This is a genomic window from Photobacterium rosenbergii (genome assembly GCF_003026455.1).
Classification (GTDB): domain Bacteria; phylum Pseudomonadota; class Gammaproteobacteria; order Enterobacterales; family Vibrionaceae; genus Photobacterium; species Photobacterium rosenbergii.
The window spans coordinates 1-54525 of sequence record NZ_PYMB01000026.1 but is presented as its reverse complement, the minus strand read 5'-3'; the positions used below and the strand labels follow the sequence as shown (position 1 = coordinate 54525).

At 50.6% G+C, this 54525-nt stretch carries 60 protein-coding genes, 2 tRNA genes and 1 other RNA gene; 30 read left to right on the top strand and 33 right to left on the bottom strand.

Features of this window, described 5'->3' with window-relative positions; all coding sequences use genetic code 11:
* Positions 1-321: 321 nt before the first annotated feature.
* The 11 genes from acpS to rpoE form a co-directional block, all read right to left on the bottom strand.
* Entirely contained in the window at positions 322-702 is a 381-nt protein-coding gene (gene acpS / locus C9J01_RS25595) for a holo-ACP synthase (RefSeq protein WP_107300923.1), read from the bottom strand.
* Positions 702-1433 carry a pyridoxine 5'-phosphate synthase gene (gene pdxJ / locus C9J01_RS25590; RefSeq protein WP_107300922.1) on the bottom strand — a complete coding sequence of 244 codons (732 nt, stop codon included), beginning with the start codon at positions 1431-1433 and terminating at the stop codon, positions 702-704. Before pdxJ ends, acpS begins: the two co-directional genes overlap by 1 nt.
* Entirely contained in the window at positions 1430-2140 is a 711-nt protein-coding gene (recO, locus tag C9J01_RS25585) for a DNA repair protein RecO (RefSeq protein ID WP_107300921.1), read from the bottom strand. The genes pdxJ and recO overlap by 4 nt, the downstream gene beginning before the upstream one ends.
* Positions 2141-2148: 8 nt before the next feature.
* Positions 2149-3054, bottom strand: coding sequence for a GTPase Era (gene era, locus C9J01_RS25580; RefSeq protein ID WP_107300920.1), 906 nt, complete (start codon positions 3052-3054; stop codon positions 2149-2151).
* Positions 3051-3725, bottom strand: a complete 675-nt coding sequence (gene rnc / locus C9J01_RS25575; protein ID WP_107300919.1) for a ribonuclease III — start codon at positions 3723-3725, stop codon at positions 3051-3053. The genes era and rnc overlap by 4 nt, the downstream gene beginning before the upstream one ends.
* A 10-nt stretch (positions 3726-3735) precedes the next feature.
* Positions 3736-4635, bottom strand: a complete 900-nt coding sequence (lepB, locus tag C9J01_RS25570) for a signal peptidase I (protein ID WP_107300918.1) — start codon at positions 4633-4635, stop codon at positions 3736-3738.
* Positions 4636-4809: 174 nt separating this feature from the next.
* Positions 4810-6606, bottom strand: a complete 1797-nt coding sequence (gene lepA, locus C9J01_RS25565) for a translation elongation factor 4 (RefSeq protein WP_107300917.1) — start codon at positions 6604-6606, stop codon at positions 4810-4812.
* A 79-nt stretch (positions 6607-6685) separates the two neighbouring features.
* Positions 6686-7183 (bottom strand): SoxR reducing system RseC family protein, encoded by a 498-nt coding sequence (locus C9J01_RS25560; RefSeq protein ID WP_107300916.1) that lies wholly within the window; start codon positions 7181-7183, stop codon positions 6686-6688.
* Complete coding sequence (rseB, locus tag C9J01_RS25555) at positions 7180-8154, bottom strand: sigma-E factor regulatory protein RseB (RefSeq protein ID WP_107300915.1); 975 nt, start codon at positions 8152-8154, stop codon at positions 7180-7182. Before rseB ends, C9J01_RS25560 begins: the two co-directional genes overlap by 4 nt.
* Before the next feature lie 14 nt (positions 8155-8168).
* Entirely contained in the window at positions 8169-8828 is a 660-nt protein-coding gene (locus tag C9J01_RS25550) for an RseA family anti-sigma factor (RefSeq protein WP_107300914.1), read from the bottom strand.
* Positions 8829-8851: 23 nt separating this feature from the next.
* Complete coding sequence (gene rpoE, locus C9J01_RS25545) at positions 8852-9430, bottom strand: RNA polymerase sigma factor RpoE (RefSeq protein ID WP_039465260.1); 579 nt, start codon at positions 9428-9430, stop codon at positions 8852-8854.
* Between the two features lie 401 nt (positions 9431-9831).
* On the opposite strand from rpoE, the gene nadB reads away from it, so the two are divergent.
* Positions 9832-11448, top strand: coding sequence for an L-aspartate oxidase (gene nadB / locus C9J01_RS25540; RefSeq protein WP_107300913.1), 1617 nt, complete (start codon positions 9832-9834; stop codon positions 11446-11448).
* Between the two features lie 61 nt (positions 11449-11509).
* Here nadB and C9J01_RS30180 read toward each other — a convergent pair whose 3' ends face one another.
* Positions 11510-11959 carry a protein YgfX gene (locus tag C9J01_RS30180; protein WP_419687844.1) on the bottom strand — a complete coding sequence of 150 codons (450 nt, stop codon included), beginning with the start codon at positions 11957-11959 and terminating at the stop codon, positions 11510-11512.
* Positions 11907-12167 carry an FAD assembly factor SdhE gene (locus C9J01_RS25535; RefSeq protein ID WP_107300912.1) on the bottom strand — a complete coding sequence of 87 codons (261 nt, stop codon included), beginning with the start codon at positions 12165-12167 and terminating at the stop codon, positions 11907-11909. The genes C9J01_RS30180 and C9J01_RS25535 overlap by 53 nt, the downstream gene beginning before the upstream one ends.
* A 304-nt stretch (positions 12168-12471) precedes the next feature.
* Here C9J01_RS25535 and ygfZ point away from each other — a divergent pair, with 304 nt between their 5' ends.
* Genes ygfZ through C9J01_RS25520 form a run of 3 tightly spaced genes read left to right on the top strand, consistent with a single transcriptional unit; the run spans position 12472 to position 14867 of the window.
* Positions 12472-13452: a tRNA-modifying protein YgfZ gene (gene ygfZ / locus C9J01_RS25530; RefSeq protein ID WP_107300911.1), complete on the top strand. Its 981-nt coding sequence runs from the start codon at positions 12472-12474 to the stop codon at positions 13450-13452.
* 3 nt (positions 13453-13455) lie between these two features.
* Entirely contained in the window at positions 13456-13917 is a 462-nt protein-coding gene (locus tag C9J01_RS25525; RefSeq protein WP_107300910.1) for an aminoacyl-tRNA deacylase, read from the top strand.
* An 11-nt stretch (positions 13918-13928) separates the two neighbouring features.
* The gene (locus tag C9J01_RS25520) at positions 13929-14867 is read left to right on the top strand and encodes a LysR substrate-binding domain-containing protein (RefSeq protein WP_107300909.1); all 939 of its coding nucleotides are present in this window, start codon (positions 13929-13931) and stop codon (positions 14865-14867) included.
* Between the two features lie 51 nt (positions 14868-14918).
* On the opposite strand, the gene nqrM is transcribed toward C9J01_RS25520, so the two are convergent.
* Genes nqrM through C9J01_RS25505 form a run of 3 tightly spaced genes read right to left on the bottom strand, consistent with a single transcriptional unit; the run spans position 14919 to position 15894 of the window.
* On the bottom strand, positions 14919-15116 hold the full coding sequence (nqrM, locus tag C9J01_RS25515; protein ID WP_107300908.1) for a (Na+)-NQR maturation NqrM: 198 nt from the start codon (positions 15114-15116) through the stop codon (positions 14919-14921).
* The gene (locus C9J01_RS25510) at positions 15113-15589 is read right to left on the bottom strand and encodes a NifB/NifX family molybdenum-iron cluster-binding protein (protein ID WP_107300907.1); all 477 of its coding nucleotides are present in this window, start codon (positions 15587-15589) and stop codon (positions 15113-15115) included. The genes nqrM and C9J01_RS25510 overlap by 4 nt, the downstream gene beginning before the upstream one ends.
* The gene (locus tag C9J01_RS25505; RefSeq protein ID WP_107300906.1) at positions 15580-15894 is read right to left on the bottom strand and encodes a DUF134 domain-containing protein; all 315 of its coding nucleotides are present in this window, start codon (positions 15892-15894) and stop codon (positions 15580-15582) included. Before C9J01_RS25505 ends, C9J01_RS25510 begins: the two co-directional genes overlap by 10 nt.
* 462 nt (positions 15895-16356) lie before the next feature.
* On the opposite strand from C9J01_RS25505, the gene C9J01_RS25500 reads away from it, so the two are divergent.
* The gene (locus C9J01_RS25500) at positions 16357-16557 is read left to right on the top strand and encodes a DUF1107 domain-containing protein (RefSeq protein WP_107300926.1); all 201 of its coding nucleotides are present in this window, start codon (positions 16357-16359) and stop codon (positions 16555-16557) included.
* 68 nt (positions 16558-16625) lie between these two features.
* Here C9J01_RS25500 and gcvH read toward each other — a convergent pair whose 3' ends face one another.
* The 4 genes from gcvH to C9J01_RS25480 form a co-directional block, all read right to left on the bottom strand.
* The gene (gcvH, locus tag C9J01_RS25495) at positions 16626-17009 is read right to left on the bottom strand and encodes a glycine cleavage system protein GcvH (RefSeq protein ID WP_315902082.1); all 384 of its coding nucleotides are present in this window, start codon (positions 17007-17009) and stop codon (positions 16626-16628) included.
* Between the two features lie 350 nt (positions 17010-17359).
* Positions 17360-18568, bottom strand: a complete 1209-nt coding sequence (locus tag C9J01_RS25490; RefSeq protein ID WP_201797868.1) for an FAD-dependent 2-octaprenylphenol hydroxylase — start codon at positions 18566-18568, stop codon at positions 17360-17362.
* 2 nt (positions 18569-18570) lie between these two features.
* On the bottom strand, positions 18571-19758 hold the full coding sequence (ubiH, locus tag C9J01_RS25485; protein ID WP_107300904.1) for a 2-octaprenyl-6-methoxyphenyl hydroxylase: 1188 nt from the start codon (positions 19756-19758) through the stop codon (positions 18571-18573).
* Between the two features lie 28 nt (positions 19759-19786).
* On the bottom strand, positions 19787-20413 hold the full coding sequence (locus C9J01_RS25480; protein WP_107300903.1) for a UPF0149 family protein: 627 nt from the start codon (positions 20411-20413) through the stop codon (positions 19787-19789).
* Between the two features lie 266 nt (positions 20414-20679).
* Between C9J01_RS25480 and zapA the strand changes: the two genes are divergently transcribed.
* The 5 genes from zapA (at position 20680) to serA (ending at position 24256) form a co-directional block, all read left to right on the top strand.
* Complete coding sequence (gene zapA / locus C9J01_RS25475; protein ID WP_107300902.1) at positions 20680-20982, top strand: cell division protein ZapA; 303 nt, start codon at positions 20680-20682, stop codon at positions 20980-20982.
* A 7-nt stretch (positions 20983-20989) separates the two neighbouring features.
* Positions 20990-21172, top strand: a non-coding RNA gene (gene ssrS / locus C9J01_RS25470) — 6S RNA.
* A gap of 83 nt (positions 21173-21255) precedes the next feature.
* Complete coding sequence (locus C9J01_RS25465; RefSeq protein WP_107300901.1) at positions 21256-21858, top strand: 5-formyltetrahydrofolate cyclo-ligase; 603 nt, start codon at positions 21256-21258, stop codon at positions 21856-21858.
* 233 nt (positions 21859-22091) lie between these two features.
* A complete protein-coding gene (gene rpiA / locus C9J01_RS25460) occupies positions 22092-22751 on the top strand; it encodes a ribose-5-phosphate isomerase RpiA (protein ID WP_107300900.1) in 660 nt (219 codons plus the stop codon).
* A 275-nt stretch (positions 22752-23026) separates the two neighbouring features.
* Positions 23027-24256, top strand: a complete 1230-nt coding sequence (gene serA / locus C9J01_RS25455) for a phosphoglycerate dehydrogenase (protein ID WP_107300899.1) — start codon at positions 23027-23029, stop codon at positions 24254-24256.
* Between the two features lie 307 nt (positions 24257-24563).
* On the opposite strand, the gene C9J01_RS25450 is transcribed toward serA, so the two are convergent.
* Positions 24564-25262 (bottom strand): oxidative stress defense protein, encoded by a 699-nt coding sequence (locus C9J01_RS25450; RefSeq protein WP_107300898.1) that lies wholly within the window; start codon positions 25260-25262, stop codon positions 24564-24566.
* 103 nt (positions 25263-25365) lie between these two features.
* The gene (locus tag C9J01_RS25445) at positions 25366-26262 is read right to left on the bottom strand and encodes a LysR family transcriptional regulator ArgP (RefSeq protein WP_107300897.1); all 897 of its coding nucleotides are present in this window, start codon (positions 26260-26262) and stop codon (positions 25366-25368) included.
* Between the two features lie 177 nt (positions 26263-26439).
* On the opposite strand from C9J01_RS25445, the gene C9J01_RS25440 reads away from it, so the two are divergent.
* Both C9J01_RS25440 and C9J01_RS25435 read left to right on the top strand, forming a co-directional pair.
* On the top strand, positions 26440-27072 hold the full coding sequence (locus C9J01_RS25440; protein WP_107300896.1) for a LysE/ArgO family amino acid transporter: 633 nt from the start codon (positions 26440-26442) through the stop codon (positions 27070-27072).
* Entirely contained in the window at positions 27062-27559 is a 498-nt protein-coding gene (locus C9J01_RS25435) for a YbaK/EbsC family protein (RefSeq protein ID WP_107300895.1), read from the top strand. Before C9J01_RS25440 ends, C9J01_RS25435 begins: the two co-directional genes overlap by 11 nt.
* Before the next feature lie 191 nt (positions 27560-27750).
* On the opposite strand, the gene mscS is transcribed toward C9J01_RS25435, so the two are convergent.
* The 6 genes from mscS to tkt form a co-directional block, all read right to left on the bottom strand.
* Positions 27751-28677 (bottom strand): small-conductance mechanosensitive channel MscS, encoded by a 927-nt coding sequence (gene mscS, locus C9J01_RS25430; RefSeq protein WP_170114934.1) that lies wholly within the window; start codon positions 28675-28677, stop codon positions 27751-27753.
* 275 nt (positions 28678-28952) lie between these two features.
* Positions 28953-30029 (bottom strand): class II fructose-bisphosphate aldolase, encoded by a 1077-nt coding sequence (gene fbaA, locus C9J01_RS25425; protein WP_107300894.1) that lies wholly within the window; start codon positions 30027-30029, stop codon positions 28953-28955.
* A 154-nt stretch (positions 30030-30183) separates the two neighbouring features.
* Positions 30184-31347, bottom strand: coding sequence for a phosphoglycerate kinase (locus tag C9J01_RS25420; protein ID WP_107300893.1), 1164 nt, complete (start codon positions 31345-31347; stop codon positions 30184-30186).
* Positions 31348-31434: 87 nt separating this feature from the next.
* Positions 31435-32475, bottom strand: a complete 1041-nt coding sequence (epd, locus tag C9J01_RS25415; RefSeq protein WP_107300892.1) for an erythrose-4-phosphate dehydrogenase — start codon at positions 32473-32475, stop codon at positions 31435-31437.
* 400 nt (positions 32476-32875) lie between these two features.
* A complete protein-coding gene (locus C9J01_RS25410; protein ID WP_107300891.1) occupies positions 32876-34051 on the bottom strand; it encodes a glycosyltransferase family 87 protein in 1176 nt (391 codons plus the stop codon).
* Between the two features lie 65 nt (positions 34052-34116).
* Positions 34117-36111 (bottom strand): transketolase, encoded by a 1995-nt coding sequence (gene tkt / locus C9J01_RS25405; RefSeq protein WP_107300890.1) that lies wholly within the window; start codon positions 36109-36111, stop codon positions 34117-34119.
* A gap of 408 nt (positions 36112-36519) precedes the next feature.
* Here tkt and metK point away from each other — a divergent pair, with 408 nt between their 5' ends.
* The 6 genes from metK to ruvX all read left to right on the top strand — a co-directional run bounded on the left by metK (position 36520) and on the right by ruvX (position 41501).
* Positions 36520-37674, top strand: a complete 1155-nt coding sequence (metK, locus tag C9J01_RS25400) for a methionine adenosyltransferase (protein WP_107300889.1) — start codon at positions 36520-36522, stop codon at positions 37672-37674.
* A 260-nt stretch (positions 37675-37934) separates the two neighbouring features.
* Positions 37935-38426: a SprT family zinc-dependent metalloprotease gene (locus C9J01_RS25395; RefSeq protein WP_107300888.1), complete on the top strand. Its 492-nt coding sequence runs from the start codon at positions 37935-37937 to the stop codon at positions 38424-38426.
* Positions 38427-38656: 230 nt separating this feature from the next.
* Positions 38657-39388: a 16S rRNA (uracil(1498)-N(3))-methyltransferase gene (gene rsmE / locus C9J01_RS25390; protein ID WP_107300887.1), complete on the top strand. Its 732-nt coding sequence runs from the start codon at positions 38657-38659 to the stop codon at positions 39386-39388.
* A 28-nt stretch (positions 39389-39416) separates the two neighbouring features.
* On the top strand, positions 39417-40364 hold the full coding sequence (gene gshB / locus C9J01_RS25385) for a glutathione synthase (RefSeq protein WP_107300886.1): 948 nt from the start codon (positions 39417-39419) through the stop codon (positions 40362-40364).
* Between the two features lie 148 nt (positions 40365-40512).
* Positions 40513-41076, top strand: coding sequence for a YqgE/AlgH family protein (locus tag C9J01_RS25380; RefSeq protein ID WP_107300885.1), 564 nt, complete (start codon positions 40513-40515; stop codon positions 41074-41076).
* The gene (ruvX, locus tag C9J01_RS25375; RefSeq protein ID WP_107300884.1) at positions 41073-41501 is read left to right on the top strand and encodes a Holliday junction resolvase RuvX; all 429 of its coding nucleotides are present in this window, start codon (positions 41073-41075) and stop codon (positions 41499-41501) included. Before C9J01_RS25380 ends, ruvX begins: the two co-directional genes overlap by 4 nt.
* Before the next feature lie 341 nt (positions 41502-41842).
* Here ruvX and C9J01_RS25370 read toward each other — a convergent pair whose 3' ends face one another.
* Positions 41843-42949 carry a PilT/PilU family type 4a pilus ATPase gene (locus C9J01_RS25370; RefSeq protein ID WP_107300883.1) on the bottom strand — a complete coding sequence of 369 codons (1107 nt, stop codon included), beginning with the start codon at positions 42947-42949 and terminating at the stop codon, positions 41843-41845.
* A 16-nt stretch (positions 42950-42965) separates the two neighbouring features.
* Positions 42966-44003: a type IV pilus twitching motility protein PilT gene (locus C9J01_RS25365; protein WP_107300882.1), complete on the bottom strand. Its 1038-nt coding sequence runs from the start codon at positions 44001-44003 to the stop codon at positions 42966-42968.
* Positions 44004-44026: 23 nt separating this feature from the next.
* Here C9J01_RS25365 and C9J01_RS25360 point away from each other — a divergent pair, with 23 nt between their 5' ends.
* The 7 genes from C9J01_RS25360 (at position 44027) to hemW (ending at position 48954) form a co-directional block, all read left to right on the top strand.
* Positions 44027-44737, top strand: coding sequence for a YggS family pyridoxal phosphate-dependent enzyme (locus C9J01_RS25360; protein ID WP_107300881.1), 711 nt, complete (start codon positions 44027-44029; stop codon positions 44735-44737).
* Between the two features lie 90 nt (positions 44738-44827).
* Positions 44828-45646, top strand: coding sequence for a pyrroline-5-carboxylate reductase (gene proC / locus C9J01_RS25355; protein WP_107300880.1), 819 nt, complete (start codon positions 44828-44830; stop codon positions 45644-45646).
* 9 nt (positions 45647-45655) lie between these two features.
* Positions 45656-46210: a YggT family protein gene (locus C9J01_RS25350; protein ID WP_107300879.1), complete on the top strand. Its 555-nt coding sequence runs from the start codon at positions 45656-45658 to the stop codon at positions 46208-46210.
* Positions 46207-46500: a DUF167 family protein YggU gene (yggU, locus tag C9J01_RS25345; protein WP_107300878.1), complete on the top strand. Its 294-nt coding sequence runs from the start codon at positions 46207-46209 to the stop codon at positions 46498-46500. Before C9J01_RS25350 ends, yggU begins: the two co-directional genes overlap by 4 nt.
* Positions 46501-46643: 143 nt before the next feature.
* Positions 46644-47081 carry a DUF4426 domain-containing protein gene (locus C9J01_RS25340; RefSeq protein WP_107300877.1) on the top strand — a complete coding sequence of 146 codons (438 nt, stop codon included), beginning with the start codon at positions 46644-46646 and terminating at the stop codon, positions 47079-47081.
* Positions 47082-47193: 112 nt separating this feature from the next.
* A complete protein-coding gene (locus C9J01_RS25335; protein WP_107300876.1) occupies positions 47194-47787 on the top strand; it encodes an XTP/dITP diphosphatase in 594 nt (197 codons plus the stop codon).
* A gap of 3 nt (positions 47788-47790) precedes the next feature.
* Complete coding sequence (gene hemW / locus C9J01_RS25330) at positions 47791-48954, top strand: radical SAM family heme chaperone HemW (RefSeq protein WP_107300875.1); 1164 nt, start codon at positions 47791-47793, stop codon at positions 48952-48954.
* A 152-nt stretch (positions 48955-49106) separates the two neighbouring features.
* On the opposite strand, the gene C9J01_RS25325 is transcribed toward hemW, so the two are convergent.
* From C9J01_RS25325 to trmB, 3 genes are all read right to left on the bottom strand, one after another.
* Positions 49107-49508, bottom strand: a complete 402-nt coding sequence (locus C9J01_RS25325; protein WP_107300874.1) for a hypothetical protein — start codon at positions 49506-49508, stop codon at positions 49107-49109.
* A gap of 54 nt (positions 49509-49562) precedes the next feature.
* Positions 49563-50483, bottom strand: a complete 921-nt coding sequence (gene glsB, locus C9J01_RS25320; protein ID WP_107300873.1) for a glutaminase B — start codon at positions 50481-50483, stop codon at positions 49563-49565.
* A gap of 105 nt (positions 50484-50588) precedes the next feature.
* The gene (gene trmB / locus C9J01_RS25315; RefSeq protein WP_107300872.1) at positions 50589-51326 is read right to left on the bottom strand and encodes a tRNA (guanosine(46)-N7)-methyltransferase TrmB; all 738 of its coding nucleotides are present in this window, start codon (positions 51324-51326) and stop codon (positions 50589-50591) included.
* A gap of 155 nt (positions 51327-51481) precedes the next feature.
* Between trmB and mutY the strand changes: the two genes are divergently transcribed.
* The 5 genes from mutY (at position 51482) to C9J01_RS25290 (ending at position 54485) form a co-directional block, all read left to right on the top strand.
* On the top strand, positions 51482-52540 hold the full coding sequence (mutY, locus tag C9J01_RS25310; protein WP_107300871.1) for an A/G-specific adenine glycosylase: 1059 nt from the start codon (positions 51482-51484) through the stop codon (positions 52538-52540).
* A gap of 81 nt (positions 52541-52621) precedes the next feature.
* A complete protein-coding gene (locus C9J01_RS25305; protein WP_107300870.1) occupies positions 52622-52894 on the top strand; it encodes an oxidative damage protection protein in 273 nt (90 codons plus the stop codon).
* Positions 52895-53021: 127 nt separating this feature from the next.
* Positions 53022-54167: a membrane-bound lytic murein transglycosylase MltC gene (gene mltC / locus C9J01_RS25300; protein WP_107300869.1), complete on the top strand. Its 1146-nt coding sequence runs from the start codon at positions 53022-53024 to the stop codon at positions 54165-54167.
* A gap of 121 nt (positions 54168-54288) precedes the next feature.
* Positions 54289-54364, top strand: a tRNA-Phe gene (locus C9J01_RS25295).
* Positions 54365-54409: 45 nt separating this feature from the next.
* Positions 54410-54485 (top strand) — tRNA-Asn (locus C9J01_RS25290).
* The last annotated feature ends 40 nt before the right edge of the window (positions 54486-54525 follow it).

Here is a 54525-nt window from a genome sequence, read left to right as displayed (position 1 = left end):
AATCGATAGATTCTTGAACTGCAGCAAGCTTAAACTCATCAGAAAAACTTCGTCGACTTACAACTTTCATATGAACACCTCTTATTCCTGATAAAGAGGTGTCTACTTTTAGGGAGTCACATCAGGTGCAAAAACTGTTTACTAGTAGCGCTTCGACATCAAGTTCTTCACCCTTATATTTAGCTCTTGCTACTTTTCCAAGGACCAAGGGCCATCCCTTCCTAGGTCCAAGTGCCATACAAAAAAGCGAGTCAACCGACTCGCTTTTTTTAGCTCTTTGCTCTGCCCCAGAGCCTAGGACCCGCTCTTCCCAGTGCCGCTTTAGGTTTCCAACACCACCGTCGCGACTGCGTACTTCTTCTCGTCGGCAATCGTCAAGTGGACGTGGTTTACGCCCATTGCTTCAGCTAGCTCTGCGGCCTTGCCCGACAAGGCTAGCAGGGGCTTGCCGCGCTCGTCGTTGGTCACGGTGAAATCGTGGAAGGTGACCCCGCAGGCAATACCTGTGCCCAGTGCTTTCGAGGCTGCTTCCTTGACCGCAAAGCGCTTGGCCAAATAGCGGCCCTGCTGTTTGAAGGATTGGTAAACCTCGTACTCACTCGGGGCCAGCAGGCGCTGGGCAAAGGCATCGCCGGTACGGGCGAAGGCTTTCTCCACCCGCTCGATATCGGCGATGTCTGTTCCTAGGCCAACAATGGCCATTAGCGGCGGGCACTCAGCATTTCAGCGCGCATATCTGCAACCGCTTTTTCCAAACCATCAAACACCGCACGGCCAATGATAGAGTGGCCGATATTGAGCTCGTACAGTTCAGGCAACGCCGCGATTGGCTTGACGTTGTGGTAAGTCAGACCATGGCCAGCGTTGACCTTGATACCCTGATCGTCAGCGTAACTTGCAGCCGCAGCAATCTTCTTCAGCTCTGCCTGTTGCTCTTCTTCTGTTTCGGCATCAGCGTAATGACCGGTATGTAGCTCGATGTAAGGCGCGCCGCAGGCAACTGCCGCATCAATCTGGGCACGGTCTGCATCGATAAACAGAGACACTTTGATTCCAGCTTCACTCAGCGTTGCCGTTGCCGCTTTGATTTTCTCTAGCTGGCCCGCCACATCCAAGCCGCCTTCGGTAGTCAGCTCTTCACGCTTCTCTGGTACCAGGCAAACGAATTCCGGTTTGGTATCCAGCGCGATCTGGACCATCTCATCGGTCACGGCCATTTCAAGGTTCATGCGGGTCTGGATAGTCTCGCGCAGGATGCGTACGTCGCGATCGGTAATATGGCGGCGGTCTTCGCGCAGGTGGATGGTAATACCGTCTGCTCCGGCACGCTCAGCCACCTCAGCCGCGTGCACCGGATCAGGATAACGGGTGCCACGGGCATTACGTAGAGTCGCAATATGGTCGATATTCACGCCGAGTAAGATGTTGTTCATTTTCCGGTACTCCTTCCTCTAGGGATAAACAATTCCCTGCTTTTTAATGGTTTGCCGCCAAGATAAGGCTTCAGGGCGATACGGGTAAAGCGCTTCGCTGCCCGGAGCTGATCCGGGTTCTCGAACCGCCTTGCGGCAATCGCCTTGAGTTGTCCACCGGTGAAGGTCAGCTGGCCGACCGTCAGCGAGGCAATAAACCCGCGCTGTTCCCGGTAGTTATAAGTCATGGTGTCATCCACCGGCAGGCCGCTGCCCGCACAATGGAGGAAGTCCACACCATAGCCGAGATGATCCAGCAAAGCCAGTTCAAAACGGCGTAGTGCAGGCTCTGGATTCTCCGCCTGTGCCAACTCACGCAGCACATTCAGGTAATCCAGAAACAGCACAGGATAAGGGGTATCGGTTTCCAGCACCCTTGCCAACAACTCGTTGACGTACATGGCAGAATAAAGGATATAGCTGCGCATAGGCAGGCCGATACTGATCGGCTCGGCATGGGTTAATACGGGCATGCTGCCCTTGCCGGACCATTTCATGAAGAGTGGGGTAAAAGGCTGGAGCGCCCCTTTGAGGTTGGAGCGCTTGCGGCGCGCCCCCTTCGAAAGAAGGGTAAGACGGCCTGAGTCCTCGCTAAAGACGTCGAGGATCAGGCTCGTCTCGCTATAAGGACGAGTATGAAGGACAAAACAACGCTGAAGCCCTTCCATTCGCTACCTTATAGATCGTCAATATAGCCTAGGCTACGCAGGGCACGTTCGTCATCCGCCCAACCGGATTTCACTTTCACCCATAGCTCAAGGTAAACCTTGCGCTCGAATAGGTCTTCCATGTCGATACGTGCTTCACGGCCGATGGTCTTGATCTTGTCACCACCCTTGCCGATCACCATTTTCTTCTGGCCCTTACGCTCAACCAGGATCAGGCCATTGATATCAAAGCCGTCGGTATCCGGGTTGTAGTCAAAGCGCTCGATTTCTACCGTGATAGAGTACGGAAGCTCGTCACCGGTAAAGCGCATCAGCTTCTCACGGATGATCTCTGATGCCATGAAACGCTGGGAGCGGTCTGTTACATACTCTTCAGGGAAGTAGTACTCACATTCCGGCAAGTGTTCACGAACGATCTTTTCAACCGCATCGATGTTAGTGCCATGCTTCGCCGATACCGGCACCACATCGACAAATTCCATCTTGCTCGACAGCTCCTGCAGGTGCGGGAACAGCTCATGTTTGTCTTTGACATTGTCGACCTTGTTGACCAACAGCACCGTACGCAGGCCCGACTTGGCCAGCTTGTTGAGTACCATCTCGTCGTCTTTGGTCCACATAGTGCCGTCAACCAAGAACAGCACCAACTCAACATCGGTCAACGAACTGCTAGCTGCACGGTTCATCAAACGGTTGATGGTACGCTTTTCTTCGATGTGAAGACCCGGGGTATCAACGTAAACCGCCTGATAACCGTCACGGGTATCAACACCCATAATGCGGTGGCGTGTAGTCTGGGGTTTACGCGAAGTGATAGAGAGCTTCTGGCCGACCAAACGGTTCAGGAGCGTCGATTTACCAACGTTCGGGCGACCGACGATGGCAATAAAGCCACAATGTTGCTTATCTGTCATGATTCCAACTGCTTAAGTGCAATTTCTGCCGCTGCCTGCTCTGCCTTGCGCCGACTGCCGCCTTTACCGATAACAGGTTTCTCCAAACCTGCCACTTCACACTGCACCGTAAACTCTTGGTTGTGTGCCTCACCATGTACCTTAGTCACAGTATAAACTGGCAATGGCTGGCGACGCCCCTGCAGGCATTCCTGCAGGCGGGTTTTTGGATCTTTCTGGTTGATACCCGGCTTGATCGTTTCAAGGCGAGACTGGTACCAACGCAGCACGATACCACGGACATTTTCGATATCACTATCAAGGTAGATAGCACCGATGATTGCCTCAACACAGTCGGCCAAGATCGAATCACGGCGGAAACCACCGCTCTTAAGCTCACCGGGGCCAAGCAGCAAGTGATCACCTAAGTCGAACTCACGACCCAGCTCTGCCAATGTTTTACCACGCACCAAGGTGGCACGCATGCGGCTCATATCACCCTCATCCACTGCCGGGAAGCGGTGGTAAAGGTCGTCAGCGATCACGAAGCTGAGGATCGAGTCACCCAGGAACTCAAGGCGTTCGTTGTGTGTCCCGTTGGCACTGCGGTGTGTCAGCGCCAAAGTCAGCAAGTCTAGATTGTTAAATTGGTAACCCAGCTTACGCTGAAGTCTGTTTGCAGGAGTGGTCATTTTTTCCCGATCAGTTTATGCCACCGATGCGACTGAATCGCACACCGGTAGGAATCCAAGATGGAAGTGCACTGTCAGCACCTCGTTCAAACTCAAAGCTGATCCAGATCCCGACCGCTTTGCCCACTAGGTTAGCTTCAGGTACGAAGCCCCAGTAACGGCTATCTGCACTGTTGTCGCGGTTGTCACCCATCACGAAGTACTGGCCTTCTGGTACCACCCACTCGCTAACACCCGGACGTGGCTGATAAGCCAATGTACGGTCACGCTTAAGCGGATGAACTAGGATTTGGTGCTCATGCTCGCCCAACTGCTCGTTGAACTGCACCAAACGGGTCATACCCTGGCTAAATTCGCTGTCGGTCATCTCTGTCAACGGTACTGGCTTACACTCGTTAGACCCTTTCGCTGCCACACAAATTTGCTTGTGGGCACTGTAGCGAACGGTATCGCCCGGCAAGCCAACAACACGCTTGATGTAATCGATGTTTGGCTGAGGCGGGTACTTGAATACCACGATATCACCACGCTCTGGCTCACCGGTTTCAATCATTTGATGACGGAAAACCGGGTCTTTCAGACCATAGGCAAACTTCTCAACCAGAATAAAATCACCAACCAGCAAGGTTGGCATCATCGAACCGGATGGGATCTGGAACGGCTCATAAATAAATGAGCGAAATACCATAATGAGCGCGATCACCGGAAACATCGAGCTGGCAGATTCTACCCAACTCGGTTGCGGTGCCACGGCCTGTAGGGTTTTAGCATCCACCTGATCGCCGGCATTGGCTGCCGCCGCTTCAATTTTCAATTGACGTTTTGGCGCCCAGATAAATTTATCCAAAGCCCAAATGATCCCGGTCACCAATGTTGCCAGCACCAGGATAAGCGAAAAAGTATTTGCCATTATCTTCCCTACTTATATCAATTACCGAGCGGGCGGCAGCAGCGTATGCCGTTACAGCCCACTCGATATAACAATGCAGCAAGACGGGCCTGCTGCATTGATTTTGTTATCAATGTCTTTGCTAATGGTAGCAAGGTGAACACAAAAGCGTCCAGAGATAACAATAAGTTATAATTACTTGTCTTTACCTACGTGCAAGATAGCAAGGAAAGCTTCCTGTGGCAGTTCGACGTTACCGATCTGCTTCATTCGCTTCTTACCTTCCTTCTGCTTCTGCAGGAGTTTCTTCTTACGGCTCACGTCACCACCGTAACACTTGGCGATAACGTTCTTACGCAACTGCTTCACCGTCGAACGCGCGATGATGTGGTTGCCGATAGCCGCCTGGATAGCGATATCGAACATCTGGCGAGGAATGAATTCCTTCATTTTCTCAACCAGGTCACGACCACGGTACTGAGCATTATCTTTGTGAGTGATAATCGCCAGCGCATCAACACGGTCGCCGTTAAGCAGGATATCGACACGTACCATGTCAGATTCTTCATAGCGCTGGAAGTTGTAATCCAGTGACGCGTAGCCACGAGACGTTGACTTCAGGCGGTCGAAGAAATCCAGAACAACTTCTGACATCGGGATATCGTATGTCAGAGCAACCTGGTTGCCGTGGTAAACCATATCCACCTGCATACCACGCTTCTCAACACATAGGGTGATCACGTTACCCAGGTATTCACTCGGTACCAGGATGTTACAGCGGGCGATAGGCTCACCGACAACTTCAATGTCATTCACAGCCGGTAGCTTAGACGGGCTATCAACGTAGATCTGGGTGCCATCGGTCTTCTTCACCTCGTACACTACTGTCGGTGCCGTGGTGATCAGATCCAGGTCGTATTCACGCTCCAAGCGCTCCTGGATAATTTCCATGTGTAGCATCCCTAGGAAGCCACAACGGAAACCGAAGCCCAATGCTGCAGAGCTTTCTGGCTCGTAGAACAGTGAAGCATCATTCAGGCTCAGCTTGCCCAGTGCATCACGGAAGTTCTCGTAATCGTCAGAAGATACCGGGAATAGGCCAGCGTAAACCTGAGGCTTCACTTTCTGGAAACCTGGCAACGGTGTCTCACTGCCATGCTTGGCATGAGTCAAGGTATCACCGACTGGCGCACCAAGGATGTCCTTGATACCACAAACAACCCAACCTACCTCACCGGTACGCAGGATATCTGTATCAACCTGTTTCGGTGTGAAGATACCGATACGGTCTACACCCCAAACCTGGCCAGTACTCATAACCTTGATCTTGTCATTCTTCTTCAGTTGACCGTTTTTGATACGAACCAAAGAAACAACACCAAGGTAGTTATCGAACCAAGAGTCGATGATCAGTGCCTGAAGCGGTGCTTCAGGGTCGCCTTCCGGCGCAGGGATCGCAGTAACGATGTTCTCTAGAACATCCTCAACACCCAAACCAGTCTTCGCTGAACAGCGAGTTGCTTCCAGGGCGTCGATACCAACGATTTCTTCAATCTCTTCTGCTACGCGCTCAGGATCGGCAGCTGGTAGGTCAATCTTGTTCAAGATTGGCACTACTTCCAGATCCATTTCGATGGCGGTGTAACAGTTAGCCAATGTCTGGGCTTCTACCCCTTGGCCGGCATCAACTACCAGCAGCGCACCTTCACAGGCCGCCAGGGAGCGAGATACTTCGTATGAGAAGTCTACGTGTCCCGGGGTGTCGATAAAGTTAAGCTGATAGGTTTCACCATCTTTGGCTTTATAGTCGAGCGTCACGCTCTGAGCCTTGATGGTAATACCGCGTTCGCGTTCAAGATCCATGGAATCAAGAACCTGAGCAGCCATTTCACGATCGGAAAGGCCGCCACAGACTTGAATCAGACGGTCGGATAGGGTCGACTTACCATGGTCGATATGTGCAATAATCGAAAAGTTACGAATGTGCTTCATGAATTGGCGTGACTAACTCGTGATTAATAAATGAATGGGATCTACAGATCAAGTTGACGGATTCTACCGAATTTCGCCGCTAGTCGCTATCTTTCGATGCGCCATTTATCGCCAACTCTGCAGAAACCGGACTTCCCAGTACCCGAATAAGGTGAGGTTTGTAGGCTAAATCCCCTTCAACCCGCACCGCCAGACGCCTTGCCAGCCATAAACCAAAGGCTGCACAGCCAAGCGCAGTCAGGATCACTCCCAACTCTCCGCCACCAGCCAGCACCACAAACCACCACTGGCCCAGTGCTGCACCTAGCACTAAGCATAGCAAAGGCAGCACATAAACCAGTGCGGCGGAATGAAGCATACTGCGTTCGGACAAACCGATTTCGACCACATCACCGACCTTGGCCGGTTTATCGGTCGCTATTTTGAGTTGGTGCTGGCGTCCCGGCAATGCCTTGCTGACAATGCCGGTACCGCAGCTATCGCGGGAAGCACAGCTGCCGCAACTCGTTTGCTGCTGACAGCTGACAGTGATCTCGCCGGGCTTGGCAGCAATCACTTCAGCGAGGGAGCGCATCATGGGGTTTGGCTCCCCGCCGCATCAAACACCACAGACTCCGCTACCCGGCGTGCTGTTGCTGGAGGGATGTCCCCAACCACCGTGACTTCTTTGTCGTTCATCAGATAGCTGTGCAGGGTACGGCGGCCTTGGCGCACCAATTGCTCCCTAACAGTAAAGTTATCTGCCGAAGAGATATAAATGGAGAAACTGAACAGGCCATCGCTGTACATTTTGCTCTCGACTGGGCGCTCGGTCATCATCAGCCGGTGACGATTGCGGGAAATCGACTCGAAACCTTGAGGTAGCCAATTCACCTGCCAATCAAGTTCGGCCTGTGGCTGAGGAGGTAGTTGCACTACGGCGGGTAGCTCAACCGTTTTCAAGCTTTTCAGTACATCGGCCACTTTCGGGTTGATGACATACGATACCGCGCGGTACTGCTCCAGCGGCTCGCCGTCACGGTCGAGTAAGTCGGCACGCATCACCAATTTGCTGCGAGTATCAATCCACAACAGGTAGGAATAGCGGGCACCATCTTTAGGCGCAATACGTACCACATCACAAGCTACGCCTGCCTCTCGGGCACGCCCCATCGAGATAAAGTCGTAGTAGCCAGCCAGCTCATTGATGTCGGTTTTCATGATCGGCGGCAAGGGCGCCACCATCTTGTTGCTGTCGATGGTGAACGGGTCCAAACCTGGTTCGAAGTAGCTAACTTCATCACCACGCTGGATCACTTCTCGTGGTGGGCCACTGAGGTAAACAAGGTGTGCATAGGTCTCGCCATCTTCCAGAGCATGGCGATAACGCAGGGGTTCGATACTGTTTTTCTTGATTAAGATATACGACAACTCATAACTGAGCTTACGGCTAGCCTCGTCCATTTGATGCAACAAAGCCTCGGCAGAAGAAACCGGTTCTTCCGCAGAGGCTTGGCACGGCATCGCGAGGCTGACCAGTGTCAATACACCGACCAGGAGTCTCTTCATTTATCCGCCATCGATTAATTCACTTCGAGCATAGTACGGTCAATAGAACCGTCTTCCGCATTGAGACGAAGCTGTAATTCATAATCCTGTAGCATGGCATTGATGCGGCGACGTTGTTCCATCACCTGCTCTTCACTCGGCCCGGCATGGCGGTTCGAGCGAACAGAATCACGTGTCAAACTTACAGGTTCAGCAGTGCCCGCAAACGGAATAGTTTCTAAAACGGGTAGTTGTGCTTCCCCTGTCGACGTAGTCAAAGACTCTTCACCGCCGTTGTATTGTTGGACACCAACAATCACTGCCAGAGAAACACTTGCGGCAACCGCGACCTGTCCGAATTGGGTTAACCAAGCCGGCATTTTACGTTTGGCTTGCTGAGGTGTCGGCTGAGATTCCTCAACCCGCGCCTCACGCGCCGTGGCAATCGAAACCACAGAGGCAGGCTCTGCCTGTATCTGACCTGTATGAGCAGGTTCATCTTCCAGCGCCAGTGCTACCTTAGCCGCAATATCCCATTCCTTGTTTTGCGGTGCTTCCCCGCGCATCACATCACCAATAAGGTTGAAGTTCTGCCAGGTCTGCTGACTGTCTTCATCGACAGCCAATGCATTAATAATGCCCTGATCCAGCTCTTCGCCATCAAGCAATGACGAGATTTTTTCTTTATCAGCCATCTTTTTCACCGTTTGGCCCAACACTATCGCTGTGTAAGAGGTCGAATACGTTTTTCAACCGCCTCTCGCGCACGAAATATTCGGGAGCGAACTGTACCGACGGGACACCCCATGACCTCTGCAATTTCCTCATAGCTTAAGCCTTCCAGCTCGCGTAAGGTGATCGCAGTTTTGAGATCATCCGGTAATCCTTCAATGGTACTGAAAACTACCCGCCTTAATTCATCAGACAACATTTGGTTCTCAGGGTTCGAAATTTCTTTCAGTGCATTGCCACTTTCATAATATTCCGCATCCTCTGCATCCACATCGGAGGCAGGCGGACGGCGCCCCTGAGCCACTAAATAGTTTTTTGCTGTATTGACAGCAATACGATACAGCCATGTATAAAACGCACTCTCCCCCCGGAAGGTAGGCAAAGCCCGGTACGCCTTAATAAATGCTTCCTGAGCGACATCCGGCACATCACCAGAGTTGCTGACATATCTGGCAACCAGGTTGCACACTTTGTTCTGGTATTTCACTACCAGTAAGTTAAATGCCTGCTTGTCACCACGCTGTACCCGCTCAATTAATACCTGATCAGTTTGCTGCTCGCTCATTCGAGCGTGTACTCCTATATCAATTTCACCCGCACTTTTATCAGTTGTTCCGGCTAAAAACCAAAAAACAAACTCTTCTTGCTAGTACACCTTGTGCCAAACCCGCCTAGCTATGACGGGCATGCTCAATCAAAACAATATGATAAAAATGTATGAGCGTGAGCACTATTTAAGACCCGGGGTTACTGACAAAGTTCCCGACGAAAACATAATTTCTCAATAATAGTGCGCGATTTTTCCATTGTATTAAAGCAGTATGACTGCTCGATGCACGCTTTGATAACGCTGATTTGTGCATTATATCGCTTATGAAGGGTGATTTGTGAACCATCCGTCAAAAATGAACAAAATGAGTGGAATTTGGTAAGATAGTGGGATTACCACAGGGATATGAAATCATTATGAACGAAAACCGTGAACATCAATGCGATGTACTTGTTGTTGGTAGTGGTGCAGCAGGACTGTCACTGGCCCTTCGACTGGCACCCATGGGTAAAGTGATCGTCCTGAGCAAGGGACCGCGTAGCGAAGGAGCAACCTTCTATGCCCAAGGCGGCATTGCCGCTGTCTTCGATGAGTCTGACAGTGTCGACTCCCACGTCGAGGACACCCAGATAGCCGGTGCACATTTATGTGACGAAGACGTAGTGCGCTTCATTGCCGAGAATGCCAAGCACTGTGTCCAATGGCTGATCGATGGCGGGGTCCCATTTGACCGCGAGGAAAGCGACAGCGATGATGCGCCGCGTTACCATTTGACCCGCGAAGGTGGGCACAGCCACCGCCGTATTCTTCACGCTGCCGATGCCACCGGAATGGCAGTACAGAATTCATTACAGGATAATGTTCACAACCACCCAAATATCGAGGTGCTGGAACGCCATAATGCCCTTGACCTGATCACCACCCACAAACTGGGCCATACCGACCAGCCGAACCGGATACTGGGAGCCTATGTCTGGAACCGTAACCTCGAAGCGGTAGAGACGGTCAGAGCCAAGTTTGTCGTACTGGCAACCGGTGGGGCCTCTAAGGTCTACCAATATACTTCCAACCCGGATGTTTCATCTGGTGATGGCATCGCCATGGCCTGGCGTGCAGGTTGCCGTGTCGCCAACCTCGAATTTAACCAGTTCCACCCTACTTGCCTGTTCCACCCAGACGCCCGTAACTTCCTGCTCACCGAAGCCCTACGCGGTGAAGGCGCCTACCTGCGCCGCCCGGACGGTTCACGGTTTATGAAAGATTTCGATGAACGGGGCGAACTGGCTCCGCGCGATGTGGTTGCCCGCGCCATCGACTTCGAAATGAAGCGCCTCGGTGCCGATTGCATGTACCTCGATATCAGCCATAAGCCGGCCGAGTTCGTCACCAAGCACTTCCCGACCATTTACGAGAAGCTGCTTACCTTCAGCATTGATATCACCAAAGAGCCAATCCCTATTGTTCCTGCCGCCCACTACACCTGTGGCGGTGTTGTTGTCGACAAACAGGGCCAGACCGACCTTGATGGCCTATATGCTATCGGCGAAGTGAGCTACACCGGCCTACACGGTGCCAACCGTATGGCCTCCAACTCATTGCTGGAGTGTGTGGTCTATGCATGGTCAGCCGCAGAAAGCATTGCCGAAAAAATGGCAAGCGTCGAGTTGCCACCTTCCTTGCCTTGCTGGGATGAAAGCCAGGTCAGCTGCTCTGATGAAGAAGTCGTGATCCAGCACAACTGGCACGAGCTGCGCCTGTTCATGTGGGACTACATGGGTATTGTCCGTACTACCAAGCGTCTTGAGCGAGCCATGCGCCGTATCCAACTTCTCAAAGACGAAACCGACGAGTACTACAGCAACTTCAAAGTATCGAACAACCTGCTCGAGCTGCGTAACCTGCTTCAGGTTGCCGAGCTGATGGTCCGTTGCGCCCTAGAGCGAAAAGAAAGCCTCGGCCTGCACTATACCCTCGATCACCCGGAAACGTCGGGCGAGGCCAAACCAACGGTATTGGTCCCAGAGCAGCTATAACAACCTAAGAGCAATTGCAGGAATAACGGGTAAAAAAGCGGGCGCACAAGCGCTCGTTTTTTTATTCGGATATAGCCCGATAGTGATGGGAATATAGCGCCAGCGAACGATAGCCGGCGTGATTACAACTATCGGGGCAAATCGGTAACCACCTTCGGCCACCCTCCCCCTCAAGATGCCACAGTAAAATCTGGGAGGTACGAATTCGAACGGTACGTAAAGTCCAAACTTGGCCCTGCCAACGAATGTCCCCCGGCCCAGAAATCTGCAACCGTCCTACCAAATTGCAGACATCTACTAGACGTTTACCCCACTCATCTATCAACCACCAGGCGATGGCGAAAAAGGCCGGCAGAGGCAGTGTCTGGCGCAACACACAGAGCGCCAATAGAAGCAGCGCGCTGGCATATAACAATGCAAGCGCGCCGATTAATCGGTAGGAGGGTGTTAGGGTAAGATCAGCGAAGCTTGCTGTTGTTGTGGGCGACAATCTTATCGACCATAGCGGCATGAGCCGGGTTTTCACTGCGGCCGTGCTGCATCATCCAAGTAAACAGATCTGGATCATCACACTTCAGGAGGGAGACAAAATCCAGTTGCTCTTGCTCAGAGAGCGAATCGAAACACTCTTCGAAAAACGGCATGATAATGACATCCAACTCCAGCATACCGCGGCGGCATGCCCATTTAACCCGTGCTTTTTCGTCTGCACTCAACATTTTACAACCTCATTACTGATCCAGGGGCAGCCAGATAAAGGCATCAATAAACAACAATGGCCCCGGGCGTTAACAATGCCCACCATACTAGCAGCCTGTCTGGCCAGCGACCATGAGGTAGCACAAACATTGCCTCAAGTTGAGAGCTGGGATCGATTTTGCAAGGCTTGCCCTATTCAGCCAGTGCTGCCCGCAATATCTGACCCGCTTCCTTGGGTATTATGCTGACAAATTCCAGCAGTCGCTTTAACATAGAGAAAATTAATCGCACATCATCTTTCAACGTCTCTCAACTGGAAGTCTTATGAGCAACTGGTCTGAAAACCTCAACTTTGATCGTATCTCCCTATCTTCGGGCGATGCCCTGCCTTCACTCGCTCTTATTGAGCTATCTAACTGGGCACTAGTTACCCTGATCGGTGATGACAAAAAATCATACCTGCACGGTCAGGTAACCTGTGATGTCGTCGGCCTTGCTGCTGACCAAAGCACATTGGCCGGCCACTGCGATGCCAAAGGCAAGCTTCGTACAGTTTTCCGCCTATTCCACCATAATGATGGCTATGGTTTCCTTCAGCGTCGCAGCATCATGGACACCCAGTTACCTGAACTGAAAAAGTACGCCATTTTCTCCAAGGTCGATATCGAGGCCAGCAACGATATCCTGCTGGGTATTGCAGGTAGCGAAGCCGATACGCAGGTCGCACAACTGTTTGGTGGTGAAGGCGATGTCCGTGCTATCGATGGCGGTACTGCAGTGAAGGTCGACAGCCAACGCTGGTTACTCGCACTCAATGCCGAGGCTGCAGGCGTTATTGCCAACAAACTTGCTGATTCTGCCGTCCTGAGCGATGACAGTTTGTGGGATCTGTACGATATCCTTGCGGCGATCCCGCGCGTGGATACGGCAACCGAGCTTGAGTTCATCCCGCAGGCAGTGAACCTGCAGGCGCTGGACGGCATCAGTTTTACCAAAGGTTGCTACACCGGCCAGGAGACAGTAGCCCGTGCTAAGTACCGTGGTATCAACAAGCGTGCAATGTACATCGTCAGCGGCCCTGCAGAAAACAGCCCGCAGGCAGGTGACAGCCTGGAGCGCAGCGTCGGCGAGAACTGGCGAAAAGGCGGTACCATTGTCGCCGGCTACCAGTTTAACGATGGCCAAGCTACCGCGTTGGTGGTTCTGCCAAGCGATCTGGATGAAGGCACGACTTTCCGCCTAGCCGGCACCGAAGGTGTTTGGCAACAGCAAGCCTTGCCATACTCACTGGATGACAGCCAATAAGCTATGAATACCCCGGTTACCCATTACCTGGATAAAGAAGGCGTGGAATACCGCCTTCTTCCCCATAGCCAGCCCGCTAAAACCATTGAGGAAGCGGCCCGCGAACGCGGGGTTGACCCACAGCAGATGGTCAAGTCTATCCTGCTGCGGGATATGGGAGGGTTCCATGTGCTGGCCTGTGTACCAGGCCCGGCCCAAGTTGATCCAAAAAAAGTACGCGCCATGTTCGGCTGCCGCCGGATGACCTGCGCTGATGCCAGCGACGTCGAGAAAGTCACCGGCTTGGTGATAGGCACCGTTGCCCCTATTGGCCTCAAGCGCCCATTACCCGTTATTTTTGATCACCAAATCACCGCCCATACCCTGGTCAATATCAGCAGTGGCGATCGTATGGCGGGCGTCGAGCTAGCTACCGATGATCTGCTGGTACTGTGTGATCCGCTGTTTGCTGATATCTGTCGTTAAACTGGAGAGGCATGAACAATATCAATTGGCGAGGCATTGACCTCAATCTGCTGGTCGCTTTCTCGGCGCTGATGGAAACCCGAAGTGTCACCAAGGCCGCCGCCAAATTGTCTATCGGCCAGTCGGCCATGAGCCACAATTTATCACGGCTGCGTGCCCTACTTGATGACCCTTTGTTCGAGCGCCGCGGCCACCAGATGATCGCCACCGAAAAAGCCATCGAACTCACCCCGGTTGTTGAGCATATCTTGCAACTGGTCACCAGCGAGATCCTACAGCCGGACAAATTCTCTGCTGACGAGTATCAGGGCACCTTCCGGATAGGCCTGACCGACTATGCCGAACTTTTGTTTGCCCCTGCACTGTTCGATGCGATCCGCCAGGCTGCCCCGCACAGCCAACTCAGCTTCTGCAATGTCGATCGCAACAACTACCAGCAGGCTACCGAGAGTCAGAAAATCGATCTGATCATCGGCTCAATGACCAACCTGCCCCATGAATTCGACAGCCAATACCTGTACACCGAAGATCATGTTTGCCTGTTCGACGCCAAGGCAACGGGCCTAACTTCACCCATTGATCTGGCGCGCTATATCCAGACGCCACAAGCCTTGGTGTCCCCTGACGGCAAACTGCAGACCAATGTCGATAGCCAGTTACAGCAACAAGGGTTCCAGCGCCAGATTGCGGTGGGCTCCAGCAGTTTCCTAACCATCCGCCACCTATTGAGCGGACGGGATCTGTTATGCGTTGTTTCTACCCTGATGGCCAAACTCGATGTCTTCCACGATAACCTGAGCCAGTGCCGCCCCCCTGTTGATATCCCTGACTTTGATATCAATATGCTGTGGCTGCGCCGTAACACCAACCACCCTCGCCTAGAGTGGCTACGCCAGTGTGTGGGGGATGCGGTTACCCAGCGGGTCGAAGAGCTACGCAAAGCCAGTTAACGTCCACAAAAAAAGCGCAGATCACTCTGCGCTTTTCCATCCCATCGTCGGTCACTTTTTCGACTCAGGCTCACTGATTTGGTAGAGCTTGTGTTCGTCACACGGCTCCTTACAGCCACATTCCTTATCAACCCCGACATTAGCCAGGCCGCCACAGCTCCCCTGGATCGCTTTCTTACGAAAAACCCAGCCAATCGCCATCGCACCAATGACCAGTAGAAAAATCAGCACTGTCAACAAATAGGTCATAGCTTGAAACCTCCAATCTTGGTCAGTCCCTGCAAGTTGGTATTACCGCTGACTGTCATTCCTATTTTAGCGGGTTTCACGGTTTTCTTGCTGCCGCAGCCACAACCACAAGCTCCTTTCTCTCGTTTGCAAGGCCGTCCCTGATCCGCTGATAGCAGTGGCTCACGAAAGGCTTTCCCGACAAGGACATCTTGAAGCGGTGTCCTATTGGGTACCCGGAATACCTCAAACCCTGCCCCTAGCAAACGAGCTAGCGAGCGCTGGCCAACATTACCAAGCAGTATTGTTTTTACATTGTACGCAGCCAATTGGGCCTGAAGCTGCTTTTTATGCTTGCAACCTACCGCTTTGCGTCCTTGGTTAACTAACTCGGCGATCTGCTGCCCTTGATCGTCAAAAACAACAAAGCTGGCGGCTTTTCCGAAATGTCCCGCAACTTCATGGTTGGGGGTGACAGCAATGGCTACTGACATGATGGCTCCTTTTCCTTATCTGACTGGACCTGAGTGTCCAGTTCTAGCGCCATCCCCTTAACCAGAGCGGTTGCTACTTTGTGCCTTGCCAATGACACGATATTGCCCAACGTCTGGCGGGAAACCCCAAGCTCACGGGCAGCGTCTTGCTGGCTGAGGCCATTAAGGTCAACTAACCGCAATGCTTCGAGCTCATCGGCGGCCAATGGCAGAGCTTCTAGCGCCGACATCGGTACTCCATTGGGCTTAAAACAGCTGTAAGCTGGCCGGCATCGGATCCGGCGCTGGATTTTCGGTCTAGGCATAGCTCACTAATATGTTGATGGCTAAAAAACGTTATTATTGGCATATGCCAATAATAATCTTTGATCCAAAGCAGCTTTCTTGCTGATCAGTCCAGTTATCACAATCAGCATTTTCCTCTATGTAGCACGACGCCTTTCATTTTATTGCTTTCATTTTTGGCGCTTTTTTCACCGCCAAAATCGATGCTTTTTTGCCCAACTCATCAAATAACCGTTCTAAGTCCCTAAAAGTATTTAATTTAATGAATAACATGCACAAAAGCGTGAATAATATTCGCTCTCAATAACTTAATTCAGATCATAAAACAAAAGAATAAAACACCAATTTGGCAGTAACATATAAAAGAAACGTTGAATATATAGTTATTTAACATCCCTATTATGCTGAAGACATCACAAAAGCATCATGCGCATTGTTTTATAATTCAAACCGTCAAAAACAAAAGGAAAGGTTGGCTAACTATGCGGATGTTCAAACGCTACGTGCCCAAGATGATCGCAAAGCACGTAAGTCGTTTATTCAGTGGAAGGATCTACATTGACGGTCGGGGCGGCTATGAGTTCAATAACGGCCAGTTGCTAGTACCAGTGAAGGCACAGCAACGGCATTACCAAACGGTAAGTGAAATCAATCAGGAAATTCGCCGCCTCAAGGACTGCTAATCTCGCAAGCAAAAGAAAAGCCCATCACGGGCTTTTCTTTTATCTACCAGCCAATAAAACGTTATCGACTAATCATCTTCATCGACCAGATCCGTGTAGCTATCGGCATCGAGCAAATCTGCAAATTCCCCTTCGTCTTCCACCTTGAGCTGGAACAACCAGCCATCACCGTAGGGATCACTATTAACTAGCTCTGGCGAGCCTTCTAAATCTTCATTGATAGCGATCACAAAGCCCGATAGTGGTGCGTAGATATCCGAAGCCGCCTTGACCGATTCAGCAACCGCGCAGTCTTCACCTGCTTCAGTCGCCGCATCAATTTCCGGCAAATCAACAAACACCATATCACCCAATAACGACTGGGCATGATCAGTCAGCCCAACGGTAAAGACCCCGTCACCTTCGGGGCGGACCCATTCATGGGTATTGGTATATCTCAACTCAGAGGGAATATCGCTCATAGTAAACTTCCTTATGAAAGCCTGCCTATCGCCACTCTCAATATGGGCCAGCAGTATCAGTGATCGCACGGGAGAGCAAAAGCGAGTATTTGTTATGGCTAACAAGCTGAAAAATAATGCCTGGGCCGGTTACTGCCAGCTCTGTTTTTTCCTGATATTTAATGTAGGAGAAAATAACTAAATTGGATAACAATTTTTTGTCATTTCCTTGAACGAAAGTACAGAGATAAAATTAAGGTTCTGTTTTGAAAGCCTTAACGGGCTAAGCAGACAATATAGCAGGCACAAAAAAACCGCCTGACGACGGTTTTCATTTATAGTCTGCTAACAGATCACCATGGTCAGTAGCGAGCCAACTCCGGCAGCTCACCGCTTAACCCCAAGGCACGGCGCATAAACTCATCCTTCAAGCCCGGCGCCTTGTCGGCAATCAGCATTCCCAGGTCTCGCACCAACTTTTTCGCTGGGTGGCTACCATCAAACAAGTCCCTGAAACCTTGCATCGCCGCAATCATTTTAGCCGCTTCCGCTTTACGCCAGCGCTCGTAATGGCGCAAGTGCCCCTGGCGGCCAATATCTTTCTCAGCCAGCCACAATTGCTTTAGCTCCTGGGCCAAGCTCGCAGCATCCAACAAGCCAAGGTTTACCCCCTGACCTGCCAGCGGATGGATGGTATGCGCTGCATCACCAACAAGTGCCACACGCTCGCGGACAAAGTCACGGGCATATCGCATCTTGAGCGGGAAGGCTTGACGCTCTCCCTCGACCTTGCAAAGGCCAAGGCGATTGTCGAACGCTGTGGTCAAACGCTTGTTGAATTCCTGCTCGGGCAATTCGCACATACGACTGGCTTCTTCCGGCGGCAGTGACCATACAATAGAGCACAGATCCGGCTCAGCCAGAGGCAAGAAGGCCAACGGCCCTTCCGGACGGAAAACCTGACGGGCGGTATCTTGGTGTGCTTCGCTACAGCGGATATTGGCTACCAAAGCACTATGGCCATAATCCCAATGGGTCAGGGGAATATCCAACTGCTGACGAACCCAAGAGTTGGCACCATCAGCCCCTACCACCAGCTTAGCCGTGAGGTTTTTGCCCGACTCCAGGCTCAGCCAGGCTTCGCTCTCGCCAAAGGCAATACTCTGGCAACGCTCCGGCGCCAGCAGGGTTACGTTAGGCAGTTGCTTGACACAATCCATCAATGACAGCTGGATCACCCGGTTTTCAACGATATGGCCCAAATCAGGCTGAGCCAACCGCGCAGCATCGAAGGCAATATTTGCAAAGCTATCCTGCTCCCAGACCTGCATCTTGCTATACGGCGCCATCCGCCGGGCAGCAATCCCCTCCCAAGCGCCAACACGACGTAGGATTCGTTCACTGGCACGGCTCAACGCCGATACGCGGACATCAGGAAGCGGTGCCAACTCAGGCTCAGGCAACTTGCCTTCGATTACTGCCACCCGCAGCTCGGTATCTGCCAAGGCTGCCGCGAGAGTAAGACCGACCATACCGCCGCCGATAATAGCGACATCAACACTTTGCATCATGATTATCTATCTACCTGTCCCATCGCCCGCCTAACCAGCGGGGCTTTTAATACATCTACACAGTCCATCGCCATTAGGCCAAGGTTACGACCAGCAACAAAAGGCATGCTGTCGTTGGCGAACACACCAACCAGTCCAGCAGTCATTCCCACCGTAGCCTCACGATCCGGCTCTCTGCGCTGGCGATAACGACTCAGGGCCCGGGTATGCCCGGCATCACCTGATAGCGCCCACTCCTTGCAGACTTCCTCGGCTAGGCTCATCACATCACGTAAACCAAGGTTGAAACCTTGGCCGGCAATCGGGTGCAGGGTCTGCGCTGCATTGCCAACCACGGCAACCCGGTGCGAGGTCAAACGTTGGGACTGACGCAACAAGAGCGGGTAGGCATGACGCACACCGGTTTGGCTCAAGCGGCCCAAACGCCAACCAAATGCCTGCTGCAAATTTGCAAGGAACTCAGCGTCGCTCCAGCCCATCACTTCATCTTGCACGTCCGGGCGGATGCACCACACCAAGGAGCTCCGCCCCTCAGACATTGGCAGCAAGGCCACCGGCCCATGCGGGGTAAAACGCTCAAACGCCCTCCCTTGATGTGCCTCATCAGTGCTGACATTGGCAATTACCGCCACTTGGTCGAAATCGTGCTCACTGCGGCCTACCCCCAGCATGTCACAGACTGAAGACAAAGCACCGTCTGCTGCCACTACCAAGCGGCTCTGCAATTGCTCACCATTGTCCAGCACCAAGTCCACACCGTTCTGGTGGCGTTCGATCTCGGCGATCCTCGAAGGGCACAGCAGATCAACCTGATCAAGCTTTGCCAGCTTTTGATGGAAGATCCGGCCAGCATCTGCCAGCTCAACCACATACCCCAAGGCATCAACAGCCTGCTCACGGGCATCGAGGTGAACCATCCCCGCATGGCCACGATCGGATACATGGATCTGGGAAATAGCCGTCGCTACAGCTGATAATGCCTGCCAGCAGCCAATACTCTCTAGCAACTGAGCCGAGCCTAATGACAGGGCGATACTGCGTGCATCATAGCCAGGGTGGTGATCCAGCTTCGGCTCCACCGCTTCTACAACAGCAATCTTGAGCTTGCTGCCACCAAGTTTATCCAATGCTATTGCCAAGGTTGCACCGGCCATTGCACCGCCGGCTATCACGACATCGTACTGCTTCACATCCGTCCCTTAACTGTCAATCCTGCACTTAGTGAAGAGTTGGCTTTTCTGCTGCTTCGTCTTCAACATCACCGCGCTGGCTCAGGCCAACCAAACACGTCAACACGCATTCCGGCACATAAGCCACCACATTGTCGAACAGCATTGCCTGCTCTTGCATATCTTCATCTTCATCGATACCCAATTGGGCAATTTCTTCCAAGGCTGCAACGGCTTCCGTCACATCATCAGACAATTGCTTCTTGTCCATGCCCATCAGACCAAGGCCGGAGATAAAATTGGTCACCCACTCGCTCAGGGCCTCTGCGCGGAGCATCAGTTCACTCCCCTCAGCAGGCAACAGCAGGTCCACATCAAACTCCATCTCGGCCAACTCTGCTGCAGTCGAAGTAAACAAAGTCTGGGTCAAACCGCCCAACTCAGCCGACGCGGCATCGAATACCGAGCGAACCACCATTTTTGCGCCATCGGTCAGCGCATCACCTTGGTTGGCATAGTCGCTAACCGGTGCCAGCCATTGCTCTCCGTCAACAGCCATACCACCACAAATCATCCCGCAGAGAAGGCCATGCAACTCCGACGGGGTCACGGCCAAGCCTTGCTCTTTCAGCATTGGCTCCAGGGTTTCGTAGGCTGGAAGTTTTACGTCGCTCATGGGCTGTTCACCTTATTGTCGTGGGTGTAAATCGTCTTTGTGGTATGCTACCACTTAACCAAAAGATCAGTCACTCGGCATTTATAGAGTCTGAGGCTGATGTTTGCCTCAATCTGGTTAATATCTGATTAATTAGACAGATTTAGGTCTAAAGCATGACGGGCCCGCTTGCATGTTGATAGGGCTTTTTCTATATTGGGCCTCCTAGTGCGTATCGCAGCGGAATGCCAAATTGGACGATCTGGCACGGAGCAGATTAAACATTTATGAGTAACCAGGCAGTAGAAATTCAGGTATATGGCCGCACCTTCAAGGTGAATTGCCCAGCAGGCCAGGAAGACGCCCTGCGTGCAGCAGCCGCCGATTTTGATCAGCGCTTGAAAGATCTTTCCGAACGGACCAAGATCACCAACGCCGAACAGCTGCTAATGTTTACCGGTTTGAACATTTGTAACGAGTTGCATAGCGAACGCCAAGAACAACAACGCAATGCTGAAAAACTATCCAATAGAATCAATGAGATGGAAGATTTATTGGAGAAAGCATTGCAATATCAGCCAAAGCGTTGATAATGAATTGACCCTGGGGTGTGCGTCAGCGGATTAACGTCCCCGAGCCGATAAGCAAAAACCCAGGATCAGCTTTGATTAGCTATTGAGCATGCTCGGCCCGTACCGAGAAGCCTACGGTTAATGTTGCTGATCCACCTTGAACATCTGGTTCAAGGGCCACAATTCGCAACGGCACCTTGGGGCATACCTTTTCAGATGAGCCAGCAGCACTTTCCATGCTGAGAGCCATCAACCTTCTTTCCCACAGAACCTATTGTCACTGGACGACCTATGAGATCTGCGGTTCCTGCATCAGCCACCCGGCAACAACTTCGTAAACAAACACGAGAGCGCAGGCGCCAGCTAACTCCTGCTCAGCAGACATTAGCAGCCCGGGATTTACTCGAGCATTGCAAGCAGGCCACCAGCCTCCTTGATGCCCAGCACATTGCCTTATACCTTGCCAATGACGGCGAATTAAATACGATGCCGGTTATCGAGTGGCTGTGGCAACAAGGCAAAGATGTCTACCTGCCGGTCCTGCACCCGTTTTGCAAAGGGCATCTGCTGTTCCTCCACTACACACCTACAACGCGCATGACGACCAACCGTTATGGTATCCAAGAGCCTGCACTGGACATCCGGCTTGTAAAACCTGTCCCAGAGCTGGATGTTATTTGTACCCCCTTAGTCGCGTTTGACAATACCGGCCAGCGCCTTGGTATGGGAGGCGGCTATTACGATCGCACCCTTAGCCTGTGGCACAGTGAGCAACGCGGCCCGCGCCCGGTCGGCTTGGCCCATGATTGCCAACAAGTCGACAGCCTGCCTTTCGAGGCTTGGGATGTGCCGCTACCAGAAATCATCACCCCGTCATACCACTTCCATTGGTAAGTACCCGCTAACCTTATAAGCCAAGCCAATATATCGGTTGATTATCCACCGACCAACGCAAACGTTTGGTTTTTCTGTGCCACATCGCACCACTTAACCCTATGTTATTAATAGAATTGTCTTTTTTCTCCAACTAAGGTTGCGGTTATCGAGCCAGATAGGGACTGACGCCAGACAGTGATTTGGCTATAATCAGCGCTCCGCGCAACGTTTGTCATCACTAGGAGATAAGCATGACACAAGATGAAATGAAAAAAGCTGCTGGCTGGGCTGCTCTAGAATACGTTAAGAAAGGCAGCATTGTCGGTGTCGGTACTGGCTCGACGGTTAATCACTTCATCGATGCTTTGGCTACCCGCAAAGAAGAAATCAAAGGTGCAGTATCAAGCTCTGTCGCTTCAACCGAGCGCCTTGAGAAAATCGGTATCCCAGTATTTGATGCCAACGAAGTGTCTAGCCTTGATATTTATGTTGACGGCGCAGACGAAATCAACGGCGATTACGACATGATCAAAGGCGGTGGCGCAGCCCTGACCCGCGAAAAGATTGTTGCAGCAATTGCCAAACAATTTATCTGTATCGTCGATGACACCAAGCAGGTAGATGTTCTAGGTAAATTCCCATTGCCAGTAGAAGTGATCCCAATGGCTCGCTCTTACATTGGCCGTGAACTGGTGAAACTAGGTGGTGATCCGGAATACCGCGAAGGCTGTGTGACTGACAACGGCAACGTGATCCTTGATGTCCACAACATGGCAATCACCGATCCAAAAGCAATGGAAGACAAAATCAACGCCCTTCCAGGCGTGGTGACCGTTGGCCTATTTGCCCACCGTGGTGCTGACGTACTGCTTGTTGGTAGCCCTGACGGCGTGAAAAAATTCGAAAAGTAATCGCCTAGCCCCTTTTTTGCCTTGGTATACAAGGCAAAAGGCGCTTTATGCGTTACCCACTTTCAAAACGGCATAATATATGCCGTTTTTTATTATCAATCCTGTAATATTCTTACCCATTCTGGTCATTTTTTGGTAACTTAACTGTCAGCATGTAAGCAATACGAATGTGGTGCTCATGGACAGCCCGTACACAGGAAATCTATTCCTTCCTTTTCCTGCCAATGCCCGGCTCCCATGAGCCCCTCAGCCCCCAGCGTTAAGGATGAGTATCAATGGCTAAAGTTTCACTGGAAAAAGACAAAATAAAGATCCTGCTGTTAGAAGGTGTCCACCCTTCTGCAATCGAGGTGCTACAGCAGGCGGGCTACAGCAACATCGAATACCACAAAGGCTCCCTATCCGGTGACGAACTGCTCTCCGCCATTGAAGACGCCCATTTCGTTGGCATCCGCTCCCGTACCCAACTAACTGAAGAAGTCTTCAGCACAGCACAAAAGCTGATTGCCGTTGGCTGTTTCTGTATCGGTACCAACCAAGTTGACTTGGATGCTGCTGCCAAGCGCGGTATCCCAGTGTTCAATGCACCGTTCTCCAATACCCGAAGCGTGGCTGAGCTGGTACTGGGTGAAATCCTGCTGCTATTGCGCGGTATCCCTGAGAAAAATGCCAAAGCGCACCGTGGCGAATGGTTCAAATCCGCTGTTCACTCTTTCGAAGCCCGTGGCAAGCGCTTGGGCATCATTGGTTACGGCCACATCGGTACCCAACTAGGTATCCTGGCTGAAAACCTTGGTATGAAAGTGTACTTCTACGACATCGAAAACAAACTGTCACTGGGCAATGCCACCCAAGTACCATCCATGACCGAGCTACTTAACAAGTGTGATGTGATCAGCCTGCACGTACCGGAAACGCCGGAAACCCAGGATATGATGGGTGCTGAAGAGTTTGCCCGTATGAAGCCTGGCTCTATCTTCATCAATGCCGCCCGCGGTACCGTAGTGGATATTGACTCCCTATGCAGTGCACTGGAAAGCAACCATATTGCCGGCGCCGCTGTCGACGTATTCCCGGTTGAACCGAAAACCAACAGCGACCTGTTCGAAAGCCCGTTGACAAAATACGACAATGTGCTGCTGACGCCGCATATCGGTGGTTCGACCCAAGAAGCCCAGGCCAACATTGGTGTGGAAGTGGCAGGTAAGATGGCGAAATACTCAGACAACGGTTCTACCCTGTCAGCTGTTGGCTTCCCGGAAGTTTCGCTGCCAGAGCACAAAGACTGCTCGCGCTTGCTGCACATTCACGAAAACCGCCCAGGTATCCTTAACCAAATCACCACTATCTTTGCCTCGGAAGGGATCAACATTGCAGCCCAGTACCTGCAAACCGGCCCGGAAATCGGCTACGTAGTTATCGACGTTGAGACCGAGCGCTCGGAGCATGCCCTCACCAAGCTTAAAGCTATCGACGGCACGATCCGCGCCCGTATCCTGCACTAAGCACGAACGACGCCCTATACGACAAAGGAGAGCGAATGCTCTCCTTTGGTTTATGGCTGCGGTTCTGTGGTTCTGTGGTTCTGTAGTTCTGTGGTTCTGTGGTTCTGTGGTTCTGTGGTTCTGTGGGAAGACTCTCCGAACTGTGCTTTGTTACAAGCTGTAATTCAAAAAAACCATTGCTCCCAGCTACCCATACTGAAGCGTAACACCTCTACTTTCCATAGCACCGGCCTAAAGTCCATAGATCCCAAGGGGCGCTCTTACCCCATAGGGCCACAGTACCTTAGTACCATAGCCCCGCTCTGCCCTACTCTTCCAACTTAAACACCACATCTACACGGTCGCGGATGGTAATTTCGGTATCCTGATAGCTCACTGCACTCTCTGGAGCTGCGTCCATCGCCATGCGCATCATCATCGGGCGAGGTTGGCTAGCTTGATAAGAGATCTGCCATACCCCATCCAATGACTCACCGAAACCTTTGGCCAGTGATTCAGCCTTGGCGATAGCATCCTTGATAGCAGCTTGGCGTGCTTGCTCCAAATATTCGTCTTCGTTGCTGACCTTGAGCTCAATGTTATTGATGCGGTTGATACCGTCGCCCAACGCGCTATCTAGGTAGGTATTGAGATTATCCAACTCATTGACCGTCACCGTCACATGGCGGCTGGCACGGTAGCCCTTGAGCTCAGGTTCTTTGTCTTTCGGGTAATGGTATTGTGGCTGGAGGCTGATATTCGCACTTTGGATCTGGTTACGCGCGATACCTTCATCAAGCAAACGGGCAACAAAGGCTGCTACCGCTTTATCCACTGCCTGCTTGGCTTCTTTGGCGGTTGGGCGTATTTCTTCTACTGCCACGGAAAAGACTGCCATATCCGGCTGGGCCGTCACTTCGCCGTTACCCGTTGTCTGCAAATGCGGAACACTGACCGAGGCCGCAGCGATACCACTGGTGCCCATTAAACCCAACCCTAACATCACTGCGATAAGTTGTTTTTTCATCTGTCTTATTCCTATTATCCGAGTCTATTTTTCATGCTTTGTCCTTATGACAACAGGCTGAGATAAAAAATTCCCTGAAATGAGAAATTTTTTGTACATTGTTTTATTGAGGTAGCACCCGGCCTGCATATTGGGTTAATTGCTCAGACAGATCAGACAATACCCCACTCTCCAGAGCCCAGTGATGCCAATACATCCGGCGGGTCAGAAAAATATCGGGGGTTAAGTTCACCAACAACCCCGAGTCCAACTCCTGCTGGATCTGGATCCTTGGGATCAAGCAATAAGCAATGCCTTCTACCGCCATCCTGACAAACGCCTCTGATGAGCGCACCGTATGCTTCATCACGCTGCCAAATGGTAGGTTGAAGTGCTGATGGATAAAGCGCTCATGCATATCATCATGCTGGTCAAACGCCACTCCGGGGGCAGCCAGCAAGGTGTCGCGGTTTACCCCTTGGGCAAAATACTTATCAGCAAAAGACGGGCTGGCAACACAGAGAAAGTCGACTCTACCGAGGTAATCAGCAACACAGCCCGGCATAGGGGTCGATTCCATGCTGATCGCCCCGACTACTTCTCCACCACGAAGTTTATCCAAGGTGCGGGCTTCGTCTTCGATCATTAAATTCAGTTCAATTCGCCGCGAGCGCAACAGTGAGCTCAGCGCAGGCAGCAACCACGTTGCCAAACTATCAGCATTGGTGGCTATAGACACAGATAAGGGCTGGCTGCTGTCATCCGGTGTCAGTTCGGGTAACAACTCTTGTTCAAGTAACCTTACCCTGCGGTACAGCCCCAGCATTTTCTGCCCTGCCGCCGTTGGCCGAGGTGGCTGCTCCCTGACCAGCATTGGCTGGGCCATCAATTTCTCCAGCTGCTTTATCCGCTGTGATACCGCCGATTGGGTAATACACAGATACTCTGCCGCCCGCTCAAACCCCCGCTGTGATATCACCGCATCAAGTGCTTCAATCCACCGGTAATCCAGTCCCCGCATCCTTTTTCACCCCGTTTTATGGCCATGAAACCACTTCATTAGAAAGTCTAATATTACATAAATTTTATTAGTTGTACTTAATGTTAGTGGCAGGAGTATGCTTGCGCCATCACATCCATACTGACCTCCCAGACGCTGGGAGTCGCAATAAAATCAAACAATAAGGTAAGCAGTAAAATGAGCATTTGGGCGTTATTACAAGGATTTGGACTAGGGGCATCGATGATTATTCCAATCGGGGCACAGAACGCCTTTGTACTCAACCAGGGGATCAAGCGTAACCACCACCTTACTACCGCAACGGTCTGCAGCATTCTCGATACCCTATTTATCAGCCTGGGGATCTTTGGTGGTGGTGCGTTGCTATCAAGCAATGAAACCCTGCTGACCAGCGTGACTATCGGCGGCATCCTGTTCCTGACCTTTTACGGTTGCCTGTCCCTAAGCAGCGCCTTGCGCAAGCCATCCGAGCAGGAAAAAAATAAAGAGGTGCTGGCCCGCGGGCGCCGTGCTGTGATCCTTGGTGCATTGGCTGTGACCGTGTTAAACCCCCACATGTACCTCGATACCGTGGTGATCCTGGGCTCTATCGGTGGCCAGTTTGAAGGCAACGACCGTGTCGCGTTTGCTATCGGTACTATCCTAGCTTCGTTCGTCTGGTTCTATACCCTGTCGATGGGGGCAGCAAAATTGGGCCCGACATTATCAAAACCCAAGGTAAAGCGCGGAATTGACCTAGCTGTTGCCGCTATGATGTTCTTCATCGCCATCCATCTGGCACAAGGATTATGGAGCCAATATGCAGCCTGAGAAAATAGAACACATCTACCAATCTAACCTAGAGCTATTCAGCCAAGCCAATGTCAATTACCAGCAGTGGCAGCACGAGCCGATACTTGATTTCGAGGCAGACGAACGGATCGGTAAAGAACTCGGCTGGACAGCCGCCCCGACCAAGAGCCTGTTCATGAAGGTCAAAGGTGGCGGCCATTGCCTGCTGCTGACCCACCGTGACAGTCGGCTCAACAGCAAGTTGGTCAAGCAGGTACTGGGCAAGCGGGTATCGGTCTGTACCCACGAAGAAATGATCGAGGAAATTGGTTGCGCACCGGGCGCAGTGTGCCCCTTCGGCCTGCCAGCCGACATTACCCTATTGGTCGACCCAGTCGTATACAGCTATCAGGATTTGATGTTCACCCCCGGCAAGCCGGACATGACCTTTGCTTTTGCTGCCTCGGATCTTGATAAGCTGCTGGAAGAGCTTCCCAATACAGTGATCCCTCTACCAATGGATTAACTGACAAATACATAGATCATATTATTCTGCTGGATATCATTTCAAAGCCTATCCGCCATGGACGGTCTGGGCTGGCACTCCAGGATTGGAGCTATAGGGATATATTTATGCGACTTTGAAATGATGTTCAGGTGAATAAGCGTTGTCATAAAAAATGGAGCCTTGCGGCTCCATTTTTTTTGATACGGCTCTTACTTCTGTTCGAGAACCTTGTTGAGATGAACATCCATCTGCGGGTACGGGATCCCAATGTTTTCTTTGTCCAACTCTTCCTTGATAGCCTGCATCAAGTCGAAGTAAACCGCCCAGTAGTCTGACGTATTCACCCACGGACGTACCGCGAAGTTCACTGATGAGTCAGCAAGCGCAAGCACACCGACCGTTGGTTCTGGGTCTTTCAGAATACGGTCATCAGCTTCAATAACACGGTTCAATACTGCTTTGGTATGCTTCAGATCGGCATCATATGACACGCCAATCACCAAATCGATACGGCGGGTTTTATGACGCGAATAGTTAGTAATTGGGCCACCGATTACCGACGCGTTCGGTACCACTACCATCTTGTTGTCTGGGGTATTCAAAATAGTCGAGAACACCTGGATGGATTCAACCGAACCTGACACGCCACCAATCTCGACAAAGTCACCTGACTTGAACGGACGGAAGGCAACAATCAACACACCTGCAGCAAAGTTTGACAGCGAACCCTGCAAAGCCAGACCAACAGCCAAACCGGCGGCACCGATTACAGCAACCACAGAGGCTGTCTGTACACCAACCCGGCCCAGTGCAGCAATTAGCACGATGACAAATAGCAGGTAGCGAACCAGCGAGTGCAAGAACTCAACGACCGCTTCATCCATGTCTTTGCGACGCAGCATTTTGGCTACGCCGTTGGCGATGCTCTTGGTAATGATATTACCGATAAATAGGATGACCAATGCAGACAGGATATTTACCCCGTACTGGATCAGCAGTTCCTGGTTGTCGGCAACCCAAGTCCCAGCGTTAAGCACACCTGTTGTTAATTCATTATCCTTAATGGTATCCACCACCGTATCTGCAACACCGGTGACGGTATCCGTTACGGTATCTGCAACACTACTCTCACTCATACCTTTCTCATCCTGCAAATGTTATTTCCTTTCCCGTAAAAAAGGCCACGGGAGCACAAATAATCATAGGCTTAATTATGTTAATTACTTATGCAATCACCACTATAACAGTGATTTATTGATTTTGTTGAGCCTTGGTAGCTCTTTTTCGCGCCGGATAATACTCCTCAGCTCAAAAAACGCCAACAAAAATTTGAGCGAGTTCACAAACAAATGACAGGCAAAAAAAAACCCGCCGAAGCGGGTTTTTTACAAAACTTTAAGCTAAACGTAACTTATAGTACGTCGATAGCGTTAAGGTCTTTGAAAGCTTGCTCAAGACGGTTAACCATACCAACCTGACCAGCACGTAGCCATACGCGTGGATCGTAGTATTTCTTGTTAGGCGCGTCTTCGCCAGTTGGGTTACCGATCTGGCCCTGTAGGAAGTCACGGTTTTCCGCTTCGTACGCACGTACGCCGTCCCAAGTTGCCCACTGAGTATCAGTATCGATGTTCATTTTGATAACACCGTAGCCGATTGACTCTTCGATTTCTTCCTGAGAAGAACCAGAACCACCGTGGAATACGAAGTTCAGAGCGTTATCAGCGATACCGAATTTCTCTGCACAGTATGCCTGAGAGTCACGTAGGATAGTTGGAGTTAGAACAACGTTACCTGGCTTGTATACACCGTGTACGTTACCGAAAGATGCAGCGATAGTGAAACGTGGGCTGATAGCGTTTAGTTTCTCGTAAGCGTAAGCTACGTCTTCTGGAGAAGTGTACAGCTCAGACTGATCCATATCAGTGTTGTCAACGCCGTCTTCTTCACCACCAGTACAACCTAGTTCGATCTCTAGAGTCATACCCATCTTAGCCATACGCTCTAGGTACTTAGCAGAGATTTCGATGTTCTCTTCTAGAGACTCTTCAGAAAGGTCAATCATGTGAGAAGAGAATAGAGGCTTACCAGTTTGTGCGAAGAACTCTTCACCCGCGTCTAGTAGACCGTCGATCCATGGAAGAAGCTTCTTAGCAGCGTGGTCAGTGTGAAGGATTACTGGCACACCGTAAGACTCAGCAACAGCGTGTACGTATTTCGCACCAGCTACAGCACCCATGATCTGAGATTCTTGACCTTCTAGTTTCAGGCCTTTACCAGCGAAGAAAGCAGCACCGCCGTTAGAGAACTGAACAACAACTGGAGCTTTAACTTTAGCAGCAGCTTCTAGTACAGAGTTTACAGAGTCAGTGTTAACAACGTTAACCGCTGGAAGAGCAAATTTGTTTTCTTTTGCTACTTCAAATACTTTCTGTACGTCGTCGCCAGAAATAACACCAGGTTTTACAAAATCGAAGATCTTAGACATAACAATAGTCCTATTAGCCTTGTTGTCTTATATAAATATATAAATCTGTGCAATCGTTTGCGAAGTGGCCATATTCTACAAAAACATGACCTTTTTCACAATCAGATAAAAGGCGGGAGTTCTTTATTGGACGGAACTCCCGCACTCAAATTACTTAAGCTTTAGCACGCTCTTCTAGCATTGCAACCGCTGGAAGTACTTTACCTTCAACGAACTCAAGGAACGCACCGCCACCTGTAGAGATGTAAGAAACGTCAGCCTTGATACCGAACTTGTCGATAGCCGCTAGAGTGTCACCACCGCCTGCTACAGAGAAACCTGCAGATTCAGCGATTGCTTTAGAGATACCTGCAGTACCCGCTTCGAAGTTCTTGAACTCGAATACGCCTACAGGGCCGTTCCAAAGGATAGTTTTTGCGTTGCCGATGATTTCAGCAAGAGCTGCAGTTGACTCAGGACCTAGGTCGAAAATCATGTCATCGTCAGCAACTTCTGTAACGCTCTTGATTTCAGCTTCAGCGTTCTCGTCGAATGCTTTCGCACAAGCAACGTCAGTTGCAACTGGGATTGCACACTCTTTCATTAGCTTCTGAGCAGTTTCAACTAGGTCAGCTTCGTATAGAGACTTACCTACGTTGTGGCCTTCAGCAGCGATGAAAGTGTTTGCGATACCACCACCAACAACTAGCTGGTCAGCAACTTTAGATAGAGACTCAAGTACAGTTAGCTTAGTAGAAACTTTTGAACCACCAACGATAGCAACCAATGGGCGCTCTGGGTTGTCCATTGCTTTACCTAGTGCTTCTAGCTCAGCAGCAAGAAGAGGACCAGCACATGCAACAGGAGCGTAAGTACCTACACCGTGAGTAGACGCCTGTGCACGGTGAGCCGTACCAAATGCGTCCATTACGAATACGTCACATAGTGCAGCGTACTTCTTAGAAAGCTCTTCTTCGTTCTTCTTCTCGCCTTTGTTGAAGCGAACGTTTTCAAGAACAACTAGCTCGCCAGCGTTCAACTCAAGACCGTCTAGGTAGTCTTTTGCTAGCTTAACGTCGCAATCTAGAGCGTCGTTTAGGTAGTTAACAACAGGCTGTAGAGAGAACTCTTCCGCGTACTCGCCTTCAGTTGGACGACCAAGGTGAGAAGTAACCATTACTTTTGCGCCAGCTTCTAGGCACTGCTTAATAGTTGGCAGAGATGCAAGGATACGTGCATCAGAAGTTACTTTACCGTCTTTCACTGGTACGTTTAGGTCCGCACGGATGAATACGCGTTTACCTGCTAGTTCCAGATCAGTCATCTTGATTACAGACATGGTTTGTCCTCTCAACATTGATTAATTTAAAGTCAAAGTTTTTGTCGGCCCGGCGTCACTGCCAAGCCCAATAATTCTTACATCTATTTACTCGGCAACCTTATCGGTAGCCTGCATTGCCAGGGCGGTGTCTAGCATCCGGTTGGCAAAGCCCCATTCGTTATCACACCAGACCAACAGCTTGATAAGATGCTGATTACTTACACGGGTCTGGGTACCGTCGACAATCGCGCTATGGGGATCGTGATTGAAGTCTATCGAGACAAGTGGCGCTTCTGTGTAATCCACTATGCCATCTAATGTACAACGAGACGCCTCGGCCAGTGATTGATTTACGTCATTAACTTTCACATTTGTTTTTACAGTGACACTTAAATCCATCGCAGTGACGTTAATTGTCGGTACGCGCACAGAGATGGCTTCGAATTTGTCAGAAAATTTCGGAAAGATACGACCAATACCCAGATGAAGTTTAGTATCAACGGGAATAATCGACTGGCTGGCAGCTCGGGTCCGGCGTAAATCGCTGTGGTAAGCATCGATGACCTGCTGGTCATTCATCGCCGAGTGGATAGTGGTAATGGTGCCGGATTCAATCCCGAAGGCTTCATCCAATACCTTGATAACAGGGACAATACAGTTGGTGGTGCAAGAGCCGTTGGAGACAATGTGATGCTCAGCTTTGAGCGAGTCATGGTTCACACCATAGATAATGGTATTGTCGATATCATTTGCAGCAGGGTGAGAAAATAACACTTTCTTGGCGCCCGCTTTGATGTGGGCTTCACCGTCGGCACGACTTCCGAAGATGCCGGTACAGTCCAGGACAATATCGATGTCGAGGTCTTTCCAGGGTAGTAAGTGAATGTCGCTTTGGTGGAGGATACGGATACTGTCCTGTTCGCCGTTTTCATGAGCAATAAACAAGTGCTCCTGATCATGGCTGACAGGCTTGAAGAAGCGTCCGTGACTAGTGTCATACTGCAGCAGATGAGCCATAGCTTCAGGCTCAGCCAATTCGTTGACTGCCACGACGTCGATGTGATGATCTTTACCGCTCTCGTACAGTGCGCGAAGCACACTGCGACCAATACGGCCAAATCCATTAATTGCGACTTTTAGTGTCATATCCGTGCTACAAAATTAATAAGCCGCGTTAGTGTATAACAAGCTAACTTGATAATCACCATAAATGTGAGCAGAGTCACCCAAGAGAATAAATTGCTATATTTTCATTAACTTAAAATGAAAACCTTGTATTTTTGCTGGTCTTTACCATTGACCTATAGCGTGACAATGATCACGTTTTATATAAAAAAGCCCTCATGCCGGGGCTTTTTTTTTCATAGTTCGAAATAAATAAGCAAATGCCGAGTTGCTCCCCTGAACAGCCTTGTCATATAATATACCTAAAGGGCGTCCAGCACCTAGAAAGAACAATATGACGAGTTTTTCTGCAAACAACAGGCTTCTTAATGATTCCTTTTGTTGTAAATATCCAACTACATTATCATCGAAAATTAAATCATTACTTACTATAGATTGGATGTTTAATTAAGAAAAATAAGAAATATAAAACAATAAAAGGTGAAACAAAAAAACCCACCATCGAAAAATACATTGTTAGAACAGGAGCAAACCAAACCAGAATAAAAACAACACTGCTATGATAATTTGAAAAAAAACCACCAAACCTACATATTAATATAGCAATAACACCTGTTAATGCGGCCATATCATAATTATGCACATATGGACTAACTAAATATGTCGCTACAACTAAAATCCCCCCTTTAATAGCACTGTCATAATTTGACCTAAAAGTGAAAATGATAATAACTGTTGAAATAAGCATTGATATAGCCTGAACGATCCAAGCTAAAGTTAAATTACCAAAAGTTTCTCTAACCATTATAAATGGAGATACTTGCATCATTATCCCCATTCCTTTACCATTCTCAATAAATGAACGAGCATAAGCTAACGCACCTTCTCCCCACCATGCACTCCAAACCTCTACTCCCATAACGATAACAGTGAGTGATATAAAGGCTATCGTCGTAATAACAGCAGATAGGAAAGCTTTCCAATTATTACTAGCTATAAGTGCAATAGGAATAAGAAGGCCTAAATGTGGTTTAATCGTCAATATACCAAAAAGAAAACCTGCTAAAACAGGTTGCTTATCTAATGCTCTAACTCCACCTATTAGCAGTGCTGCCACTAATAATCCATTTTGGCCGAATATAAAATTAAGAATAGTTGTAGGTGCTAAAATTAAGACAATCAGCCATAAGTTGGTTTTTTCGTCTTCAGAGCCTATATAAAATGAGCTCAAGAATACCGTTAACCCCAGAATGCTCCATATAATAAGAGCAGAATTATAACTTAAGACTCCAAATGGTAGCAATATTAGTAAATTTTGCGGAGGATATGCAAAGTTAAATACTACACCACTCTCTTTCACAACCTGAGGGGCATAATTAATAAACTTATCCGTGTTATATATTTCAGTAAAGTTACCATCAAGGCCTAATCGAGCCGCAGTCCAAGAATGTAAAAAATCTCGTCCCATAACTTGCCCACGAGATAGCTCGCCATAAAATAAGTCAATGGTATCTACGTATGCAAATGAAAATGTAATGATTACGCCAACAATAAACCAAAACAGTAACCTTTTAGACTCATCTGATGAATGTTCCATATCCACCCCTTATAAAAAAAGCCCCTATAAATCATAGGGGCTTTTTTCTAAAAGGTAGAATTTTATTATGCCAACAGCTCTTTCGCTGTGTTTACCACGTTTTCAGTGGTGAAGCCGAACATTTTGAATAGCTCGCCAGCTGGTGCTGATTCGCCGAAGGTCGTCATACCGATGATACGGCCGTTGAAACCTACGTACTTGTACCAGAAGTCAGCAATACCCGCTTCGATAGCAACACGAGCTGTTACGTCTGATGGCAGAACTGCTTCACGGTAAGCGGCATCTTGCTTGTCGAATGCATCCGTTGATGGCATTGAAACAACGCGAACTTTCTTACCTTCTGCAGTTAGCTGTGCAGCAGCTTCTACCGCTAGCTCAACTTCAGAACCGGTTGCGATAAGGATAAGCTCAGGCTTGCCTTCGCAATCTTTCAGGATGTAAGCACCTTTAGCGATGTCAGCAACCTGTGCTTCGCTACGCTCCTGCTGAGCTAGGTTCTGGCGCGAGAAGATAAGCGACGTTGGGCCGTCTTTACGCTCGATAGCCAGTTTCCATGCTACTGCAGACTCAACCTGGTCACATGGGCGCCATGTGCTCATGTTTGGCGTCAGGCGTAGAGATGCCATCTGCTCAACCGGCTGGTGAGTCGGGCCATCTTCACCCAAACCGATAGAGTCGTGGGTGTAAACCTGGATGTTCTGCACTTTCATCAGTGCAGCCATACGCATTGCGTTACGTGCGTATTCCATGAACATTAGGAAAGTTGCACCGTATGGTACGAAGCCACCGTGTAGCGCGATGCCGTTCATGATTGCTGTCATGCCGAACTCACGCACACCGTAGTGGATGTAGTTACCAGAGAAGTCGTTAGCTTCTAGCGACTTAGAACCAGACCACATAGTCAGGTTAGAAGGTGCTAGGTCAGCAGAGCCGCCCATGAACTCAGGAAGCATCTGGCCGAACGCTTCTAGTGCGTTCTGAGAAGCTTTACGTGATGCGATGTTTGCTGGGTTAGCTTGCAAATCAGCAATGATAGCGTTCGCTTTTTCTTCCCACTGTGCTGGTAGCTCACCGTTTACACGGCGCTTGTATTCAGCTGCTAGCTCAGGGTAAGCCGCTGCGTAAGCTTCGAACTTCTCGTTCCAAGCCGCTTCTTTGGCTGCGCCTGCTTCTTTCGCATCCCACTCAGCAGCGATGTCTGCAGGGATTTCGAATGGACCGTGGTTCCAACCTAGGAACTCGCGTGCTGCTGCGATTTCGTCGTGGCCTAGTGGCGCACCGTGACAGTCGTGAGAACCTGCTTTGTTTGGTGAACCGAAACCGATAATCGTCTTGGTACAGATCAGCGTAGGACGCGGATCTGCTTTAGCCGCTTCGATAGCCGCGTTGATAGCGTCTGCATCGTGGCCGTCTACCGCTGGGATTACGTGCCAGCCGTAAGCTTCGAAACGCTTAGGCGTATCGTCAGAGAACCAACCTTCAACTTCACCGTCGATTGAGATGCCGTTGTCATCCCAGAACGCGATTAGTTTACCTAGGCCTAGGGTACCCGCAAGCGAACACGCTTCGTGAGAGATACCTTCCATCAGACAGCCGTCACCCATGAACACGTAAGTGTGGTGGTCAACGATGTCGTGGCCTTCACGGTTGAACTGAGCAGCAAGGGCTTTTTCAGCCATCGCCATGCCCACACCGTTGGTGATGCCTTGGCCTAGTGGGCCAGTTGTTGTTTCAACACCCGGTGCGTAACCGTATTCTGGGTGACCCGGTGTTTTAGAGTGCAGTTGGCGGAAGTTTTTCAGATCGTCGATAGACAGATCGTAGCCAGTAAGGTGAAGCAGAGAGTAAATCAGCATTGAACCATGGCCGTTCGACAGGATGAAACGGTCGCGGTCAGCCCACTCAGGGTTTTGTGGGTTGTGGTTCATGTGGCCACGCCACAGTACTTCAGCGATATCAGCCATACCCATAGGTGCACCAGGGTGGCCAGAGTTAGCTTGTTGAACACCGTCCATGCTTAGGGCACGGATTGCATTAGCAAGATCTTTACGAGAAGACATGTCTGCTCCAGAAATTCGTAGACGTTGAATATTCGGCTCCCCTCACCGTCATTGGTTCAGGCAAGCCGCAGTTCGGCGGGCGGGTATTGTCGCAAAGACTGGGCTATAACTGCAAACGATTTCCTGAGAAAAATAAGTTCTATATCAAGGTAATGATGGTAATAGCCCCTCAATAAACAAGGCAACTAACTGTAATAAAAGCGTTACAGGGAAAACGTTTGCTTATGGATTGGCTTCAATATCCCTATCGATTGCAAGTTGATTTTCGAGCAACAAAGAGTATTATAGCCGTCTAGACGGAGGTAGCTCTATACATACAAACGTATATCCGTATGCAAGTATGTGACCATCAAACATGGTTCAAGAGCCCGAGAACATCAACTAACACATATATTTATGGGAGCGCTCATGTCGAAGCACCTGTTTACTTCTGAGTCAGTATCAGAAGGTCATCCAGATAAAATTGCTGATCAGATTTCAGATGCAGTATTGGATGCGATCTTAGAGCAAGATCCGAAAGCACGTGTTGCGTGTGAGACTTACGTAAAAACCGGTATGGTAATGGTTGGTGGTGAAATCACTACCTCTGCTTGGGTTGATATCGAAGAGCTAACTCGCGAAACCGTTCGTGAAATCGGCTACACCCACTCTGACATGGGCTTCGACGCTAACTCTTGTGCCGTACTAAGCGCAATCGGTAAGCAGTCTCCAGACATCAACCAAGGTGTTGACCGTGAAGACCCACGTGAACTAGGTGCTGGTGACCAAGGCATCATGTTCGGTTACGCGACCAACGAAACTGACGTATTGATGCCAGCTCCTGTCACTTACGCTCACCGCCTAGTAGAGCGCCAGGCAAAAGTACGTAAGAACGGTGCCCTTCCTTGGCTTCGCCCTGATGCAAAAAGCCAGGTTACCTTTGCCTACGACCAAGGCAAAATCGTTGGTATCGATGCTGTAGTACTTTCTACCCAGCACTGTGACAGCATTGAGCTACCAGTACTGCAAGAAGCAGTAATGGAAGAGATCATCAAGCCAGTTCTACCTTCAGAGTGGCTGAACAAAGACACCAAGTACTTCATCAACCCAACCGGCCGTTTCGTTATCGGTGGCCCAATGGGTGACTGTGGCCTGACTGGTCGTAAGATCATCGTTGATACCTACGGCGGTGCAGCTCGTCACGGTGGCGGTGCATTCTCTGGTAAAGATCCATCGAAAGTTGACCGTTCAGCAGCATACGCAGCTCGCTACGTAGCGAAGAACATCATCGCGGCTGGCATGGCTGACCGTTGTGAAATCCAGCTTTCTTACGCAATCGGTGTTGCAGATCCAACATCTATCATGATCGAAACATTCGGTACTGAAAAAGTGTCTCACGACATCATCGTAGAAGCAGTACGCCAGCACTTCGACCTACGCCCATACGGCCTGATCGAAATGCTTGACCTATTGAAGCCAATGTACAAGAAGACAGCGGCATACGGTCACTTCGGTCGTGAAGAGTTCCCTTGGGAAAAAACTGACAAAGCCGATATCCTACGCGACTTCGCTAACATCAAGTAAGCGCTCGGGATTGATAGAAAAAAGGAAGCTTCGGCTTCCTTTTTTGGTTTTTGAAGGAGCGGTTCTGGGTTCTGGGTTCTGGGTTCTGGGTTCTGGGAGCGTTCATTGATAGTGACAAAGCGTCAAGCTCTTCGCTCTTATTCTTTCGCTCTTCCCGCTTTTCCCGCTTTTCCAAGGACCCCGTGCCTAGGGCCGGTCTTCCCTCCCGCCGCTCTTCAACCTATACTCCCCTGCTCCACCAGCAAGCCTTGGAAACAACAATGACCGTCCTGCAACAACAAGTGATTGACCGCGTTAAACAATGTATTGCCCAAGCCAACCGACGCCTCAACAAACGCTTGGTGATGCCTGAGGTTTACTTTACCCAACGCGGGAAAATTGCCGGTAGTGCCCGGTTGCAAGGCTGGGAGGTACGGTTCAATCCGGTGCTCATGAAAGAGAACCCGGAAGCCTTTCTCAATGAGGTCGTACCGCACGAGGTCGCCCATCTGGTGGTATTCAAGTTGTTTGGCAAAGTTAGGCCGCACGGTAGGGAATGGCAGGTCATCATGCAGGAAGTGTTCGGGGTTGCGCCGCGTACCACCCACAGTTTCGATGTCAGCTCGGTACAGGGCCAAACTTTCCTCTACCGCTGCCAGTGCAGTGAGCACCAGATGACGGTTCGCCGTCACAACAAGGTCCAACGGGGCCAAGCACACTACCGTTGCCGCCAATGCGGACACACCTTGGCCTTCCAGCAACATAGCCAATAACCCCTTGCTTGGTTAATCCCTACTTCTGGCCCCCGAAACCAACCAGGCAAAAGATAGCGGCAACCCTAATTTTAGCTAGCTGGGTATAAATTTCCGTTTCCCCCTTGTTTTTCTCGCTTGGTGCGTCCATTTCTTATCCATGTACCTGCAAGGTATGACCAACAGCCTGCAATCAGCCGGAGAGTTGATATAATGCAGCCAGAATACAACCAACGGGTTACGAGATAGCCATGAGAATCCCACGAATTTACCACCCGGAGTTATTACCAAACTCTGGAATCGTTATGCTCAGCGATGATGCCGCCAACCATGTCGGCCGTGTCATGCGCATGCAGGCCGGTCAGGAAGTCCTACTGTTTGATGGCAGCAATGCCGAGTTTCCGGCCGTGATCACCAATGCCAGCAAAAAAAGTGTGGAAGTGGAAATCCAGGCTCGTAACGAAAGCAGTGTCGAGTCCCCGCTGGATATCCATCTAGGCCAAGTGGTATCACGTGGTGAGAAGATGGAATTTACCATCCAGAAATCGGTCGAGCTTGGTGTCAATACTATTACCCCGCTGATTTCTGAACGTTGTGGCGTAAAGTTGAATGCCGATCGTTTCGAAAAGAAACTCCAGCAGTGGCAGAAAATCGCCATTGCCGCCTGCGAGCAATGTGGCCGCAATACCGTGCCGGAAATCCGCCCGATCATGAAACTGGAAGACTGGTGCGCCGAGCAATATGACGGCCTCAAGCTCAACCTGCACCCTCGCGCAAACTACTCTATCAATACCCTGCCAGCGCCTGTCAGCAAAGTACGTCTGTTGATTGGCCCGGAAGGCGGCTTGTCTGCTGAGGAGATCAGCATGACAGAAGAATACAAATTCGACGAAATCCTGCTTGGCCCGCGCGTGCTCCGAACCGAGACAGCCGCGATGACAGCAATCACAGCCCTGCAAGTCCGCTTCGGCGATCTTGGCTAATGCCCCAGGAAATAATTAGGAGAAAGCAATGATCAAACTGGGTATCGTGATGGACCCTATTGAGTCTATCAACATCAAGAAAGATTCCAGCTTTGCCATGATGTTGGAAGCCCAGCGCCGTGGTTGGGAAATCCACTATATGGAAATGAATGACCTGTCACTGGAGCAAGGCAAGGCAATGGCCCGCACCCGTGTCGTCAGCCTGAAAGAAGATCCGAACGGCTGGTTCGAGTTCCATAGCGAGCAGGAAATCGCCCTATCCGATCTGGACGCGGTATTGATGCGTAAAGATCCGCCGTTCGACACCGAATACATCTACGCCACCTATATCCTTGAGCGTGCCGAAGATGAAGGCGCTCTGATCGTTAACAAGCCACAGAGCCTACGTGACTGTAATGAAAAGCTATTCACCGCTTGGTTCCCGGAACTAACACCGACTACAGTCGTTACCCGTCGTGCCGATAAAATCAAAGCTTTCCATCAAGAGCATGGTGATGTGATCCTCAAGCCGCTTGACGGCATGGGCGGTTCGTCTATTTTCCGCGTGATGAAAGGTGATCCGAATGTCTCTGTGATCATCGAGACCCTGACCAACCATGGCCAGAACTACTGCATGGCCCAGACCTTCGTGCCGGATATCAGCAACGGCGACAAGCGTATTCTGGTTGTCGACGGCGAGCCAATGCCTTACTGCTTGGCCCGTATCCCGGCTAAAGGCGAAACCCGTGGTAACCTAGCTGCAGGCGGCCGTGGCGAAGCTCGCCCAATTAGCGAGACTGACCGTAAGATTGCCGAAACTGTTGCACCTGTGCTGAAAGAGAAAGGGCTGATCTTCGTCGGCCTTGATGTTATCGGCGACAAGCTAACAGAAATCAATGTCACCAGCCCGACCTGTATCCGCGAAATCGAAGCTGCTTTTGATATTTCTATCACTGGCAAGCTGATGGATGCTATCGAACGCCGCATCAACGCTTAATGCGCTAATTCAATGCAGCCTGATCATTTCACGCCCAAGGTGAAACTGGTTAGGCTGCGTGAATCATTAAAATCCTCTCCCTTTAATACCAATTCTGTTAATTAGTCGGCATACTGTAAGTAAGTCGATCGGTTGTAGGTATCTTTCCATGAATTTGACTAACCACTTTCTGGTAGCCATGCCCAAGATGCAAGATCCTAATTTCAAAGGAAGTGTTGTCTACATTTGCGAGCATAACGACGAAGGAGCAATGGGCATTGTCATCAACCTGCCGATTGAGATTTCGGTAGGCAATATGCTTGACCAAATTGAAATTGAGCGCGAGTTGCCCGTAAGGGATCATTCTTGCCTTGAGCAACCGGTATTCAATGGTGGCCCGGTATCTGCCGACCGCGGTTTTGTCCTGCACAACCGAGTTGGCCGCCTGAGCTCAAGTATCGATGTCACCGATGAGGTCTCGATCACTACCTCCAAAGATATTCTCTCGCTACTCGGTACCAGTGAGTCACCGGATAATTTCCTGGTTGCCCTTGGCTATGCTGGCTGGGATGCAGGACAACTTGAGCAAGAGCTCATTGAAAATGTCTGGCTGACAACAGAAGCCAACACCGATGTAGTGTTCAATACCCCGATAAATGAACGCTGGAACAAGGCTATTGCCCAGCTAGGTATCACTGCTACTCACCTTTCCACAGAACAAGGACACGCATGAGTCAATCTCGCAGCGTACTCGCTTTTGATTACGGTACGAAAAGTATCGGTGTTGCTATCGGCCAAGAGCTGACCGGCACCGCTAGCCCACTTGCCGCCCTGAAGGCAAAAGATGGGGTCCCAAATTGGGATGACATTGAAAAAATTCTCAAAGAATGGCAACCGGATTTGGTGGTTGTCGGGCTGCCACTGGATATGCAGGGCGGAGAACTGGAGGCCATCACCCCACGGGCCAAAAAATTCGCCAACCGCCTCCATGGCCGTTTTGGCTGTCAGGTCGAGTTGCATGACGAGCGCCTGAGTACAGCTGAAGCCCGCTCCGATCTATTCGATCGCGGTGGTTACCGTAACCTCAGCAAAGGCAATATCGACTCGCAGTCAGCCGTGGTGATCCTAGAAAGCTGGTTCGAACAGCAGTACGGATAAAAAAGCAGAGCCTGGGTTCCAGCGACTGGAACCTAGGTATTTTCATCCCCCTACTACCCTCCACTCAAACGTACAGCTTTTTCCGCTCTATTCAGCAAAAAGCGATCGCCTTTTAAGATCTTGCCTTGTCTACGCCACATAGCCCCCGAAGCTTAAGGGGTGATCAGCTTGTACAGCTTTTGGACTATTTGAACCCGAAAGCTCATTTACCTGTACACCTAAATCCAAGCCATTTTAATGATCTTAAATTTCAATATCTTATGATAAGTGATCAACAAAAAAAGCATTAGGATCATAGTAACCCCAATGCTTTCGGTTCATGGCAGGAATACTGGGTGGATCTAGCCCATATCTACCGTTACGCCGGACAACGAGTTGTTGCTCAACTGGTTTTTGCTGCCAACCTTGATCATCAAGCGCAGATCATTGGCGGAGTCGGCATGGTGCAACGCATCCTGCTCGGTGATCTTCCCTGCGCTATAAAGTTCATAAAGTGATTGATCGAAAGTCATCATGCCTGACTCGTTTGACTTCGCCATCGCCTCTTTGATCTCATGCAACTCACCCCGGCGGATCAGATCCGCGACCCGCGGGGTGTTAATAAGAAGCTCGAAGGCGCCGTGACGGCCAACACCATGGGCGTCCGGGATCAGTTGCTGAGCCAGGATGCACTTGAGGTTTAGTGATAAGTCGAACAAGAACTGCTCGCGACGCTCTTTCGGTACCAAATGTAGGATTCGCTCCAATGCCTGATTGGCATTATTGGCATGCAGCGTTGCCATACAGAGGTGGCCGGTCTCGGCAAAGTTCATCGCATACTCCATGGTTTCAGGGGTACGGATCTCACCGATCAAGATCATATCTGGCGCCTGGCGCAGGGAGTTTTTCAGTGCGACTTCATAGCTTTCAGTATCTAACCCCACCTCACGCTGGGTAACGATGCATTTATTGTGCTTGTGAACAAATTCGATCGGATCTTCCACCGTCAAGATATGCCCGCTGCGGTTGGCATTACGGTAGCCGGTCATTGCCGCCATTGAGGTGGATTTACCCGAACCGGTCGCCCCAACCACCAATACCAACCCCCGCTTGGCTAGCGCCATTTTCTGCATATCCATTGGTAGGTTCAGCGAGAAAAAATCTGGGATGTCGGTTTCAATACGGCGGATCACCATTCCCGGCAATTCACGCTGCCAAAAGGCACTGACCCGAAAACGGAGATCGCCTCTTACCAAGGCAAAGTTGGCTTCTTTGGAAGCGCGGTAATCCGCCTCCTGTTCGTTATCCATTGCCTCGGTAAACATTTTCTCGACCGCATGGAGGTCAAGCGTTTCGCCTAGTGGGTGTAAGTTGCCATCGATACGCAGCAAGCAAGGTGAATCTACCGTGATATAGAGATCCGATGCCTTACGGCTAACCATCTCATTAAGTGCATGTTGCAAAGTCATCGCTATCTATTCCCCATTAAAACTGCGAAAAGCTTGAATCAACCACCCGACGGCCTTCATCAGTATCCACCAACCCCTGCGCCACCAGCATCTTCACACTCTGCTCCATGGTTTGCATTCCCATCGCTGAGCCGGTTTGGATCATCGAGAACATCTGGGCCACTTTATCCTCGCGGATCAAATTGCGGATCGCCGGAGTGGCCATCATCACCTCATGGGCAGCGATACGACCGCCGCTGGTACATTTCAGCAAGTTCTGCGAGACCACAGCGCGAAGTGATTCAGACAGCATTGAGCGCACCATCGCCTTGTCATTGCCCGGGAACACATCAATGATCCTATCTACGGTTTTCGCCGCCGAACTGGTATGCAGAGTACCTAGCACCAAATGACCGGTTTCGGCAGCGGTCAATGCTAGGCTAATCGTTTCACGGTCACGCAACTCACCCACCACAATGACATCCGGATCTTCACGTAACGAAGAGCGCAGGGCATTGTGAAAGCTATGGGTATCGCGGTGTACTTCTCGCTGGTTGATCAGGCAGCGTTTGCCGGTATGTACAAACTCCACCGGGTCCTCGATGGTCAGGATATGGCGGTTGAAGTTCTCGTTGATGTAATCCACCAGCGCGGCGATGGTGGTCGATTTACCCGAGCCTGTCGCTCCTGTCACTAGTACCAGGCCGCGTTGGCATTGCGCAATCTGGTAGAACACATCGGGCACACCCAGTGACTCCAGCGTCGGGATATTCATTGGGATGGTCCTGAACACTGCCGCACTCCCCCTTGCCTGTTTGAAGGCGTTGACACGAAAGCGGCCGACATCGGGCAACTCGAAAGAAAAGTCGACTTCTAGCCGCTCCTCGAACTCCCGTCGCTGGGCGTCATTCATTATGTCGAAGACCAAACGGTGAACTTCACCATGCTCGAGAGCCGGTAAGCTCAGCTTGCGCACATCACCATCTACACGGATCATTGGAGGAACACCCGCTGAAAGGTGCAGATCAGAGGCGTTATGCTTTACACTAAAGTCCAGTAGTTCGGTGATATCCATAAATTTTCCCCACAGAATCAATTATGAATAGTATCAAGCAAAATATTGAACAGGTCATCAACCAGATCGGCCTGGCAGCAGAAAAATGCGGTAGAGATGCCGAAACAGTGCAACTGCTTGCTGTAAGCAAGACCAAACCGATCGCAGCCATCGAGCAGGCAATCGCAGCGGGCCACACCGCTTTCGGTGAAAACTATGTCCAAGAAGGCGTCGAGAAAGTCCAATACTTTGCCCAGCAAGAGGCTGGCCCGTCACTCAGTTGGCACTTCATCGGCCCTATCCAGTCCAACAAAACCCGCCCGATTGCCGAGCATTTTGACTGGGTCCACTCGGTAGATCGCGCCAAAATAGCCCGTCGCCTGAGCGAACAGCGCCCAGCAGGTATGGCACCGATCAATGTCCTACTTCAGGTCAACACCAGCGGTGAAGACTCCAAATCGGGACTCGCTTTCGAACAAGTCGCCGCACTGGCAGACGAAGTTGCAGCGATGCCAAACTTGGTATTGCGTGGCCTGATGTCTATCCCGCAAAAAGCCGATGATTACGACAGCCAGCTTGCTGCCTTCTCAAGCCTTGCCGAGGCCATGGACAAACTCAAAGGCAAACACCCACAACTCGATACCCTATCAATGGGAATGAGTGGTGATCTTGATGCCGCAGTTGCTGCTGGCAGCACAATAGTCAGGATCGGTACCGCAATTTTTGGTGCCCGCGATTATTCAGCTAAACAGTAAGCGAAGCGCTGGCTATAATAGCCACACAATTATAACGTCAAGGAAGGACGTCAACGTCCCTCCCGGCCTTGAATACACAGAGGATGTAACATGGAACAACGCTCGATTGCCTTCATTGGTGCCGGTAACATGGCCCGCTCTATCATCGCCGGCCTTGTTGCCAGCGGCTATGCGCCAGACAAAATCACCGCTACAGCACCAAGCTCAGCCCGTCGTGAGCCGCTGGCCCGTGATTACGGAATCCACACCACTGACAACAACCTGAGCGCAGCATCGGACGCCGATGTTATTGTCCTTGCGGTTAAGCCTCAGCTCATGGAAGAAGTTTGCCGCCCACTACAGATCCTCGACTTTTCCGGCAAGTTGGTGATCTCCATAGCGGCAGGCATCGGTGCCGAGCGACTCAACGAAATGCTTGCCACCAACTTGAACCTGGTACGCGTAATGCCAAATACCCCATCACTGATTGGTAAGGGCATGAGCGGCCTTTATGCATCCAACTCCCTTAACTCTAACGACCGTCAATTTGCCGAAAACTTAATGAAGGCTGTCGGTGAGGTGTGTTGGGTCGAGCAAGAGGCTGGCATTAACAGTATTATTGCCGCAGCAGGCAGTGCCCCAGCTTATTTCTTCCTGTTCATGGAAGCGATGCAGGAAGAAGCCATCAAGCAAGGCTTCAGTGCCGAGCAAGCCCGTATGCTGGTTCAACAATCAGCCCTTGGCGCTGCAGAAATGGTGGTCGCCAACCCGGAAACTGATTTGGCAACGCTTCGTGCGCAGGTTACTTCAAAAGGCGGCACAACCGCTGAGGCAATCCGCACTTTCAACGAATGCCAACTTAGTGATACCGTAGCTAAAGCAATGCGTGCTGCCGTTTCCCGCGCTGAAGAAATGGAAAAATTATTTTAAGGTTAGTATATGAATTCAATTGGTTTTCTAGTCAGTACCCTATTTGATCTCTACATTATGGTTGTGCTGCTGCGCATCTGGCTCCAGTGGGCGCGTGCCGATTTCTACAATCCGTTTTCACAGTTCATCGTCAAGGCGACCCAGCCGGTTGTCGGTCCACTACGTCGCATCATCCCATCGATAGGTTCACTGGATGTTGCCACCCTGCTGTTTGCCTACGTCCTGAGCATGGGTAAATTCATTATCCTGCAATTGGTATTGGGTGGCGGCTTCATGTTCACGCCGGAGTATTTCTGGATCGGTGCCCTGTCGCTGCTCAAAGCAGCCGGTGGCCTGCTGTTCTGGGTACTGCTACTTCGTGCAATCCTGAGCTGGGTCAGCCAGGGCCGCAGCCCAGTTGAATACGTAATGCATCAGCTAACTGAACCGATGACAGCCCCTATCCGTCGTATTATTCCAGCAATGGGCGGTTTGGACCTGAGTGTACTGGTCCTTTTCATTGGCCTGCAGTTCGCAAACTTCCTAATCGGTGACTTCGTTGGTCCTATCTGGTACCAGCTATGAGCCAACAGGCTGCTTACCGCGACGGTGATGATCTGATCCTGCGACTGTATATTCAGCCCAAAGCCAGCCGCGACCAAGTGGTTGGCCTACATGGTGATGAAGTCAAAGTCGCGATCACCGCACCGCCGGTAGACGGCAAGGCCAACGCCCATTTGGCAAAGTACCTGTCTAAGCAGTTCAAGGTCGCCAAAGGGCAAATCGATATCGAAAAAGGAGAGCTGGGGCGTCACAAACAAGTACGTATCACCGCTCCGAAAGCAATACCCGAGCCGATTCAGGCTCTGCTGTAAGCGAAAGAAACCTCCAGCCCGGCGTCCTTCCAGACGCCGGGCTGTTTTTCATCAGAACCTTTCGTCACAACTATAATGGAATTAGCAATACCCACTAACAGTGCAGGGATTACTCTGCGAGGTGCGTATAGAAGGATAATAAAATGACTCGTCTTTTCAGCCTATTTGCCCTATTCATTTCCTGCCTCAGCGTCAGCTTTTCTGCCAGTGCCGGACAATTCAAAGATATAGAGAATCTCGAAGTCCACTATTCCAGCTTCCCGTCGACCTTCCTGACCCCGGAAGTAGCCAGTACCTACAACATTCAGCGCAGCCGCTATTCCGCGGTTATCAATGTCACCGTGCTAAAGAAGGATCAGGAGGGAAAACCGGCTGTGGCTGCAGTGCTCAATGGCCAGGCCAAGAATTTACTCGGCACGGTCAAAAACCTCTCCTTTCGCGAAGTCAGGGAAGGTAATGCCATCTATTACATCGCCGAGATCAAACATGCCAACGAAGAGCGCTTCAGCTTTTCCATTGATGTCTCCCACAACGGTACCCGTGGCAACATCGAGTTTGACCAGACTTTTTATGTCGACTGATCTAAGCATTTCACCGCAATCAGCGATAGCAATGACAGGGGGGCCTCGCGCTCCCCTTTTATTTTCCGGGCAGTGAGATAATATAGCGCCCTCTTAATTGCGAGGAACTGTGATGAGCAAATTAGTACTGGCCACTGGTAACCAGGGCAAAGTAAAAGAAATGGCTAGCCTTCTGGCCGATTTTGGCTTTGATGTGGTCGCCCAAAGCGATTACAACGTCTCTTCGGTTGCCGAGACCGGCACCACCTTTATCGAAAACGCCATTATCAAAGCCCGTCACGCAGCCAAGGAAACTGGCCTACCAGCGATTGCTGATGACTCAGGCCTAGAAGTGGACTACCTCAAAGGCGCACCGGGGATCTACTCTGCCCGCTTTGCAGGCATTGATGCCTCTGATGAAGAAAACTTGCAGAAGCTACTTAAAGAAATGGAAGGCGTTGCAGATGAGCAGCGTACTGCCCGTTTCCACTGCGTATTGGTCATGATGCGCCACGAAAACGACCCTACCCCGCTAGTTTGCCATGGCAGCTGGGAAGGTAAGATCCTCACTGAAACCCACGGCGAAAACGGCTTTGGCTACGACCCGATTTTCTGGGTGCCGGAAGATCAGTGTTCTTCTGCCGAGCTAGAGCCAACGCGCAAGAAACAACTGTCACACCGCGGCAAAGCCCTTGCCAAGCTGTTTGCTGCCCTGAAGGAAGCATAAATCATGCTAGTACCACCGCCACTGAGCCTGTATATCCACATCCCATGGTGTGTCCAGAAGTGCCCTTATTGCGACTTCAACTCCCATGCACTGAAAACCGATATTCCCGAGCTCGACTACATCGATGCGCTTATCGAAGATCTCGATACCGACTTAGCAAAGTACGGTTTGGCAAGCCAGAGCCGTGAGCTGCATTCTATTTTCATTGGTGGTGGTACCCCGAGCCTGATCTCCGCACCGGAGATCGGCCGTTTGCTCGAAGCCGTCAAACAGCGGATCCCCTTCAGCAACGATATCGAAATTACCATGGAAGCCAATCCGGGTACTGTCGAAGCCGGACGCTTCAACGCCTACCGTGAAGTTGGCGTCAACCGTATCTCAATCGGCATCCAGAGCTTCCAAGATGAAAAACTCAAGCGCCTTGGTCGTATTCATGGTAGTCGTGAGGCTATCACCGCTGCTGGCCTTGCCCAAGAAGCCGGGCTTGATAGCTTCAACATCGACCTGATGCACGGCCTGCCAGATCAAAGCATCGAAGATGCCTTGTCGGATCTCAAACAGGCGATAGCCCTTGAGCCTCCTCACCTGTCTTGGTACCAACTCACTATCGAGCCCAATACCCTGTTCTATTCCAAGCCGCCAGTGCTGCCGGATGACGACGACCTATGGGAAATCTTCGAGCAAGGCCATAAACTGCTGGCTGAAGCAGGCTACGTCCAGTACGAGATTTCCGGCTATAGCAAACCGGGCCGCCAGTGCCGCCATAACCTGAATTACTGGCGTTTCGGGGATTACCTCGGCATAGGTTGCGGTGCCCACGGCAAGCTGAGCTTTGCCGACGGTACCATTACCCGTACCGTCAAGGTCAAGCACCCACGCGGCTACCTCAACCAAAGCAAGCCATATCTGGATCAGGAAACCCAAGTTGATGCCAGCGAGCGCCCGTTTGAGTTCTTCATGAACCGCTTCCGCCTACTTGAGGCTTGCCCGAAACAAGATTATGTCGAACGTACCGGATTGCCACTAACAAGCATTGAAGGGCCGATCAATTGGGCGCTAGAGCAGAACTACCTCGAAGACAGAGGTGATGAGTGGCAAATCACCGAGCACGGTAAGTTATTCCTCAACGACCTGCTAGCAGCCTTTGTTGACGAAGAGGATGAATAGGGCTACCTCGGATTACTTTTGCAAATAAAGCGGTGGCAATTTAATAGGATAAGATTTCAAAGCTTACCCGCCATGGACGGCGGGTTAGAGCGACAAGGATGTCTTCACTGCGTCTTTGAAATCTTGTCCTGTTGAATTGTATATTGCGCAACTCAATCGAGCGTCACACTCTGCCAGCGTTTGAGGGCGGGGATTTGTGATTGGATTTCACTTTCTTTAGCCTGGCGCATCGCCACCCGATCACACAGTTCCTGATCGATTAACTGTGAGTGGGATAAGGTGTAAGGTAAATCATCGAGCATAAGGCGGTGGTAGTCAGCCAGCAGCGCAGATTGGTCATCGCTAAGCATCACTTTGTGGACACCAAAATAGAGTTGTCCGCTGGGCTTGATCATGAAACTCTCGCCACCGAATTCCAGATTGAGCGCCCCGTCCTGCATACTCAGGCTATTGTGCCACTCCATCTGGCACACAGGCGCTTCATTGGCCTGCACGCCCAATGACAAGGCAAACCCGGCAACCGCTAATTTAACCCCACAAACTCGCAACAGCATAAGCCTCTCCCCATAACCGGGGTAGGCCAAGGTTAGTATGCCTTAGTTACCCCGTTAAAAGATTGAACGGCCGATCCGCTCGGCCAGCAATTCAAGGGCGGCTGTGCCAGCCAGAGAGTTACCCGAAGGATCCAGCTCTGGCGACCATACGGCGATGGTCATCTCACCCGGTACGATAGCGATGATCCCACCACCGACACCGGATTTGCCCGGCATACCAACCCGATATGCAAATTCTCCAGCACCGTCGTACAACCCACAGGTCGCCAGCAGTGCATTCATTTGCTTACACTGAGTCTGGTTGATAATTGTTTTTTTTGCACCCAAAGGAAGCCCTTTATTTGCCAAGTAACTGAAAGTTTTGGCCAAATCAACGCAACTCATTTTCAGCGCACAATAGCTGAAGTAATTGGTCAGGACCGGCATCACTTCATTATCGAAATTACCAAACGAGCGCATCAAGTATGCAATCGAAGCGTTGCGGTCACTGTGCTGCATCTCCGATGAAGCCACAACCTTGTCGTAGCAAATATGCGGGTTCTGGGCGAGCTTGCGCACTAACTCAAGCATCCGGTATTGCGGCGCAGACAGGCGGCTGTGCAGCAGATCAGACACCACCAAAGCCCCAGCATTGATGAACGGGTTACGCGGGATACCGTTTTCCAGCTCGAGCTGGATCATGGAATTGAAAGCATGGCCTGATGGCTCTTTGCCAACCCGCTGCCAGATTTCTTCCGGTTGGTACAAGGTCATCGCCAACGTCAGGCTCAGAGCCTTGGAGATCGACTGGATCGAGAAGCCTTCTTCGCTATCACCAGCCTGAATAATTTCACCATCGTTATAACACACAGCAATCCCCAGTTTGTTGGCCGGAACCTCCGCCAAAGCCGGGATATAATCAGCCACTTTTCCTTTGCCGATCAGCGGTCTGACTTCATCTAAAATCTCGTTTAGCAACTGCTCTGTTGGTTTCATTACTTTTCTCCAAGGATAAAAAAGCCAACACGAGGTTGGCTTTTTTCGAACAACTGGTGCACCTGAAGGTGCTTGGCAATACCTTGCCTCAATACGCCTGAAAACTTACTCAGTGCGCTCGTATTTCATGTCCCATACGCCGTGGCCCAAACGGTGGCCGCGAGCTTCGAATTTAGTCAATGGACGATCTTCTGGACGTGGGATGTAAGGGCCTTCTGTCGCCGTGTTGCGGTAACCCGGAGCTGCATCCATCACTTCAACCATGTGCTCAGCATAGTTTTCCCAGTCTGTCGCCATGTGGAAGATACCACCGATTTTCAGCTTCTTACGTAGCATCTCTGCAAACGCTGGCTGAACGATACGACGTTTGTGGTGACGTGCTTTGTGCCATGGGTCAGGGAAAAACAGCTGCACACAGTCAAGGCTGCCGTCTGGGATCATGTGCTCGAACACTTCCACACCGTCATGGCACATAACGCGTAGGTTAGTCAGACCCGCTTCTTCTGCACCCATCAAACAAGCACCAACACCAGGGCTGTGTACTTCGATGCCGATAAAGTTTTTCTCTGGTGCGTTCTTTGCCATCTCAACCAAAGAGGCACCCATACCAAAGCCGATTTCCAGCGTTACAGGGCCTTCATTGTTGAACACTTCTTTCCAGTCCAGCATATGCTGAGCGAAGTCGATACCCATTGTCGGCCAGTTATTTTCCATGGCCGCTTCCTGGCCCTTGGTCAAACGACCTTCGCGACGAACAAAGCTACGTACCTTACGTACTAGTTTGCCGTCTTCGGTAAATTCGTTCAGGGTAACCTCACCTGACTTTTTTGAAACTTCGCTCATGCTTACTATCCAAACAAAAAAGAAACGGAACGGCATTATCCAAAGTTACAGCGCAAGTGCAAGTCTATCGATTGCGACGCCCCTAACTTTGTGGTGCAATCAGGGCCAAAAATAAGACAGGCGAAGACGGCTGTCAGCAAAGTGAGCTTGAAACTGTGACCAATACCTTCTCTGATGCCATTTTAGCGTGGTATGACAAATTTGGCCGGAAAACCCTGCCATGGCAGCAACAAAAGACCCCCTACAAGGTCTGGCTGTCAGAAATTATGCTGCAGCAAACCCAAGTCGCCACGGTGATCCCTTACTTCGAGCGATTTATCGAGCGCTTCCCGACCGTAGCCGATCTCGCGGCCGCTGAGCAGGACGAGGTGCTCCACTTATGGACCGGCCTTGGCTACTACGCCCGTGCCCGCAACCTACACAAGGCCGCCAAACATATTGTCGACCATCATGGCGGCGAGTTCCCAACGGATATCGAACAGGTTATCGCCCTACCGGGTATCGGCCGCTCGACTGCAGGTGCCGTCCTGTCACTGTCACTCAAGCAGCACCATCCTATCCTTGATGGCAACGTAAAGCGGACCTTGGCCCGTTGCTATGCCGTCGAAGGTTGGCCGGGGAAAAAGCCGGTTGAAAACAAGCTGTGGGACATTGCCGAGGCCAATACCCCAGCACAGGGTGTAGAGCGCTACAACCAGGCCATGATGGACATGGGAGCGATGATCTGTACCCGCAGCAAGCCCAAATGCGAGCTGTGTCCGGTCGCCGAGCAGTGCGAAGCCAAAGCTCTGGGCCGCCAAGCCGACTTCCCCGGCAAGAAACCCAAGAAAACCCTACCGGAGAAGCAAGCTTGGTTTGCTATCTTCCAGTACGGTGAATATGTCTGGCTAGAGAAGCGCCCGCCAGCAGGGATCTGGGGCGGCTTGTGGTGCTTCCCACAACAAGATCAGGCTGATCTTACCCCGGTGATTGAACAACGCCTTGGCCAGCAGGAGATCATCCGTGATCAGGAGCAACTGATCGGCTTCCGCCATACCTTCAGCCACTACCACCTGGATATAGTTCCGGTGAAACTAAGCCTGTCAGAGCAACCAGATTGCATCAGCGAAGCGGGTAACGGCCAATGGTATAACCTCAACCAGCCAGCAGAGATAGGTCTGGCTGCACCTGTACAGCAGATCCTAGAGAGCTTACGCTACGAGCTGAATAGATAGAAGCGTACAAGCGTGGTATAAATAGATATCCAAGAGACTTGGGGATACCCAAGCAAACCCTTATAACGAAGGAACTTCCTGATGAGCCGTACAGTATTTTGTGCCCGCCTTAAGAAAGACGCTGAAGGCCTTGATTTCCAACTATACCCGGGTGAACTGGGCAAGCGCATTTTCGACAACATTTCGAAAGAAGCGTGGGCAGAGTGGCAAGGCAAGCAGACAATGCTGATCAACGAGAAAAAACTGAACATGATGGATCCAGAGCACCGCAAACTGCTGGAGACTGAGATGGTGAACTTCTTGTTCGAAGGCCAGGACGTGATCATCGACGGTTACACGCCGCCGAGCGAATAATTCCGCTAATGCTTCCCCTTAACTCGGTCGTTTAATGCAAGGGAAGCCCCTTAGTCATTCATTCAGGCATCTTTTGTAACTGGTTAGAAAACTAGGCAAACGGTGCCTTTTTCATATTTCGGGAACTATGAAATTACACGCGCTGTTTTTGTCCCTGCTCCTATTGAGCGGCTGTAGCCGGGAGTTTATCGAACAACTCTACGATGTCGACTACACCACCACTAACCGTTTTGCCAATAACCTCGCCCCGCTGCCCGGCCAGTTCACCCAGGATACTGTCGCGCTCGACAGGTTGATGAACTCGTTCAATGGCCAAGTAAAACGCTATTGGGGGGATAACGACTCTCTGGTTGCCAGCAAACGCCAATATGTAAAGTACACCGATGGTTACCAGAGCCGCGCTCATGTTGATTTTGAACGTGGTGTTGTCATAGTTGAAACCGTGGCGAAAACCGAGCCGACCAAGCACCTAAAAGAAGCGATAACCACTACGCTGCTGACCCCGGATAACCCCGGTGGCGTTGACCTCTATTCAGACTCCGCCATCGAATTGAGCGGTAAGCCATTCCTTTACGGTCAGGTGCTTGATAACGAAGGAAAGCCTATCGAATGGTCTTGGCGTGCCAACCGGTTCGCCGATTACTTGATTGACGGCAAGCTGAAAAAGCGCTCGGAACGTTTCCATCAGGTTTACTACGTAGAAATCCCCATGGTAGCCGACCACGCCAACCAGCGTAGTTACAAATACGCCAATATTGTCCGTGACGCCTCACGTCGCTACGGTATTGCCGAAGACCTGATCTATGCCATTATCAAAACCGAGAGCAGCTTCAACCCCTATGCTGTCAGCCATGCCAATGCCTATGGTTTGATGCAGGTGGTACCAAAAACAGCCGGTGCCGATGTGTTTAAGCTAGTGAAAAACAAACCCGGCATACCAACCCCAGAGTACCTGTTTGATCCTGCTAGGAATATTGATACCGGTACAGCTTACTTCTACATCTTGCGCACCCGTTACCTCAAGGATGTCCGTGATCCATTGTCACTGCATTACAGTATGATCTCTGCGTACAATGGCGGAACTGGGGGTGTACTCAATACTTTCCACACAACTGACCGCAAGCGGGCTATGAACGATCTGAACAGTTTGCAGCCAAATCAGGTCTACTGGGCGCTAACCAATAAGCACCGCAATGCCGAAGCAAGACGTTACCTAGAGAAAGTAACCGCGTTCCAGAAAGAGTTTAACCAAGGGAAAAATCTTACGCAGTGACAATGAAATAGTCACAACCAGCATTTCTGGGCAAAAAGCAGGCAACCGAGTGCAACATTGAAATTTTTCTCAAAAAAATGGTTGACGAAAAGAACGAAAAACCGTTTAATAGCGCTCCGTTGCCTCGATAGCTCAGTCGGTAGAGCAGAGGATTGAAAATCCTCGTGTCGGTGGTTCGATTCCGCCTCGAGGCACCATATTCATATTGTGGTGCTTGATAGCAACATGATTTAAAAGATAATTCCCCCTTAGTTCAGTTGGTAGAACGGCGGACTGTTAATCCGTATGTCGCAGGTTCGAGTCCCGCAGGGGGAGCCACTTTAAGTGTGCCGACTTAGCTCAGTAGGTAGAGCAACTG

Coding starts and splice junctions, on each gene's coding strand:
- acpS (WP_107300923.1), bottom strand. CDS start 702: ATGGCCATTGTTGGCCTAGGAACAGACATCGCCGATATCGAGCGGGTG.
- pdxJ (WP_107300922.1), bottom strand. CDS start 1,433: ATGAACAACATCTTACTCGGCGTGAATATCGACCATATTGCGACTCTA.
- recO (WP_107300921.1), bottom strand. CDS start 2,140: ATGGAAGGGCTTCAGCGTTGTTTTGTCCTTCATACTCGTCCTTATAGC.
- era (WP_107300920.1), bottom strand. CDS start 3,054: ATGACAGATAAGCAACATTGTGGCTTTATTGCCATCGTCGGTCGCCCG.
- rnc (WP_107300919.1), bottom strand. CDS start 3,725: ATGACCACTCCTGCAAACAGACTTCAGCGTAAGCTGGGTTACCAATTT.
- lepB (WP_107300918.1), bottom strand. CDS start 4,635: ATGGCAAATACTTTTTCGCTTATCCTGGTGCTGGCAACATTGGTGACC.
- lepA (WP_107300917.1), bottom strand. CDS start 6,606: ATGAAGCACATTCGTAACTTTTCGATTATTGCACATATCGACCATGGT.
- C9J01_RS25560 (WP_107300916.1), bottom strand. CDS start 7,183: ATGATGCGCTCCCTCGCTGAAGTGATTGCTGCCAAGCCCGGCGAGATC.
- rseB (WP_107300915.1), bottom strand. CDS start 8,154: ATGAAGAGACTCCTGGTCGGTGTATTGACACTGGTCAGCCTCGCGATG.
- C9J01_RS25550 (WP_107300914.1), bottom strand. CDS start 8,828: ATGGCTGATAAAGAAAAAATCTCGTCATTGCTTGATGGCGAAGAGCTG.
- rpoE (WP_039465260.1), bottom strand. CDS start 9,430: ATGAGCGAGCAGCAAACTGATCAGGTATTAATTGAGCGGGTACAGCGT.
- nadB (WP_107300913.1), top strand. CDS start 9,832: ATGAACGAAAACCGTGAACATCAATGCGATGTACTTGTTGTTGGTAGT.
- C9J01_RS30180 (WP_419687844.1), bottom strand. CDS start 11,959: ATGCCGCTATGGTCGATAAGATTGTCGCCCACAACAACAGCAAGCTTC.
- C9J01_RS25535 (WP_107300912.1), bottom strand. CDS start 12,167: ATGTTGAGTGCAGACGAAAAAGCACGGGTTAAATGGGCATGCCGCCGC.
- ygfZ (WP_107300911.1), top strand. CDS start 12,472: ATGAGCAACTGGTCTGAAAACCTCAACTTTGATCGTATCTCCCTATCT.
- C9J01_RS25525 (WP_107300910.1), top strand. CDS start 13,456: ATGAATACCCCGGTTACCCATTACCTGGATAAAGAAGGCGTGGAATAC.
- C9J01_RS25520 (WP_107300909.1), top strand. CDS start 13,929: ATGAACAATATCAATTGGCGAGGCATTGACCTCAATCTGCTGGTCGCT.
- nqrM (WP_107300908.1), bottom strand. CDS start 15,116: ATGACCTATTTGTTGACAGTGCTGATTTTTCTACTGGTCATTGGTGCG.
- C9J01_RS25510 (WP_107300907.1), bottom strand. CDS start 15,589: ATGTCAGTAGCCATTGCTGTCACCCCCAACCATGAAGTTGCGGGACAT.
- C9J01_RS25505 (WP_107300906.1), bottom strand. CDS start 15,894: ATGCCTAGACCGAAAATCCAGCGCCGGATCCGATGCCGGCCAGCTTAC.
- C9J01_RS25500 (WP_107300926.1), top strand. CDS start 16,357: ATGCGGATGTTCAAACGCTACGTGCCCAAGATGATCGCAAAGCACGTA.
- C9J01_RS25490 (WP_201797868.1), bottom strand. CDS start 18,568: ATGATGCAAAGTGTTGATGTCGCTATTATCGGCGGCGGTATGGTCGGT.
- C9J01_RS25480 (WP_107300903.1), bottom strand. CDS start 20,413: ATGAGCGACGTAAAACTTCCAGCCTACGAAACCCTGGAGCCAATGCTG.
- zapA (WP_107300902.1), top strand. CDS start 20,680: ATGAGTAACCAGGCAGTAGAAATTCAGGTATATGGCCGCACCTTCAAG.
- C9J01_RS25465 (WP_107300901.1), top strand. CDS start 21,256: ATGAGATCTGCGGTTCCTGCATCAGCCACCCGGCAACAACTTCGTAAA.
- rpiA (WP_107300900.1), top strand. CDS start 22,092: ATGACACAAGATGAAATGAAAAAAGCTGCTGGCTGGGCTGCTCTAGAA.
- serA (WP_107300899.1), top strand. CDS start 23,027: ATGGCTAAAGTTTCACTGGAAAAAGACAAAATAAAGATCCTGCTGTTA.
- C9J01_RS25450 (WP_107300898.1), bottom strand. CDS start 25,262: ATGAAAAAACAACTTATCGCAGTGATGTTAGGGTTGGGTTTAATGGGC.
- C9J01_RS25445 (WP_107300897.1), bottom strand. CDS start 26,262: ATGCGGGGACTGGATTACCGGTGGATTGAAGCACTTGATGCGGTGATA.
- C9J01_RS25440 (WP_107300896.1), top strand. CDS start 26,440: ATGAGCATTTGGGCGTTATTACAAGGATTTGGACTAGGGGCATCGATG.
- C9J01_RS25435 (WP_107300895.1), top strand. CDS start 27,062: ATGCAGCCTGAGAAAATAGAACACATCTACCAATCTAACCTAGAGCTA.
- mscS (WP_170114934.1), bottom strand. CDS start 28,677: ATGAGTGAGAGTAGTGTTGCAGATACCGTAACGGATACCGTCACCGGT.
- fbaA (WP_107300894.1), bottom strand. CDS start 30,029: ATGTCTAAGATCTTCGATTTTGTAAAACCTGGTGTTATTTCTGGCGAC.
- C9J01_RS25420 (WP_107300893.1), bottom strand. CDS start 31,347: ATGTCTGTAATCAAGATGACTGATCTGGAACTAGCAGGTAAACGCGTA.
- epd (WP_107300892.1), bottom strand. CDS start 32,475: ATGACACTAAAAGTCGCAATTAATGGATTTGGCCGTATTGGTCGCAGT.
- C9J01_RS25410 (WP_107300891.1), bottom strand. CDS start 34,051: ATGGAACATTCATCAGATGAGTCTAAAAGGTTACTGTTTTGGTTTATT.
- tkt (WP_107300890.1), bottom strand. CDS start 36,111: ATGTCTTCTCGTAAAGATCTTGCTAATGCAATCCGTGCCCTAAGCATG.
- metK (WP_107300889.1), top strand. CDS start 36,520: ATGTCGAAGCACCTGTTTACTTCTGAGTCAGTATCAGAAGGTCATCCA.
- C9J01_RS25395 (WP_107300888.1), top strand. CDS start 37,935: ATGACCGTCCTGCAACAACAAGTGATTGACCGCGTTAAACAATGTATT.
- rsmE (WP_107300887.1), top strand. CDS start 38,657: ATGAGAATCCCACGAATTTACCACCCGGAGTTATTACCAAACTCTGGA.
- gshB (WP_107300886.1), top strand. CDS start 39,417: ATGATCAAACTGGGTATCGTGATGGACCCTATTGAGTCTATCAACATC.
- C9J01_RS25380 (WP_107300885.1), top strand. CDS start 40,513: ATGAATTTGACTAACCACTTTCTGGTAGCCATGCCCAAGATGCAAGAT.
- ruvX (WP_107300884.1), top strand. CDS start 41,073: ATGAGTCAATCTCGCAGCGTACTCGCTTTTGATTACGGTACGAAAAGT.
- C9J01_RS25370 (WP_107300883.1), bottom strand. CDS start 42,949: ATGACTTTGCAACATGCACTTAATGAGATGGTTAGCCGTAAGGCATCG.
- C9J01_RS25365 (WP_107300882.1), bottom strand. CDS start 44,003: ATGGATATCACCGAACTACTGGACTTTAGTGTAAAGCATAACGCCTCT.
- C9J01_RS25360 (WP_107300881.1), top strand. CDS start 44,027: ATGAATAGTATCAAGCAAAATATTGAACAGGTCATCAACCAGATCGGC.
- proC (WP_107300880.1), top strand. CDS start 44,828: ATGGAACAACGCTCGATTGCCTTCATTGGTGCCGGTAACATGGCCCGC.
- C9J01_RS25350 (WP_107300879.1), top strand. CDS start 45,656: ATGAATTCAATTGGTTTTCTAGTCAGTACCCTATTTGATCTCTACATT.
- yggU (WP_107300878.1), top strand. CDS start 46,207: ATGAGCCAACAGGCTGCTTACCGCGACGGTGATGATCTGATCCTGCGA.
- C9J01_RS25340 (WP_107300877.1), top strand. CDS start 46,644: ATGACTCGTCTTTTCAGCCTATTTGCCCTATTCATTTCCTGCCTCAGC.
- C9J01_RS25335 (WP_107300876.1), top strand. CDS start 47,194: ATGAGCAAATTAGTACTGGCCACTGGTAACCAGGGCAAAGTAAAAGAA.
- hemW (WP_107300875.1), top strand. CDS start 47,791: ATGCTAGTACCACCGCCACTGAGCCTGTATATCCACATCCCATGGTGT.
- C9J01_RS25325 (WP_107300874.1), bottom strand. CDS start 49,508: ATGCTGTTGCGAGTTTGTGGGGTTAAATTAGCGGTTGCCGGGTTTGCC.
- glsB (WP_107300873.1), bottom strand. CDS start 50,483: ATGAAACCAACAGAGCAGTTGCTAAACGAGATTTTAGATGAAGTCAGA.
- trmB (WP_107300872.1), bottom strand. CDS start 51,326: ATGAGCGAAGTTTCAAAAAAGTCAGGTGAGGTTACCCTGAACGAATTT.
- C9J01_RS25305 (WP_107300870.1), top strand. CDS start 52,622: ATGAGCCGTACAGTATTTTGTGCCCGCCTTAAGAAAGACGCTGAAGGC.
- mltC (WP_107300869.1), top strand. CDS start 53,022: ATGAAATTACACGCGCTGTTTTTGTCCCTGCTCCTATTGAGCGGCTGT.